Origin of the sequence: Paraburkholderia sp. 22098, assembly GCF_052045935.1 — a bacterium.
In the GTDB taxonomy this organism is placed as follows: domain Bacteria; phylum Pseudomonadota; class Gammaproteobacteria; order Burkholderiales; family Burkholderiaceae; genus Paraburkholderia; species Paraburkholderia caledonica.
In genome coordinates this window covers 57672-115006 of record NZ_JBQEPV010000016.1, presented here as the reverse complement: position 1 = coordinate 115006, position 57335 = coordinate 57672, and the positions used below count along the sequence as shown (strand labels likewise).

53 protein-coding genes and 2 pseudogenes (1 of these 55 only partly in view) are annotated in these 57335 nt (G+C 61.8%); 20 read left to right on the top strand and 35 right to left on the bottom strand.

The annotated features are described in order from the left end of the window. Positions 1 to 15 precede the first annotated feature (15 nt). Complete coding sequence (locus ACTJLB_RS27260) at positions 16 to 822, top strand: IclR family transcriptional regulator (RefSeq protein WP_020067605.1); 807 nt, start codon at positions 16 to 18, stop codon at positions 820 to 822. Between the two features lie 40 nt (positions 823 to 862). On the opposite strand, the gene ACTJLB_RS27255 is transcribed toward ACTJLB_RS27260, so the two are convergent. The 18 genes from ACTJLB_RS27255 to ACTJLB_RS27170 all read right to left on the bottom strand — a co-directional run bounded on the left by ACTJLB_RS27255 (position 863) and on the right by ACTJLB_RS27170 (position 22513). Continuing rightward, positions 863 to 1222: a 5-carboxymethyl-2-hydroxymuconate Delta-isomerase gene (locus ACTJLB_RS27255; RefSeq protein ID WP_088176302.1), complete on the bottom strand. Its 360-nt coding sequence runs from the start codon at positions 1220 to 1222 to the stop codon at positions 863 to 865. A gap of 386 nt (positions 1223 to 1608) precedes the next feature. Beyond that, complete coding sequence (locus ACTJLB_RS27250) at positions 1609 to 2772, bottom strand: porin (protein WP_087750703.1); 1164 nt, start codon at positions 2770 to 2772, stop codon at positions 1609 to 1611. A 248-nt stretch (positions 2773 to 3020) separates the two neighbouring features. Continuing rightward, on the bottom strand, positions 3021 to 3806 hold the full coding sequence (locus ACTJLB_RS27245; RefSeq protein WP_440785152.1) for an SDR family oxidoreductase: 786 nt from the start codon (positions 3804 to 3806) through the stop codon (positions 3021 to 3023). 110 nt (positions 3807 to 3916) lie between these two features. Next, positions 3917 to 4888: a LysR family transcriptional regulator gene (locus ACTJLB_RS27240; RefSeq protein WP_440785151.1), complete on the bottom strand. Its 972-nt coding sequence runs from the start codon at positions 4886 to 4888 to the stop codon at positions 3917 to 3919. 34 nt (positions 4889 to 4922) lie between these two features. Beyond that, entirely contained in the window at positions 4923 to 5696 is a 774-nt protein-coding gene (locus ACTJLB_RS27235; RefSeq protein ID WP_087750706.1) for an SDR family NAD(P)-dependent oxidoreductase, read from the bottom strand. After that, the gene (locus tag ACTJLB_RS27230) at positions 5683 to 7020 is read right to left on the bottom strand and encodes a dihydroorotase (protein ID WP_440785150.1); all 1338 of its coding nucleotides are present in this window, start codon (positions 7018 to 7020) and stop codon (positions 5683 to 5685) included. Before ACTJLB_RS27230 ends, ACTJLB_RS27235 begins: the two co-directional genes overlap by 14 nt. A 24-nt stretch (positions 7021 to 7044) precedes the next feature. Next, a complete protein-coding gene (locus ACTJLB_RS27225; protein WP_310066985.1) occupies positions 7045 to 8691 on the bottom strand; it encodes a thiamine pyrophosphate-requiring protein in 1647 nt (548 codons plus the stop codon). Between the two features lie 43 nt (positions 8692 to 8734). Further along, a complete protein-coding gene (locus tag ACTJLB_RS27220; protein ID WP_440785149.1) occupies positions 8735 to 9667 on the bottom strand; it encodes a polysaccharide deacetylase family protein in 933 nt (310 codons plus the stop codon). Between the two features lie 17 nt (positions 9668 to 9684). Then, positions 9685 to 10710, bottom strand: a complete 1026-nt coding sequence (locus ACTJLB_RS27215; protein ID WP_440785148.1) for an NAD-dependent epimerase/dehydratase family protein — start codon at positions 10708 to 10710, stop codon at positions 9685 to 9687. A gap of 48 nt (positions 10711 to 10758) precedes the next feature. After that, entirely contained in the window at positions 10759 to 11529 is a 771-nt protein-coding gene (locus ACTJLB_RS27210) for an SDR family NAD(P)-dependent oxidoreductase (protein WP_440785147.1), read from the bottom strand. Continuing rightward, on the bottom strand, positions 11526 to 12962 hold the full coding sequence (hydA, locus tag ACTJLB_RS27205; protein ID WP_440785146.1) for a dihydropyrimidinase: 1437 nt from the start codon (positions 12960 to 12962) through the stop codon (positions 11526 to 11528). The genes ACTJLB_RS27210 and hydA overlap by 4 nt, the downstream gene beginning before the upstream one ends. Beyond that, complete coding sequence (locus tag ACTJLB_RS27200; RefSeq protein ID WP_440785145.1) at positions 12959 to 15064, bottom strand: ABC transporter ATP-binding protein; 2106 nt, start codon at positions 15062 to 15064, stop codon at positions 12959 to 12961. Before ACTJLB_RS27200 ends, hydA begins: the two co-directional genes overlap by 4 nt. Beyond that, complete coding sequence (locus ACTJLB_RS27195; protein ID WP_440785144.1) at positions 15061 to 15936, bottom strand: ABC transporter permease; 876 nt, start codon at positions 15934 to 15936, stop codon at positions 15061 to 15063. Before ACTJLB_RS27195 ends, ACTJLB_RS27200 begins: the two co-directional genes overlap by 4 nt. A gap of 4 nt (positions 15937 to 15940) precedes the next feature. After that, on the bottom strand, positions 15941 to 16960 hold the full coding sequence (locus ACTJLB_RS27190; RefSeq protein WP_440785143.1) for an ABC transporter permease: 1020 nt from the start codon (positions 16958 to 16960) through the stop codon (positions 15941 to 15943). A gap of 71 nt (positions 16961 to 17031) precedes the next feature. After that, entirely contained in the window at positions 17032 to 18720 is a 1689-nt protein-coding gene (locus ACTJLB_RS27185) for an ABC transporter substrate-binding protein (RefSeq protein WP_440785142.1), read from the bottom strand. 147 nt (positions 18721 to 18867) lie between these two features. Next, a complete protein-coding gene (locus ACTJLB_RS27180; RefSeq protein ID WP_179214085.1) occupies positions 18868 to 19893 on the bottom strand; it encodes a GlxA family transcriptional regulator in 1026 nt (341 codons plus the stop codon). A gap of 445 nt (positions 19894 to 20338) precedes the next feature. Next, positions 20339 to 21361 carry a methyl-accepting chemotaxis protein gene (locus ACTJLB_RS27175; protein ID WP_440785141.1) on the bottom strand — a complete coding sequence of 341 codons (1023 nt, stop codon included), beginning with the start codon at positions 21359 to 21361 and terminating at the stop codon, positions 20339 to 20341. 249 nt (positions 21362 to 21610) lie between these two features. Further along, a complete protein-coding gene (locus ACTJLB_RS27170; protein WP_310357480.1) occupies positions 21611 to 22513 on the bottom strand; it encodes a LysR substrate-binding domain-containing protein in 903 nt (300 codons plus the stop codon). Between the two features lie 148 nt (positions 22514 to 22661). Between ACTJLB_RS27170 and ACTJLB_RS27165 the strand changes: the two genes are divergently transcribed. From ACTJLB_RS27165 to ACTJLB_RS27140, 6 genes are read left to right on the top strand one after another with little or no spacing between them, the layout of a single operon-like run. Further along, positions 22662 to 23987 carry an NAD(P)/FAD-dependent oxidoreductase gene (locus ACTJLB_RS27165; RefSeq protein WP_440785139.1) on the top strand — a complete coding sequence of 442 codons (1326 nt, stop codon included), beginning with the start codon at positions 22662 to 22664 and terminating at the stop codon, positions 23985 to 23987. 52 nt (positions 23988 to 24039) lie between these two features. Further along, positions 24040 to 24765, top strand: coding sequence for an amino acid ABC transporter ATP-binding protein (locus ACTJLB_RS27160; protein WP_440785137.1), 726 nt, complete (start codon positions 24040 to 24042; stop codon positions 24763 to 24765). Between the two features lie 33 nt (positions 24766 to 24798). Then, positions 24799 to 25611, top strand: a complete 813-nt coding sequence (locus tag ACTJLB_RS27155) for an ABC transporter substrate-binding protein (protein ID WP_440785135.1) — start codon at positions 24799 to 24801, stop codon at positions 25609 to 25611. Positions 25612 to 25665: 54 nt separating this feature from the next. Beyond that, entirely contained in the window at positions 25666 to 26463 is a 798-nt protein-coding gene (locus tag ACTJLB_RS27150) for an amino acid ABC transporter permease (protein WP_440785133.1), read from the top strand. A 23-nt stretch (positions 26464 to 26486) separates the two neighbouring features. Further along, positions 26487 to 27827, top strand: a complete 1341-nt coding sequence (locus ACTJLB_RS27145; RefSeq protein WP_440785131.1) for an NAD(P)/FAD-dependent oxidoreductase — start codon at positions 26487 to 26489, stop codon at positions 27825 to 27827. A gap of 20 nt (positions 27828 to 27847) precedes the next feature. Then, positions 27848 to 28543: an SDR family NAD(P)-dependent oxidoreductase gene (locus ACTJLB_RS27140; protein WP_440785129.1), complete on the top strand. Its 696-nt coding sequence runs from the start codon at positions 27848 to 27850 to the stop codon at positions 28541 to 28543. Between the two features lie 83 nt (positions 28544 to 28626). Here ACTJLB_RS27140 and ACTJLB_RS27135 read toward each other — a convergent pair. From ACTJLB_RS27135 to ACTJLB_RS27125, 3 genes and pseudogenes are all read right to left on the bottom strand, one after another. Beyond that, positions 28627 to 28788 (bottom strand): annotated as a pseudogene (locus ACTJLB_RS27135) (quinone oxidoreductase); the annotation flags it as partial. Between the two features lie 6 nt (positions 28789 to 28794). Beyond that, positions 28795 to 31080: an LPS-assembly protein LptD gene (locus ACTJLB_RS27130; RefSeq protein WP_440785127.1), complete on the bottom strand. Its 2286-nt coding sequence runs from the start codon at positions 31078 to 31080 to the stop codon at positions 28795 to 28797. A 164-nt stretch (positions 31081 to 31244) separates the two neighbouring features. Beyond that, on the bottom strand, positions 31245 to 31634 hold the full coding sequence (locus ACTJLB_RS27125) for a hypothetical protein (RefSeq protein ID WP_440785126.1): 390 nt from the start codon (positions 31632 to 31634) through the stop codon (positions 31245 to 31247). A gap of 505 nt (positions 31635 to 32139) precedes the next feature. On the opposite strand from ACTJLB_RS27125, the gene bamA reads away from it, so the two are divergent. Next, positions 32140 to 34449 carry an outer membrane protein assembly factor BamA gene (bamA, locus tag ACTJLB_RS27120; protein ID WP_440785124.1) on the top strand — a complete coding sequence of 770 codons (2310 nt, stop codon included), beginning with the start codon at positions 32140 to 32142 and terminating at the stop codon, positions 34447 to 34449. 73 nt (positions 34450 to 34522) lie between these two features. On the opposite strand, the gene ACTJLB_RS27115 is transcribed toward bamA, so the two are convergent. Together ACTJLB_RS27115 and ACTJLB_RS27110 are read right to left on the bottom strand one after the other, a co-directional pair. Next, positions 34523 to 35746 (bottom strand): porin, encoded by a 1224-nt coding sequence (locus tag ACTJLB_RS27115; RefSeq protein WP_408130627.1) that lies wholly within the window; start codon positions 35744 to 35746, stop codon positions 34523 to 34525. Between the two features lie 81 nt (positions 35747 to 35827). Beyond that, positions 35828 to 36286: a hypothetical protein gene (locus ACTJLB_RS27110; protein ID WP_408130626.1), complete on the bottom strand. Its 459-nt coding sequence runs from the start codon at positions 36284 to 36286 to the stop codon at positions 35828 to 35830. A 632-nt stretch (positions 36287 to 36918) separates the two neighbouring features. Here ACTJLB_RS27110 and ACTJLB_RS27105 point away from each other — a divergent pair. Then, positions 36919 to 37002 (top strand): annotated as a pseudogene (locus ACTJLB_RS27105) (GntR family transcriptional regulator); the annotation flags it as partial. Between the two features lie 234 nt (positions 37003 to 37236). Here the strand turns inward: ACTJLB_RS27105 and ACTJLB_RS27100 are convergent. Then, positions 37237 to 38388, bottom strand: a complete 1152-nt coding sequence (locus tag ACTJLB_RS27100; protein ID WP_440785121.1) for a porin — start codon at positions 38386 to 38388, stop codon at positions 37237 to 37239. A 361-nt stretch (positions 38389 to 38749) separates the two neighbouring features. Continuing rightward, positions 38750 to 38938 (bottom strand): hypothetical protein, encoded by a 189-nt coding sequence (locus tag ACTJLB_RS27095; RefSeq protein WP_440785119.1) that lies wholly within the window; start codon positions 38936 to 38938, stop codon positions 38750 to 38752. 240 nt (positions 38939 to 39178) lie between these two features. On the opposite strand from ACTJLB_RS27095, the gene ACTJLB_RS27090 reads away from it, so the two are divergent. Continuing rightward, complete coding sequence (locus tag ACTJLB_RS27090) at positions 39179 to 39499, top strand: hypothetical protein (RefSeq protein WP_020067585.1); 321 nt, start codon at positions 39179 to 39181, stop codon at positions 39497 to 39499. Between the two features lie 318 nt (positions 39500 to 39817). Beyond that, positions 39818 to 40117, top strand: coding sequence for a hypothetical protein (locus ACTJLB_RS27085; protein ID WP_440785118.1), 300 nt, complete (start codon positions 39818 to 39820; stop codon positions 40115 to 40117). A gap of 105 nt (positions 40118 to 40222) precedes the next feature. Here ACTJLB_RS27085 and ACTJLB_RS27080 read toward each other — a convergent pair whose 3' ends face one another. Continuing rightward, positions 40223 to 40651 carry a DUF1810 domain-containing protein gene (locus ACTJLB_RS27080; RefSeq protein WP_440785117.1) on the bottom strand — a complete coding sequence of 143 codons (429 nt, stop codon included), beginning with the start codon at positions 40649 to 40651 and terminating at the stop codon, positions 40223 to 40225. A 389-nt stretch (positions 40652 to 41040) separates the two neighbouring features. Between ACTJLB_RS27080 and ACTJLB_RS27075 the strand changes: the two genes are divergently transcribed. Beyond that, positions 41041 to 41448, top strand: coding sequence for a DoxX family protein (locus ACTJLB_RS27075; protein WP_440785116.1), 408 nt, complete (start codon positions 41041 to 41043; stop codon positions 41446 to 41448). A gap of 35 nt (positions 41449 to 41483) precedes the next feature. Then, the gene (locus ACTJLB_RS27070) at positions 41484 to 42212 is read left to right on the top strand and encodes a YoaK family protein (RefSeq protein ID WP_440785114.1); all 729 of its coding nucleotides are present in this window, start codon (positions 41484 to 41486) and stop codon (positions 42210 to 42212) included. 72 nt (positions 42213 to 42284) lie between these two features. Here ACTJLB_RS27070 and ACTJLB_RS27065 read toward each other — a convergent pair whose 3' ends face one another. Then, on the bottom strand, positions 42285 to 43178 hold the full coding sequence (locus ACTJLB_RS27065) for an SDR family oxidoreductase (protein WP_408130621.1): 894 nt from the start codon (positions 43176 to 43178) through the stop codon (positions 42285 to 42287). A gap of 83 nt (positions 43179 to 43261) precedes the next feature. Here ACTJLB_RS27065 and ACTJLB_RS27060 point away from each other — a divergent pair, with 83 nt between their 5' ends. Then, positions 43262 to 43828 carry a TetR family transcriptional regulator gene (locus ACTJLB_RS27060; RefSeq protein ID WP_087750727.1) on the top strand — a complete coding sequence of 189 codons (567 nt, stop codon included), beginning with the start codon at positions 43262 to 43264 and terminating at the stop codon, positions 43826 to 43828. Positions 43829 to 44016: 188 nt separating this feature from the next. Here the strand turns inward: ACTJLB_RS27060 and ACTJLB_RS27055 are convergent, their stop codons facing one another. Next, positions 44017 to 44751, bottom strand: a complete 735-nt coding sequence (locus tag ACTJLB_RS27055) for a Sua5/YciO/YrdC/YwlC family protein (protein WP_204521314.1) — start codon at positions 44749 to 44751, stop codon at positions 44017 to 44019. Positions 44752 to 44984: 233 nt separating this feature from the next. Between ACTJLB_RS27055 and ACTJLB_RS27050 the strand changes: the two genes are divergently transcribed. Continuing rightward, positions 44985 to 45548: an isochorismatase family protein gene (locus ACTJLB_RS27050; protein ID WP_088176289.1), complete on the top strand. Its 564-nt coding sequence runs from the start codon at positions 44985 to 44987 to the stop codon at positions 45546 to 45548. Between the two features lie 99 nt (positions 45549 to 45647). On the opposite strand, the gene ACTJLB_RS27045 is transcribed toward ACTJLB_RS27050, so the two are convergent. Continuing rightward, positions 45648 to 46445: a GntR family transcriptional regulator gene (locus tag ACTJLB_RS27045; RefSeq protein WP_204521312.1), complete on the bottom strand. Its 798-nt coding sequence runs from the start codon at positions 46443 to 46445 to the stop codon at positions 45648 to 45650. 158 nt (positions 46446 to 46603) lie between these two features. Here ACTJLB_RS27045 and ACTJLB_RS27040 point away from each other — a divergent pair, with 158 nt between their 5' ends. From ACTJLB_RS27040 to ACTJLB_RS27020, 5 genes are read left to right on the top strand one after another with little or no spacing between them, the layout of a single operon-like run. Then, positions 46604 to 47476 (top strand): isocitrate lyase/PEP mutase family protein, encoded by an 873-nt coding sequence (locus ACTJLB_RS27040; protein ID WP_408174012.1) that lies wholly within the window; start codon positions 46604 to 46606, stop codon positions 47474 to 47476. Next, the gene (gene leuC / locus ACTJLB_RS27035; protein WP_440785112.1) at positions 47476 to 48873 is read left to right on the top strand and encodes a 3-isopropylmalate dehydratase large subunit; all 1398 of its coding nucleotides are present in this window, start codon (positions 47476 to 47478) and stop codon (positions 48871 to 48873) included. The genes ACTJLB_RS27040 and leuC overlap by 1 nt, the downstream gene beginning before the upstream one ends. Positions 48874 to 48876: 3 nt before the next feature. Continuing rightward, positions 48877 to 49479, top strand: a complete 603-nt coding sequence (leuD, locus tag ACTJLB_RS27030) for a 3-isopropylmalate dehydratase small subunit (RefSeq protein ID WP_440785110.1) — start codon at positions 48877 to 48879, stop codon at positions 49477 to 49479. Between the two features lie 39 nt (positions 49480 to 49518). Beyond that, on the top strand, positions 49519 to 50724 hold the full coding sequence (locus ACTJLB_RS27025; protein ID WP_440785108.1) for an MFS transporter: 1206 nt from the start codon (positions 49519 to 49521) through the stop codon (positions 50722 to 50724). Positions 50725 to 50748: 24 nt separating this feature from the next. Continuing rightward, positions 50749 to 52365 carry a long-chain fatty acid--CoA ligase gene (locus ACTJLB_RS27020; RefSeq protein WP_440785106.1) on the top strand — a complete coding sequence of 539 codons (1617 nt, stop codon included), beginning with the start codon at positions 50749 to 50751 and terminating at the stop codon, positions 52363 to 52365. Positions 52366 to 52453: 88 nt separating this feature from the next. Here the strand turns inward: ACTJLB_RS27020 and ACTJLB_RS27015 are convergent, their stop codons facing one another. The 6 genes from ACTJLB_RS27015 to ACTJLB_RS26990 form a co-directional block, all read right to left on the bottom strand. Beyond that, positions 52454 to 52831, bottom strand: coding sequence for a nuclear transport factor 2 family protein (locus tag ACTJLB_RS27015; protein WP_440785104.1), 378 nt, complete (start codon positions 52829 to 52831; stop codon positions 52454 to 52456). Positions 52832 to 52959: 128 nt separating this feature from the next. Then, the gene (locus ACTJLB_RS27010) at positions 52960 to 53313 is read right to left on the bottom strand and encodes a DUF1428 domain-containing protein (RefSeq protein ID WP_020067568.1); all 354 of its coding nucleotides are present in this window, start codon (positions 53311 to 53313) and stop codon (positions 52960 to 52962) included. A gap of 242 nt (positions 53314 to 53555) precedes the next feature. Further along, entirely contained in the window at positions 53556 to 54464 is a 909-nt protein-coding gene (locus ACTJLB_RS27005) for an aldo/keto reductase (RefSeq protein WP_440785103.1), read from the bottom strand. Beyond that, positions 54461 to 56077: an acyl CoA:acetate/3-ketoacid CoA transferase gene (locus ACTJLB_RS27000; RefSeq protein WP_440785101.1), complete on the bottom strand. Its 1617-nt coding sequence runs from the start codon at positions 56075 to 56077 to the stop codon at positions 54461 to 54463. The genes ACTJLB_RS27005 and ACTJLB_RS27000 overlap by 4 nt, the downstream gene beginning before the upstream one ends. A 51-nt stretch (positions 56078 to 56128) precedes the next feature. Beyond that, entirely contained in the window at positions 56129 to 56590 is a 462-nt protein-coding gene (locus ACTJLB_RS26995; RefSeq protein ID WP_020067565.1) for a MaoC family dehydratase, read from the bottom strand. Positions 56591 to 56602: 12 nt separating this feature from the next. Then, on the bottom strand, positions 56603 to 57335 hold the 3' portion of the coding sequence (locus tag ACTJLB_RS26990; protein WP_310357419.1) for a sugar phosphate isomerase/epimerase family protein. It continues 131 nt past the right edge of the window; only the last 733 of its 864 coding nucleotides appear in the window; the start codon falls outside the window, past its right edge — the gene reads right to left on this strand; it ends in the stop codon at positions 56603 to 56605.

The window sequence follows — 57335 nt, the reverse complement described above, 5'->3', positions numbered from 1 at the left end:
AACGTTGAGACGGCAATGGACATTTCGCCTGCAGACGACGGTGCCAGGAACGGCCCCGACCTGCTCTTCAACCAGTCGCTGGAAAAGGGTTTGAGCGTGCTGCGCGCGTTCAGCGCGAAGCGCCGCACGATGACGCTGGCTGAAGTCGCGGACGCGGCGTCGATGTCGAAGAGTTCGGCGCAGCGAATGGTCTACACACTCGAAAAGCTCGGCTATATCCGCAAGCATCCGTTGACACGCCGCTATCAGCTCACGCCGCGCGTGATGCAGATTGGCTTCAACTATCTCGCCGCCGATACGCTGATCGATGTCGCGAATCCTTTCCTGTCGGAACTGACCAACAACACGGGCGAGACGACGAACCTGACCGAGCCGGACGACGACGAGATGGTCTACGTGTCGCGTTTCGTGTCGACGAAGTTCGTGCCGATCCATATGCCCATCGGCAGCCGCATTCCCATGTATTGCACAGGCAGCGGGCGCGCGTTTCTGAGCGCATTGCCCGCCGACGAGGCGCTCGCGCGCCTCGAGCAGATGAAGCGGGTGGCGTTCACGCCGAACACCGTGACGGAACTCGCCGCGCTCGGCGAAAGACTCGCCGAGGCTCGTCAGCAAGGCTATGCGACCAACCGCGAGGAGCTGTTCATCGGCGACATGTCGATCGCGGCGCCCGTAGTGGGCAGTCAGGGGCGGCCCGTGGCTGCCGTGCATGTCGTTGCACCAACAAGCAGATGGACGTTTGAGGACGCTCGACAGAAACTCGCACCTGCCGTTATCGACTGCGCAAGAGGGATCAGCAATTCGATACGGACCCTGGAGTAACGGTCGTCGGGACTCGCGATCGCAACAGTCCGGAGAGCGGCTACACAAACTCCTTCGAATAGGTCTCCCGTTCGTTATCCAGTATCTGCACGCCTAGCTGGGTTTGCACGCCCGCCAGCGGCTCGAAGCAGTCTCGCAGCGCAATCAGCATCCGCGCGGACAGGCCAGCTTTTGTCGCTGTATCGCGGCCCGACAATATGATGATCTGCAAGTGGACGAACCCGTGGTCTTCGGCGGATCGTCCGATCAGAAAGCGCTCGCAACGAATAATGCGGCTTTTGATGTCGACCTCGTTGAACAGACCTGAATCGATCAGTGCTTCGTTCAGCCGCAGAAGCGTTCGTTCAGGATTAAACTGACTATCGAGGTTCGAAGAATATTCGAGTCTGACTTGTGGCATGGCAGTTTAAAAAAGATCGACCGTCGGGCCGATAGACAGATTGTTTTGCTTTCAAGGTACGAGCTTGACCGCACGCAGAACAATCACCCCACTCTCTCCGCGGCCGCGCGCACTCGAATCGCCGCGAACGCCAGCGCGATGGAGGTGAGGCAATCGGATACGAACAGGCCCGCGGGCGTCAGGACCGTCATTGCAAACGAGGCGATCGGCGGTCCGCTTACGCCGCCGATCGAAAATAGTATCGTTACCGACGATCAATCGGCATAGCTCGTGAGCAAGCCGACGAGCGCCGTATAGTCGTACGTCGACGGCACGGAACTGGCCTCGCCTGACGTCATCCCGTTCGCCGCCCCGCTTTGGCGCCTGAAGTCCGACACCAGTCCTGATCAGAAGAGATGCCGGAACGACACGAGCACGGCGGTCTGATTGAGACTCGACGACGGCGCGTCCGTGCCGACCAGCACCGCCTGTCCGAGCGGCGCCGCGAAGCTGTCCGTATGCGACGCCCGCTGATACGCGACCTGCATGTAGACGTCGGTACGCTTGGTCAGGTTGTAGTCGATCATTCCGCCAAAGTTACCCCAATGCGGCCGCGACTGGCCCGCGTTGCTCTCGTAATGCGCCATCGTGTACGTGTACATCAGGCCCGCATAGAACGCCGGCGTGAACTGATATTTCGCGTTCACTTCGAAGTTATTGAACCTCAGCGAATTGGCCGCGTTGGCGAGATCGCCGAAGTACTCGCTGCCCGTCGCATTGGTCAGATTCGTGTGCGTATAGACAAACCCAACCGTGGCCGCCGACGTCAACGCGTAGTTGATGCCGCCGCCGTAAATCTGGTTGCGCGTGGCGGTGAAGTTTGTGTCGGCCGCGGAAACCGCGCCGCCGGCATTGGTCGTCGCGTTGCCGTTGACCTGGAGATATGCGCCCGCCACCGTCACGGCGCCGCTCGAGTACTGCCCGGCCAGTCCATAAAGACGATTGTTCGCAAAGCCGCCGGCCGCGTTACTGAACGCGTACATGCCTTCGAACGTGAAGCCCGCATATTTGTTGCTGACGAACTTCACCGCATTGCTCACCCGGATCGAGTTGTCGGTATTGTCGTTATCGTAGACGTGCGAGAGCAGGCTACCGGCCCAGTTGCCGTTGGCGGTAAGCGGCCCGAGCAGATCGACCAGCGGGTCGTATTGGCGGCCGAACGTGACCGTCCCGAGACTGTCCGACTGAACGCCGACATATGCCTGACGGCCGAAAATTCGCCCGCCGTTTCCAAGCGCGCCGGTATTCAGATTGAAGCCGTTCTCGATCTGGAACACCGCCTTCAGGCCGCCGCCGAGATCTTCGGTACCCTTGAGACCCCAGCGGTCGCCGGAATCCTGACCCGATGTTGTTTCGATATTGCTCTTGCCTTTCACGTTGCTCGTGTATTGCAAGCCTTCGTCGATCGCACCGTAGAGCGTCACGGTGCTCTGCGCCGACGCATACGTGGGCACGGCGACGACGCTGGCAGCCGCAAGGGAGAAAAGCACGCTTTTTGTCTTTTGGTTCATTGGTTGATTGCCCCTGTAAGAAGATTGATTCGACTTTCCGGCCTCCTCTTTCGCCCGGAAAGTTGCGAAGACAGTGCAAGACTAAATTGGAGGAAATAATGTCAGCGTGAAATACAGTATTGACGGAAATTCGTTGCCTGAGACCCACAGTCCTACTTAACAATCATGTTCCGTGGGCCTATTCATTGCCTATGCTTTGTCATCCTAATTAACGTTTTCGAACCGCGAGTGTCCTCGCGGTACATGCTTTACACGCTGGCGATCAGCCCACCGTCCACCCGCATCATCGAACCGGTCACGTAAGACGCGGCTTCGCTGGCGAGAAACGCCACCGCCTGCGCGTACTCTTCAGGACGGCCATAGCGGCCAAGCGGAATCGAACCCGTGCTTTCGGTGGAGACTTCCTCCACGGTCCGTCCTTCGCGCTTCGCTTTCGACTCGTCGAGAAAACGGATTCGGTCCGTGCCGATGCGGCCCGGCACGACGAGATTCGCTGTAATGCCGTCACGGCCCACTTCGCGCGCCAGTGTCTTCGACCAGCCGACCAGCGACATCCGCAATGCGTTCGACACCGCCAGCCCCGCGATCGGCGCCACGACGCCGGACGACGCGCTCGTGACCACGCGTCCCCAGTGCTTCTCTTTCATGCCTGGCAGCACACGGTCCGTAATGCCGATAACGGAAAGGACCATCGAGCGGAAATGGCGCTCCCACAAATCCGCCGGCTGACCTGAGGCCGGTGTCGGCGGCGGACCACCGGTGTTATTGACCAGAATGTCGACCGTGCCGAAGCGTCGCTCGATTGCATCGATACGCGCGTCGATGACGCCAAGGTCGCTGAGATCCCATTCCAGCGACATCAGTTCCGCCCCGGCCTCTCGCACCCGGTTAGCGACGGCTTCCAGCGCGGCCGGATTGATATCCGCCACCACGACCTTCGCGCCTTCGTTGGCCAGAGCCAGCGCGATCGCACCGCCTAAGCCGCCGCCCGCGCCCGTTACCAGCGCGATCCTGTTCCTGATTCCGAGATCCATGTTCTATCCAGTGTGTCCGGCAACCGCGCCGGCTTGAGTTGAAGAGCGGCCTGCCGGCCGGTCGTGCAAAATCTGAAAAACGGTGTTTTTCATCGACGCGCCTGTGCGCGTCAGAACGGGCTCGCGATCATCGCGCCGGTCCGCCTCGCCTGCGAAGCGGGGTCGAGCAACGGACTGTCCGGCAACGGCGTATCGCGCCGGTAATGCGCAACCGAGAAATCGATGAAGCGTCGCACTCGTGGCGTCATATAGCGATGCCCTGAGTAAAGCATCCACAGCGTGCGTACCCCGCTCTCCAGTTCAAAGCCTTCCAGCAGCGGTATCAGCGAACCGTCCTGAATCTCGGCGGCGACCAGCGAGGCCGGCAAGCGGGCGATGCCCAGTCCGGCTTTCGCCGCGCGAATCAGCGTCAGCAGATTCGAAGAGCTGAGAACGGGTCGCAGCAGGACACGCTGAGCGCCGTATGCATCGCCGAATTCCCACGAACGCACGCACGGGTCGGAGGTCGTGAGTACATCGTGTTCGGCCAGATCGGCGGGCCGATCCGGCGCCTCCTTCTGCGCGAGATAGGCGGGCGACGCGACGATCACGTCCCGCAGCCTCGTGAGCGGGCGGCAGACGAGAGATGAATCGCGCAAACGCCGCTCCGCAACGAAGCACGCGTCGAAGCTGCCAACCGTGAGATCGTGTGTCGACGCGAACACCGTGAGTTCGAAATCCACGCGCGGCTCCTGCGCGCGGAACTTGCCGATCAGCTCGCTCAATTCCGCGGCCGCGAACGATTCGTGCGCCGCTACCTTCAACGATCCCCCCGCCTCGCGCGCGGCCGAGCAGACGTTCGCTTCGAGCGTATCGAGGTGCCGCAATACCTCGTGGCAGCCTTGCCAGTATTCCTGCCCCGCTTCGGTCAGCGACACGCTGCGCGTCGTGCGGTTCAGCAGTCGCAGATTGAGATGAGTCTCCAGAGTTGCGACGCTGCGCGTCACCATCGCGACCGACACCCGCAATTCCTTTGCGGCAGCGGTAAAGCTAAGCGTCTCGGCAACCTTGGCGAAACTGCGCATGGCGGAGAGCTGGTTCATGTCCCTACTACCCCCTAAACAGATCGACCGGCTGCTAGCCCGCCATCCAGCCGCCATCGACCATCAGATTGATGCCGGTCACGAAACTCGCGAGCGGACTGGCGAGAAACAACGCGGCGCCGGCCACGTCTTCCGGACGCCCCAGCCTCGGCCACGGCGTGCGTTGATGCGAATACTCCAGCGCGCGCGGATCGTTGGCCGCGCCGGGCTTGCCCGTAATGATCTTGCCCGGCGCCACCGCATTGCAGACGATCAGGTCCCGCGCGTGGTCGACCGCAATCTGCCTCGTCAACTGCACCGTGCCGCCTTTGGTCACGCCGTATGGAAAATCGCCGGGCGAAGCGACCATGCCGTGCTGCGACGAAATATTGACGATGCGTCCGCGCACTTCATCGGCAGGCTCCTGAGTGAGCATCTGCTGAACCGCTCGCTTGCAGCCGTTGAACATACCGGTCAGATTGACCCGGACGACCTGCTCCCATTGCGTCTGCGTGGTCTCGACGAGATTCGTGCTGGTGTAGATCGCGGCGTTGTTGACCATCACGTCGAGGCGGCCGTAACGCTCCACGGCGATGGCGACCAGCCGGTCGACCTCTTCCCAGTGCGAGACGTCGGTCGGCACGCTGATCGCGGATCCTCCTGCGCGTTCGATTGCGATCTGCGTCGTGTCGCCGCCTTCGATCGGCGCTTCGCGCAGATCGGCCAGCACCACGCGCGCGCCTTCGGCGGCGTAACGGATCGCAATCGCGCGGCCGAGGCCGGAACTCGCCCCGGTCACGACCGCGACCTTGTTCTCAAGCAAACCCATGTTTCGTCGCTCCTATCACCTGGCCGGTCGGTTCCGGCGTCGCCGTGCGGCCGCTTTCGTCAATCAACGTGCCGCGCAGATACACGGCGGTTAGCCTGCCGGGCACGCGCATGCCGTCGAACGGGGTGTAGCCGGCACGCGAGAACTGGTCGGCGTGCGCGATACGTGTGTCGAGCCGCGGGTCGAGCACCAGAATGTCCGCGTCGCGTCCGCGTGCGAGCGTGCCCTTGCGCTCGCCGATGCCAAAACGCTGTGCGGGATTGGTCGAACACATGCGAACGAGCGCAGGCAGATCGATGTCGCCGGTCGCGACGAAATGCAGCATCGTGGCAAGCAGCGTCTGCACGCCCGGCATGCCGCCGGGGATATCGGCGAAACTGTCGTACGCAGCGGTCTTTTCCGCGCGCGAGTGCGGCGCGTGATCGGTCGCGACGATGTCGATCAGGCCGTCGCGCAACGCGGCCAGCAGCGCGTCGCGATCTTGCGCCGTGCGCATGGGCGGCGACGCTTTCATGTCGGCCCCTTGCGTGGCGTAATCGTCGGCGGTGAACAGCAGGCACTGCGGCGTGGTTTCGATACTCACGTCCGCAAGACCGCGCATTCGCCGGAACGTGTCGATGCCGAGCGCGGAATTGGTCTGCCGCACATGAACGCGTGTTTGCGCCTGCGCGGCGGCAAGGATGATCTTCGCGATACCGGTCGCCTCCGCGAGCGGCGAGCGGCTGGCGAGAAATTCGGCCACGCCGCCTTTCGCGACGGCTTCCAGGATCGACTGGTCGCCCGGCGACACGCACGCCAGCGTGCCCAGCGGCTTGACCGATCTGAGCGCGTGCAGCAACGACGCCTGCGTGTCGTGCAGATAGCCGGCCGGAACGTCGGCCGTGAAGATTTCGAACGACACCGGACCCAGCGCACGGATCGCTTCCAGTTGAGTCGCGTCGCGGCGCAACGCAACCTGAAGCCCGACGTCGACGTGCAAGCGCCCTCGTGCGATGCGTTGCTTGTCGACGAATGTATCGACGCTGTCGGTCCAGGGCTCGTCGGTCGGCATGTCGAGCAGCGTCGTGACACCGCCCGCCGCCGCGGCCCGCGTGCCCGACGTGAAGTCTTCCTTATGCGTGAGGCCAGGATCGCGCAGATGCACATGTGCATCGACCAGGCCCGGAAGCAGATAGCAGCCGTCCACACGACGCTCGACCTTTGCGGCCGCCGGCGTATCTGGATCGAGCAATGCAGCCACACGTCCGTCGCTCACGCACAGATCGGCGCGTAACGTTCCGCACGCCTCGACGATCGTCGCACCGCGCAGCACCAGATCAAACACGATGGGTCTCCCGTAAGCGGTTCATCAGCAGAGCCCCGCGAGTCGGCTTTCTTCGTGCGTAACGACTTCAAGCAATGCGGCGCGCCCGTCCCGCACCGTCGCGACGCAACGCCGCAGCGCCGCGCTCAGGTCCTCCGGGTCGATGACACATTCGCCGTGTCCACCCAGCGCCTCAGCGATGGGTGCGTATTCGCCGGACACGCGGTTGGCCTGATACTTCTTCGTCGCCACCGGCATGCTGGCGGCGTAGCCGCCGAGTACATGATTGCGCAGCACGATCGCGAGCACCGGCAGCTTGCAGCGCACCGCCGTCTCGAAGTCGAGTCCGACCATGCCGAACGCGGACTCGCCCATGATCGCCGCGACGGTTGCGTCCGGCCGCGCCAGTTTCGCGCCCATCGCAAATCCGAGACTGCTGCCGAGCTGCGTAGTCTTGCCCCACCCCAGATAACCGCGCGGCTCGGTGACGTCGTAGAACGGACTGAACTGGTCGCGCGGATTGCCGGCGTCGTGAGTGACGATGACTTTTTCGCGTTCGAGTGCTTCCATGATTTCCCACACCACCCGATACGGAGAGATCGGACTGCCGCCCGCATTCAGCAGCGGCATCCAGTCGTCCATGAACTGGCGGCGGCACGTCGCGATCTCGTGCGTCAGATCGCCGTCGTTGCGAGCGCGTTCGGCCCATGCCGCCGGTTCTTCGCGAACCCGCGCGAGCAGCTGGCGCAGCACGGAGCGGCAATCGCCGACCACGCCGAGCGCAATTGGATAGTCCTTGCCGAGATCGTCGGGATCGATGCTGACCTGCAACACCCGCTTGTTCGCCGGCACGGGTCGGATGTAATACGACCGCGTAAGACTGCTGCCAAGCGCAAGGATCACATCGGCTCGCTCGATGAAGCGGTCCACCGTGGCGGGGCGCGCGCGCCCAGCGGTGCCGAGCGCGAGCGGATGCCGCTCGGACATCGCGCTCTTCGCGTTCGGCGTGGTCATCACCGGAATCCGCGTGAGTTCCGCGAATTCGGTGAGTTCCGTGGTCGCATGAGCGTTGAGCACGCCCTGTCCGGCAAGGATCACCGGATGCCGCGCGGCCAGCAACGCCTGCACGATCTCGTCGATTTCGGCGGCATCGGCTTGCGGTCGCGCGCGCCGCACGAGCGGTCGATTCGACGCACTCGTACCGCATTCCTGCTCGAGCAGATCCACCGGCAGTTCGAGCAGCACCGGCGCGGGCGGCCCGTTGCGCACGCGCGAGATCGCGCTATGCAGCAGCTGCGGCAGGTCTTCCGGCCGTACCACCGACTCGCACCATTTGGTGATGTGCGTGAAGTTACGGCGCGCCTCGAAATTCGGCGCCACCGCTTCCGAGCCGCGCGGATATCCGGTCGGCAGGAACAGCACCGGCGCGCGGTCGTTCCATGCCTGCGCCACGCCGGCAAATGCCGCTTCGGCGCCCGGTCCATATTGCACGGTGACCACCGTCAGGTCGTCGGTGGCCGTGGTCCGCGCATGTCCTTCCGCAATGTTGACCGCGACGCGCGGCGTGCGCGCGATCACCGGCGGAATGTCCAGCTCCGCCGCCGCATCGAACAACCCGCTGCTCGGGAAGCCGATGATGTGTTTCATACCCTGCTGCTTGAGAATTGCGGCTACCGTTTGCGCTCCCGTCATTGCGCGCTCCGGTACGACCACCACCTGGCTGACACCGTCACGTTCAGGCTCCCTTGCGAAACTGCGTGTGGTTGGCCAGCCAATGACGCGCGATGTCCTCGCGTCGCATGAAAGCGGCTTGTCCGCGCGAACGCCCGACGTGTTCGATCACCTCCTTAAGTCCCGCCGCGCGATTGGGCTGGCCGCTCCAGCGCGCATGCGCCGCGATGGTCAGCATCTTGCCGCCGGCCTCGTCTGCTTCGTCGATCAGATAGTCGATCGCGCAACGGCAATCCTCGGCGAAATCGCGCGGATTGCTGTAGCCCGGCGCCATCAGATAGCGGCTGTCGTTCAGCGTCTTCGAGTAAGGGACGACCAGCAATTCGCCGTCGTCGTGTTCTACAAAGTACGGAATGTCGTCGTTGCACGGGTCGGAGTAATACAGAAAGCCGCCGGTTTCGATAATCAGATCGCGTGTATTCACGCTCGGAAACGACCGGCAATTCCAGCCAGGCGGATGCACGCCGAGCACCTCACGATAGAGATCGATCGCCGCCCGCATTTGCCGCCCTTCGTCTTCGCGGCTCATGCCGGGATAGTCGGTCCAGCGCAAGCCGTGACCGAGCAGATCGTGTCCGCGCTCTTTCATCCACACGGCGACCTCCGGATTGCGCTGCAGGGCGACCGCACACGCGGATACGGTGACGGGAATCCGGTAACGGTCGAACAATCTCGCCAGCCGCCAGACACCGGCGCGGCTGCCGTATTCGAAGTGCGTCTCCGTGCCGAGGTCGCGCAGATTCGGGCTCGAGCTCAGGTTGTACTCACCCCAGTTGTCGTTGCGGCCGTCCTCCAGCCACGAGTATTCGGAACCCTCTTCGTACACCAGCACGAGATTGATCGCGACTTTGGCGCCGTTGGGCCACGTCACCAGCGGCGGCCTCGCGCCGTAGCCGATGAAATCCCGCGCCGGGCCTTGAGTTTGAGTGTCGGTCATGAATGCAGGTCTCTCGTTCAGGAACGACTGGCGACGAGCCAGTCCATGTAATCGTGAAAGGCGGCGCGGCCCTCGCGCGGACGCCAGTCCGTATCGCGTTCAAGCCGCGAAATGTCGTAGGCACCCCACATGCCGGTGGCGAGCGCCGGGTCCTGGATCACGTTCGCGCCGGCTTCGCCGGTCACTTCGTAACGAACGCCGGTAACCCGTTGCGCCGCCCAGCCGATGATGTCGCCGATCGTCGTAGTCACACCGCTCGCAACGTTGTAGTGCCGGTAACGCAGCCGCGACGCTTCGGTGAGCGCGAGAATCGCGCGCGCGGCGTCGACGGAATGCAGGTAGTCGCCGACCGGCGCCAGGCTGTTCGGTTTGATGAGCTCGCCGTCCAGCGCCATCTGTGCGACCCGGTTCGGCACGTGGCGGAAATCGCGGCTTTCGGTGGCCCGATCCATCGGCCCATAAATTGACGAGAGCCGCACCGAGGCCGCCGACAATCCGAACAGATCCGCGTAACGGTTGACGACCATCTCCGAAGCAAATTTGGAAATGCCATACAGCGTGAGCGGCGCGACGTAGCCGTCCTCCGGCAACGGCTCGTGCGACCAGTCGGGCCCGTGGTGACGGTAGACCGACCCGGAACTGATATAGATGAAACGCTTGAGCGCGGGCTGCTGCCGCGCCCACTCCAACACCTGCACCGTGCCCATCAGGTTGACGTCGACGATGCGCGCGGGCGTGAGCGCTTCGGGCGGCAGTCGTGCTGCTTCCTCCGCGCTGCCGCGCGAGATCGGCGTGACCGTCGCGCCGTGCACGACCGCCGAGATATCGTGCCGGTCGAGTTCCGCCGCCCAGCCCGTCGGATCGCGCACGTCGCCTTCGATCACGGTGAGCCGATCCCGCACCGACGCGAACCAGGCTTGCGCGGTGTCGTCGAGTCCGGCGCGGTCGAGGATGACGGCGCGCCGATCGGGATGCTGGTCGAGCCATTCGCGGGCGACCACGCTCATGACGAAACCGGTCCCGCCTGTAATCAACAAGTTCATCTCATTCCCTGACAAAATGGATTGCAGCGCGCGTGCGGCGGTTGTGAATCAACGCGCCGTATAGCCGCCGTCCACGAGCAGATCGGTGCCGGTCACGAACGACGCGTCGTCGCTCAGCAAGAATGCCGTGCTCGCGCCGATCTCATCCGGACGGCCGATGCGGCCCAGCAGATGCGCCGGGCCGAGTTCCGCATCGGCGTGGTCGAGCGACGCAAACGAGCGCAACAGCCGCCCCGTGCGCACCGCGCCGGGCGACAGGCTATTGACGCGAATACCGGCGTCCGCGTGATCGACGGCCATCAGCCGCGCGAGGTGAATCAACCCCGCTTTGGCCGCGCAATAGGCCACCGAACGCGCCGCCGCCACGTGACCCAACTGCGACGCCACCAGCACGATGGAGCCGCCGCCGCTTTCGCGCATCAGCGGTACGACAAAGCGGCTCAGCAAAAACGCGCCCGTGAGCGACACGTCGATTTCCTGATGCCAGTGCGCCGGCGCCAGATCCTCCACGGAACCGTCGTGCCAGGGCGCCGCCGCGTTATGAACAAATCCGTCGAGACGGCCGAATCTTGCACGGGTCAGTTCGACCGCCGCGCGAGCCGATTCGATGTCCGCCACGTCGCATTGCACGGATAGCGCGGCCGCGCCGAGTTGCGCGGCGGTGCGCGCGGCGGCGGTGCCGTCGAGGTCCGCGCACACCACGCTCGCACCTTCGGCAATGCAGCGCGCCGCGATTGCCACGCCGATGTCGCTCGCGGCGCCGCTAATCAGCACGACCTTGCCTCGAAGGCGATCGCTCGGGTTCGTGATGCCGCTCATGCTTCGAGTACCGACAGCAACGTGGACTGCCGCGGGAACGGACGTTCGGCCGCAATGAACCGGCCGCGCCCCGGCGTCGAACTGACCTTGCCCTCATGCCAGACCACTTCGCCGCGTGAGATCGTGGTTGTGGGCCAGCCCTGCACCACCTTGTTTTCATACGGCGTGTGATCGGTCGCGTGATGCAGCATGCTGTTTTTGATCGTCACTTCGCGCTGCGCATCCCAGATCGCAAAGTCGGCGTCCGAGCCGATCGCGATCACGCCTTTCTTCGGATACAGGCCGTACAGGCGCGCGGGCGTCGCCGCGGTCAATTCGGCGAATTGCATGAGCGACATGCGGCCGCCGTTCACACCGGCGGAAAACAGCAGAGGCAAACGCGTCTCGATCCCGGGTACGCCGTTCGGAATACGCGTGAACGGCGTATCCGGACCTTCGGCGATCTTGTCGCGGTAATGCCACGGCGAGTGGTCCGACGAGAACACTTCGAGCGTGCCGTCCAGCAAACCGCGCCAGATTTCCGCCTGGTTCTCGCGCGGCCTCGGCGGCGGCGTGCAGACGCACATCGCGCCCGACAGGTCAGGCGTGTCGATATCTTCGGCGGCGAGAAAGAGATACTGCGGACAGGTTTCCGCATACACCGGCAGGCCGCGCTGCTTCGCCCGGCGGATTTCTTCGGTCGCGCTCGCCGCAGACACGTGGCAGATCAGAATCGGCGTCTCGATCACTTCGGCGAGACTGATCGCACGGAAGGTCGCTTCGCGCTCGCCAATGGCGGGCCGCGAAATGACGTGATAGCGCAGTTGCGTCTTGCGCGCCTTCAGAAAATGCTCGGTCAGCCAGCGGATGCAGGCGTCGTTCTCCGCATGCACCATGACCATCGCGCCTTCCTGGCGCGCCACGTTGAGCACTTCGAGCACTTCGTAGTCGTCGAGTTTCAGGCCTTCGTACGTCAGATAGATTTTCACCGACGTGCAACCTTCGGCGATCAGTTGCGGCAGCTCTTCTTCCAGCAGACGCGGCGTCGGGTCGCCCACGATCAAGTGGAACGTGTAGTCGATATGCGCTTTCGGCAACGCGCGTTCGTGATAGTCGGCCACCACTTCAGCCAGCGACTGCCCGCGCATCTGCATGGCGAACGGAATGATCGTCGTGGTGCCGCCGCACAGCGCGGACAGCGTGCCGCTCTGGAAATCGTCCGCGGTGGATTTGCCTTCCCACGGCTGCTGATCCATATGGCAATGCGCATCGACGCCGCCGGGCATCACGATGCGACCCGCCGCCGACACCTCTTGCCGTCCGGCAGGCAACCCCGCCTCGATCGCGACGATGCGTCCGTCCCGCACACCGATATCGACTTCGGCTGTGGTGTCGGGCAGCACGACCGTGCCGCCGCGAATCACGAGATCGAAAGGAAACGTGCCGTCGCTCATGCGCGGGTTCCTCCGGTGGTGCTTTGCTGAAACACGGGGCGCATCGCACGCAACTCCTCGAGGCTGATATGGCAGGCAATCTCATGCGTCGGCGATGATTGCCGCACCGGCGGCGCGACGGTGTCGCAAATGTCGCCAATCTTGCGATGGCAGCGCGACGCGAAGCGGCATCCCGGCGGCACGTTGATGGGGCTCGGCGTTTCGCCGGTCAGGCGGATCCGCTCCTGTTGTTTGACCGACGCGTCCGGACTATGAACGGCGGACAGCAGCGCTTCGGTGTACGGGTGGTAAGGCGGCGCGAATATCTCTTCGGCGAGGCCTTTTTCCATGATCCGGCCGAGATACATCACGACGATCCGGTCCGCGATATGGCGCACCAGCGCAAGGTCGTGGCTAATGAAGAGCAGCGTGCTTTCCTGCTCTTTCTGGATGGCGAGCAGCAACGTAATGACGGCCGCCTGCACCGACACGTCGAGTGCCGAGACGGGCTCGTCGGCGACGATCAGCGACGGATTCGTCGCAAACGCGCGGGCAATCGCGATGCGCTGTTTCTGACCGCCGGAGAGTTGCGACGGCCGGCGTTGCGCCAGTTCGGCGGGTAGCCGGACCAGTTGCAACAACTCCTGCAAGCGCTTCTCGATCGCCGCTTTATCCTTGTAGCCGCCGAATTTGCGCAGTGCGCGGCGTATCGGCGAAGCCACCGAGTGATAAGGATTGAGCGTGCTGTCGGGATTCTGGAACACCATCTGGATCGACTGCAGCATGTCGCGCGCGCGTTTCTTCGCCGGCACCTGGGCTAGCTCCACGCCGTCGTACTGTATCGAGCCCGAGGTCGCCCCTTCGAGGCCGACGAGCATGCGTGCGAGACTGGACTTGCCGCAGCCGGATTCGCCGACCAGCCCCATGATCTCGCCCTTGCCTACTTTGAACGAGACCGATTCGTTGGCCTGCACGGTGCGACGTCCGCCGTTGAGCAGGTATTGCTTGGACACGTCGGTGACCGACAGCGCCGTATCACGATCGACGCTCACTGCCGCCTCGCCGCTCAACGCGACGCTTACGCGCGTAAGGTCCTGCCAGCGGATGCATCGAACCCGATGGGCTTCGTCTTCCGCCGGCGCCAGCGCAATCGCGTTGCGGCCGCATGTTTCCTGCTGGAAGTGAGCGCAGCGCGGTCCGAACCAGCAACCCTGCGGACGCTCGGTCGGCGACGGCAAATGTCCTGGAATCGGCGACAACGCTCGCACGCCCTTCGGGCTTCCAATGCCCGGAATGCAGCCAAGCAGACCTTGCGAATATGGGTGACGCGGCTGGCGAAACAGTGTCTGCGTATCGGCTTCCTCGATCATTTCGCCCGAGTACATGATGCCGACCCGATCGCAGGCACTCGCTATCAAGCCGAGATTGTGCGAGATGTACAGAAGACTCGTGCCGTACTGTTTTCGCAGGTCCGCGATCAGATCGAGAATCGCGGCCTCGACGGTGACGTCGAGGCCGGTCGTCGGCTCGTCGAGCAGCAGCAACGCAGGCCGCGCAAGCAACGCCATTGCAATCACGATCCGTTGTTGCTGCCCCCCTGACAGTTGATGAGGAAAGCGCTGGAGCATTGTGAGCGGATCGGGCAGGCGCACGTTCTCGAGCATGCTCGCAGACAGCTCACGCGCCTCGGCCCGTGAGGAACCCAGATGCTGCATCGGCACTTCGGCGAGTTGCGAGCCGATGGTCTTGACCGGATTGAGCGCGCTCATCGGTTCCTGATAAACCATCGCCACGCGGCGGCCGCGAATGGTGCGCAGCTTCTGCAGACTCGCGCCGACCAGTTCCTCGCCCTCGAAGCGAATGCTGCCGTTCGTCACCCGTCCGGTTCCGCCGAGATAGCCCATTACCGCCATCGCAGTCGTGGTCTTGCCGCAGCCCGATTCGCCGACGAGGCCATAGCTTTCTCCCGGCGCGATGGTCAGCGACACATTCGGCACGGCGACGACGGCTTCATAACGGCCGCGATACTCGATGCGAAGATCGCGGATTTCCAGCAACGGCGTATCGCCCGACGACCTTGCATGGCGATTTTCCAGCACGCCTGATTCGATGATCGCATTCATGGCTTCCAGGCCTCCCGCATTCCGTCGGCCAGCAGGTTGAATCCGAGGACGAGGCTCACGATGGCGACCGACGGCGCAATCGACATGAGCGGCCACACGTTGATCACGGTCGTCGTTTCGCGCACCATGCCGCCCCAATCCGGATTGGGCGGCGGCAAGCCGAGCCCCAGAAAACCGAGCACACCGATCGTGATGATCGTGTAGCCGATCCGGAGACACGCGTCGACGAAGAGCGGTCCGCGACAGTTCGGCAGCAACTCGCACACGATGATGTAAAACGTGCTTTCCGCACGCAGACGCGCCGCTGCCACGTATTCCTGCTGCTTCAAGTCGAGTACCAGGCCGCGCACGATCCGGCCGATGCCCGGCGCCGACGCGATCGTGGTGGCCAGCACGATGTTGCCGACCGAGGCACCGACGTTCGCAATCAGGATTACGTACAGGACGAGCACCGGAAACGCCAGCACCAGGTCCGAAAAACGGTCGACGATCGCTTCGATCCAGCCGCCGAAATAGCCCGCCAGCATGCCGAGCGTGATCCCGGCGAGCATCGCGACCGCGACCGACAGCGGCGCCACCAGTAACACGGTGCGCGCGCCGAAGACGAGACGCGACAGGAGGTCCCGGCCGAGAATGTCGGTGCCGAGCCAGTGCGCGGCCGACGGCGTCGGATCGGCCATCGCCATCGCATCCTGGGCGGTGGGCGACGGCAGCGGCAAGAACGGTGCGAGCACGGCCACGACGACCCAGAGCACGATCAGCGACAAGCCGACGACGGCCGTGGGGGAACTGAACAGACGCGTCCATGCACGCCGCGGAGCGCGTGAGGTACGCACCGCGAGCGGCACCACGCCGGGATCAATGGAAGACATACGATTACCTCACACGGATGCGTGGATTGAGCAGCATGTAGCCGAGGTCGCCGAGAAACTGCGTCACGACGGCGACGAAGACCGTGACCAGCGTGGCGGCTTCCAGCATGGCGATGTCGCCAAACATGCTGGAGTCGAGCAGCATCCGGCCGAAGCCCGGATAGGCGAACACCATCTCGGTCACCACCACGCCGCCGATCAGAAAGTTGATCTGCAGCAGCAACACGGTGAACGGCGCGATCATTGCGTTTCTCAATGCATGCCCGAGAATCACCTGGCGCGGGTTCAATCCTTTCAGGATCGCCGTGCGGATGTAGGGCTTCTCCATCACGCCGATCATCGACACGCGAATCATCCGCGCGACGTAGCCAAAGTCGTAGAGCACCAGTACCGCGACCGGCAACACCAGTTGCGACGCGACCGACCAGCGCCCGCCCTCGCTGCCGTCGAGCGGGCTCGTGCCTGGCAGGATCGGCCAGAGGATCACGAACAGTGTCACCAGAAACACACCCGACGCGAATTCCGGAATCGACGTGAAAGTGATGCAGACGACAGAAAGAATGCGATCGAGCGCCCCTCCTTCCTTGAGCCCGGACAGAATGCCGAACAGCATGGAGAGCGGTACGATCAACGCGAACGCAATCCCCGCGAGAATGGCCGTGTGCCCGAGGCGCTTCCACATCACATCGTTGACGGGGAGTTTGTAAAGCGTCGAGTAGCCGAAATTGCCGAAATACTGCGAGCCGCGCGGATCGGTAAAACCCAATCCGTTCGCCGGATCTTCGAGCGGATCCGGCATTACGCCCGCCAGCACGCCGAGCCAGTGTCCATAGCGCACCATCAACGGGTCGTTCCCATGCATGCGTTGCGACAGCAGATCGACCTGTTGCTGGGTGGCGTACGGTCCGAGCGTGCGGCGCGCCACACTGCCCGGCGTGAACTCGGATACGGCGAATACCACGAATGACGCGCACAACATCGTCACGATCATCAATGTGATGCGTTTAGCGAGAAATGAAGCCATGTCGACGGAACCCATAGTTGGTACGTTCTTGCGACCTCGGGCGGCGCGCCTTGAAGGCGCGCCTATCCGGTTCAGGCGCCCACGGCGTACTGATTCGCGAAGATGTATTGCGACGGATGCACCGTAAAGCCTTTCACCTTCTTATCCATCACCGTCGAGAACGCACGCCAGAACGGTTGCACGATCGGGCCGTCTTCCTGCATCAGCTTTTCGATTTTTGCCATCACCAGGCTGCGTTTCTTCGGATCGAGAATGCCGTCCGCCTGGTCGAGCAGTGCATCGAATTCAGGATTCGCGTAGCCCGACTCGTTCCACGCCGCGTTGGTCCGGTATGCGAGCGACAGCGTCATCACGCCGAGCGGCCGATGCCCCCAGCCCGTGAGACTGAACGGCACCTTGGTCCAGACTTCCCAGTATTGCGCGCTCGGCAGCGGCTTGATGTTGACCTTCACGCCGATGTCCTTGAACTGCTCGGCGAGTGCCTGAACCGTGTTCAACTCCCAGATCGGATCGGGACGCGTCACCATGTCGATTTCGAAGCCGTTCGGGTAACCCGCTTGCGCCAGCAGTTTCTTCGCCTGCACGACGTCGCGGCCGTATTTGGGCAATGCGTAGTATTCCGGATGAACCGGCGCGACGTGATGATCTTCCGCCGACACCCCTGCGCCGAGCAGCGACGTGGCAATGATCTTCTGATGATCGATCGCGAGTTTCATCGCCTTGCGCACGCGTGGGTCGCCGAAAATCTTGTGATCCACACGCATACGCGCCACGCCGGTTTGCGAGGTCAACACGCTGTAGGGCTGCACGTGCGGCAGGCGCTTCATCGCATTCACCTGAACCGCGTCGGCTTCGGAGAGACCGTCGACCTGGCGCGAAGCCATCGCCGAGATGCCGGCGCCCGCGCTGTCGCCCAGGTCGACGAACTCGAACGAGTCCAGATAAGGACCGGTGCCCCAATAGTCTTTACGCGCCTTGTACACCGCGCTCTTGCCGACCGTGTACGAGGTGAGTTCGAACGGGCCGGTGCCGTTGAAGCCGGCGCCGAACATGCCCTTGTCCGCCGGGTCGGTGATGAACATCGCGTAGTGGAACAGATGTTCCGGCACGGCGATTTGCGGTGCGAAACAGTTCAGCCGGACCGTCAGGTCGTCGACCTTCTCGATCGCATTATCGGACCAGATGCGGCTCGCCTTCTTCGGCTTGCCGCTCGCATCCTTCTGACCGGAGTCGTATTCCTGAACGAGGTAACCGGTGAATAGCCCGAGTTGCGACGAACCCACTGCCGGATCGCAGACACGTTTGAGATTCCACACCACGTCGTCCGCATTCAGCGCGCGTCCGTTATGCCACTTCACGCCCTTGCGGATATGCAGCGTCCACGTCTTCAGGTCTTCGCTGACTTCCCAGCGCTCCAGCAGATACGGGCGGGTGATATTGTCGTTGCCGGTGAACGTCAGGAATTCGCAAACCTGCCGGATGACATTCGACTTCTCGGCGAAGTCGGCCTGATGCGGACTCTTGATCTCCATGCAGCGCATTCCGATTCGCAGATGCCCGCCTTTGGGCAGCGCGTCGGCGGCCTGCGCGTCGGTAATGAACGGATTCGTTTCGCCGCTCAGCTTGTACGCCGTCATGGCCGACAATCCGAGCAACGTCGCCGTGCGAAGAAAATGACGGCGCGAGACATTGCCGCTTTTGAGGTCGTCGATGAGAACGGGAATGTAAGGATGCGGCGTTGCTTCGGAATCGTTGGACACTGCATGGTCTCCGGAATAAGTGGGAAGCGGGCGTAAACGGCTGATGGACAGGTTAAGTCGATTCAAGATTTGAACAAAAACGCGAATGCGACATTTCAGGTACAAAAAGCGACATCGCACTTCTTGCGTGACATTGGTCGTGAAAGGTCAGCGTGAGGAATCAGTCAGCGGTTGACGGCGCGCAACACCGCCCTGCCGGACTTCTCTCGGCGTGCTGCCGTAATGCGCGCGATAGATCCGGCCGAAGCGCGCCGCCGACATATAGCCGCATATTTCCGCGACGTCAGAGATGGACAGATCCGTCTGAAGAATCAGATCGTGCGCGCGGGCCATGCGCAAGCCGGCGTAGAAAGCCGACGGTGTTTTGCCGACATGCGTGACGAAGAGGCGTTCAATCTGACGCGTCGACAGTTGTACGCGGCGCGCGAGCACCTGGAGATCGACGGGATTCTGGATGCTCGATTCCATCACCTTGACGATTTCGAGCAGTTTGGGATTGCGGATGCCGAAGCGCATTTGCGCCGGCAGACGTTGAGCCGAATCCTGCTGACGGATCTCCGGATGATTGAACTGGTCGGAAATCGCGTTCGCGATATCGCGGCCTTTGCTCGCCGCGATGAGGTGCAGCATCATGTCGAGGGTCACGGTGCCGCCGGACGACGTGACGAACGGACCATCCACCGCAAAGATGGCGTTGGACGCCACGCTGCGCGGAAACTCTTCCTGGAACGCCGCGAGTAGCTCCCAATGAACGGCGCAACGGCGCCCGTCGAGCAGGCCCGCCTTGGCAATCAGGAACTGACCGGCGCAGATGCCGCCGAGCACGCATCCCCGGCCATGCACCGAGCGCAACCATTTGAACACAGCAGGTTTGTAAGCCTTCGTATGATTCAACCCTGCGCAGAGGATGATCAGATCGCAGGGGGGCATGTCGGCGATCGAATAGTCGATCGGAAACGGGACGCCCGCGCTCGAGTGAACAGGCGCGCCATCGATGGATAGGAAGCTCCATTTATAAAGCGCGCGCCCGGAGATGCGATTGGCCTGGCGGAGCGGATCGACCGCGGCGCCGAAGGTCATCATCGGAAAATCAGGAACCAGAAAGAATCCGACGCGCAACGGGTCGGCCGCCGCTGCGATCATTTCGAGGGCGTTATTGGAGGATCGTTCCATCGTCGGGTCACCCGTCGGCATTTGTGAAACCGACAAACTTGCCCTTATTGCTGGCGACTTGTCAACGATTGATCAGAAAGGAAGGAGCGGCCAGAGCGCTTTGGTCGGCCCCTTACAGTTGCGAATGTGTTCGACCCCGGGTCTTGAAGCCAGAACAAGAAGGGGAAAAGTAGTCGTGCCGGGCGGAACGGCCCTGGTTCGGACTCAACGCTCGATGAAAATCGGGTTTTGGCACGTTAGGCCTCGCACGGTGAAGACAAAGCGTGTAACCGAACTTTTCGCGGCTTTAGGGGTTTCCGTCAGCAGTAGCTTCTGTAGCCCAAACCAGCGTTCGAACATGTCAACCCACTCTCAAAGCCGTCGTTGTACTCGCCTCCCTGGTAGGACCACCGGCGCGCCCGATCGACCACCATCCTTAAACGGCGGATGGTGTGGGCGACTCCCTTCACCGCCCCGCGCGCTTGCGCACGATCACGCCGTACCACCCCATCCCTTCGTATGTTTCGTAGCCCGGCGTGAGGGCGTAGGCCACCAATGTGTCCGCGTCCGGTCGATACGCGCCCGCCTTCGGATCGCTCACTTTGAGCGGCAGCACTTCCTGCAGCACGCCTTTGTCGTCTGAACTGGCGATCACGCGCTTGCGTGCATCGACGAGCAGGCAGCGCGTACGCGTCCACTCTTCCACCGACAAACGCACGCCCTTGACTACCGTCGAAGCTTGCGGGGTCCAATTGAAGAATACCGCCAGTACGCCGAGCGGACGCCCCCGGTTAGCGCCGCCTTCGCGAATCGCCGCCGCGTACGTCGCCACGGCGGCGCCATTGAGCGCCGCCATCGACGCGAGTTCGGCCGCCGCATACTCGGCGCCCGACGCCGACTTCGCCGCCGCCTTGAACCACGGCTCGTCCGCCACGTTCGCTTGCCCTGCCGTGGCGAACTGGCCAGGCCGGCCGGTGGCCACGACGTTGCCCTCCATGTCGATCACCCACAGATCGAGGTACACGGTGTAGCTGTCGAGAATCACGCCTAGCCGCTCTGACGCGAACGCGCGGTGTTCGCGGGTGTCGTGCGCAACGCAATCGACGATCGCGGAGTCGGTCGCCCACCAGCGCACATCGCAGGAGCGTTCGTAGAGGTTGCGATCGACGATCTCGATCATGTTGAGCGCGAGATCCGTGAGGCGCTGCGCTTCCTGCTGCTCGAGCTGCGTGATCATCCGGTCGCCTAGGGCCGTGAGTTCGCGGCTCAGTTCGGTGGTCAACTGTCCGATGCGTTGCGACACTACCTTGACCTGATTTGCGACCACGGCAAAGCCGCGCCCGGCGTCGCCGGCACGGGCCGATTCGATCAGCGCGTTGATGGCGAGAAAGGTGGTTTCACGATTGATGTCGTTGATATCCGATACGTTGCCCTTCGCTATACGGTGAACTTCTCGCGTCAAATCGACAATCTCATTGGCGTCCGCCATGACTTTTCCCCGGGCTACGGTTTAGATTCATCTGCCTCGTGCGACCGACCGCACCAAAGTGATGCTGGCGAGCGCCGTTGTGGTGCTGTCGCATTCCTATTCTTTCTTGTTGGGCGGTTCTCGTTGCCAACTGAATACTTCGACGTGCAAACAACTCAAACAACTCATGAACGGCATCACAAGGGAATACTTTAGAACTCAATTTACAGTCGGTCGCAAGAAGCTTGTGTTCGGTCAACGAGCGTGGACTCAGATATGCGCGCCCCGCCTCAACGCCGCCATCTGCTCACCTACGAGTTCGAGAAACTCGCCGACCAACGGATTGCCTCGCGGCGTCTGCGGATAAAGGGTGAAGCCGCGAAACCAGATCGCCGGCGCGAACGGCCGGAACACGATGCGCGCAGGATCGGCATCCACGGTCGCGAGCGGATTGACGATGCCCACGCCCGCGCCGCGCGTCACGAGCGCGCAGATGGTCGCGCCATACGGCGTCTCGATCGCAGGCACCTGATCCGCGCCCGCCGGACGCAGCGCGCGATCGAGCGCGGCACGCGTATCGTCCGCATAGGAAGGCAGGATGAGCCGTTCGCCACGCAAGTCGGCCGCGCGAATCCGCGTGCGCGCCGCTAGCGCATGACGCGCTGGCAACGCGCATAGCCCCGCCAGTTCATAGAGTTCCTCGCTCATCACGCCGAACGCATCCGGCGTGGTGGTCGCGAAGCCTACGTCGCAGTGTCCCGACGACACCCAGCGCTGGATCGTGCTCTCACTGCGCATTTCGAGCGACACCGCGACGCGCGGATGGGCGTCAGCGAAGCGCGCGATCACGGCAGGCAGAAACGACAGCGCGAGGACCGGCGCTGCCACGATCCGCAGCCGTCCGCTGCCGAGTTCAAGAATCTCTCGCGCCGAATGCTGCAGCTTCTCCAGACCGACGAAGCTGCGATCCACCTCGCGATAGAACGCGCTGCCAGCATCAGTGGCATGAATGCGTCCGCCATTGCGCACGAACAGCGTCAGTCCCGTGGCGGCTTCCAGTTCCGCGATTAACCGGCTGATACTCGGTTGCGATGTGCCGAGTTCTTCGGCGGCGGCCGTCATCGAACCGCGCAGCATGACCAGCCGAAACGCCTCGACCTGCCTGAGATTCATCGTTTTCTCCGGACGTGGGCCGCGCAAAACATCGGCCGAAGTCTCAGCTTGCCATATCAGAAATGAATGGAAGCCGTTTTTGGCGCTATTTGACCGGATGATTTGCGAGCGCGACACTGGACTCGATCAAACGAACAGGGCCAAGTCCATGCGTCCCGATGCGTTGCTGTTTCACGAAACCTTCCGTTGCGCCCCGTACTGGTGGGATGCCGCACCGCCCGAGGTCGCGCCGGAACCTTTGCCGGCGAACGTGGACCTGGCGATCGTCGGCAGCGGGTATTGCGGGCTGTCGGCCGCGGCGGAGGCCGCGAAGCATGGCGCGCGCGTCGCGGTGCTGGATGGCGCCGAGATCGGCGCTGGCGGCAGCACCCGCAGCGGGGGCATGGTGTCGAGCGGTCAGAAGCTTGCGCTGACCAACGCCATTCGCGGCGTGTCCGCTGAACGTCTCACGCGCCTGATGCAGGAGTCGATGGCGAGCTTCGACTATCTCAAGGGAATCATCGCAGACGAATCGCTCGACGCAGACCTGCATATCACCGGCCGCTTCTTCGGCGCCTATACGCCCACGCATTTCAACGTGCTGCGTCGCCAAGGCCAGTTGTTGCGCGACAAGACCGGCGTCACGGTGCACGTGATCGAGCGCGATGCGCAGCGCGGCATCATCGGCTCCGACTATTACTACGGCGGCATTCTCGTCGACGAATACGGCGGACTGCATACCGCGAAATATCATCGTGCGCTGCGCGACCTCGCGCGCCGGCGCGGCGCGACGCTGCATTCGCACGCAGCAGTGCAGCGGATCGAACGAATGGGAAATACGCGGTTTCGCGTGCACACCGCGCGCGGCGTGTTCGATGCGCGGCAGGTGCTGCTGGCTACCAACGGCTATACAGGTCCACTGCTGCCGTTCTTTTCGCGCCGCGTGTTGCCGGTCGCGAGTTATCAGATTGCTACCGAGCCGCTGCCCGAAGGCCTCATGGACGTCCTCAATCCAGGCCGCCGCATGATCAGCGATTCGAAGCGCAATCTCTTCTATACGCGGCCATCGCCGGACGGCACACGAATGATCTTCGGGTCGCGGCCCGCCATCCGCGAGATCGATGAACGCGAGGCCGCGCGGCGGTTGTACGCGAAGCTCGTGCAATTGTGGCCCGCCCTTCGGGACGTGCGCGTCACGCATTCCTGGAAAGGCTTCGTCGCAATGACCGGGGACAGGCTCGCGCACGTCGGCCAGCACGACGGCGTGCACTATGCGCTCGGCTGCAACGGCAACGGCGTTGCGCTGATGAGCTATCTCGGGCATCGCATCGGAAAACGTATGGCGGGTGTCGAGCAGGATGTCGGTGCATTCGGCGAAGGTGCGTTTCCCCTCTCAGGGGCCGGAATGGCCAGCACGCTTGCGGTACCCGTCGGCAGCGCACTGTACCGTATCGGCGATATGTGGCACGGCCGCGTGCGAGCAGCACTCTCTTGAAGCGATGACGAGCTGATTCAATCAGGAAGCCGAAGCATCTAAAGGAGCCACAATGATCGAGCTGAACAACGTTTCGAAGTGGTACGGCGGCATTCGCGTATTGAACCACTGCACGGCGAGCATCGCGCGCGGTGAAGTGGCCGTGATCTGCGGGCCGTCCGGGTCCGGCAAGTCCACGCTCATCAAATCCGTCAACGGGCTGGAAGCGGTACAGAGCGGGCAGATCGTCGTGGACGGCATCGACGTGACGGCGAAGCGCGCGAATCTTTCGCGGCTGCGGGCGCGGGTCGGCATGGTGTTTCAGCATCTCGAACTTTTTCCTCATCTCTCGGTGCAGCGCAACCTGATGCTCGCGCAGATGAACGTGCTCGGCCGCGCGCGCGACGAAGCCGGTGAGCGCGCACGCTCGCTATTGCGCCGCGTGGGCTTGAGCGGTCACGAGGACAAGTATCCGGCGCAATTGTCGGGCGGTCAGCAGCAACGCGTGGCGATTGCGCGGGCGCTTTCGATGGACCCGGTCGCCATGCTGTTCGATGAGCCGACTTCCGCGCTCGATCCCGAGATGGTCAACGAAGTGCTCGACGTGATGACCACGCTCGCGCAGGACGGGATGACCATGCTGTGCGTCACGCACGAGATGGGTTTTGCAAAGCGCGTCGCCGACCGCGTGTTGTTCATGGACCGCGGCGTGATCGTGGAAGACGAAACGCGCGAAGCCTTCTTCGAACGGCCGCGCTCCGAACGCGCGCGAGACTTTCTTTCGCGCATCCTGCATTGATCCAACCGCTGTCCATTTCAAGGGAGCCTCACCATGCGATTACTTCGTCTCGCACGCCATCTCGCCGTGGCCGCATCGTTCCTGGTCGGCGCGACGACCGCCGCCCGCGCCGCCGATGACGTCGGCACATTGACGCCGGGCAAGATCGTGGCCGGCGTCGATGCGAACAACAAGCCGTACTCGTACATCGACAACGGCAAGATGACGGGCTTCGACGTCGAGCTGGTGCGCGCTATCGCCGCGAAACTCGGGCTCACGGCCGACTTCCGCGCGCAGGACTTCGCGGGTCTGCTGCCGAGCGTGGCGAATCAGCAGGTCGATCTTGCCGCGGGCTCGATCTCGATCACCAGGGAACGCCTCAAGATGGTCGATTTCTCGGAAGGCTATCTGACGGGTCTCCTGAGCGTCGGTACGCTGCCGGACAGCACGATCGGCGCGGACGTCGCATCGGTGAAGGACAAGCGCATCGGAGTCGTGCAGGGAACCATCGAGGACACGTATTCGCAGAGCTATCTGCCGGGCGCGCAGATCGTCCGCTTTCCGAACATCAACGCGGGCTTTCTCGCGCTGCGCAACAAGTACATCGACGGCTACTTCATCGACAAGACCTTGCTCGAAGCGCTGCAAGGTAAGTATCCGGACCTGAAGCTCGCCGACAGGCTCGACATCTCAGCTTCGAATCTTCCCGCCGGTTTCGCGATCCGCAAGGGCAATGCGAAGCTCGAAGGGGCGGTCAACAAGGCGATCGGCGAACTGGTGGCGGACGGGACGTGGCTCAAGCTCTATCAGCACTTCAATCCCGGCTATCCGAAGCCTGATCCAATGCCGCCGTACGCGATGAAGTAACCGCCCGCCATTGTTGCTTTGTCGCGCCTCGTCAAGCGCAAGGAGAGAGTCTCCATGAATGCACTCCTGCAGAACTTCCTGGATTGGCCGCTGCTCGTCGAATCGCTGCCGACGCTGATCGGCACGGGTCTCGTGAACACGCTGATCCTGTCGGTGGTCTCGACTGCGCTCGGCATCGTGGCAGGAATGGCGCTGGCGCTCTGCGCCGTATCGCACACGCGCTGGCTGACCTGGCCCGTGCGCGTTTTCGTGGATGTCTTCCGCGGCCTGCCCGCCGCGCTCGTCATCCTTGTGGTCGGCCAGGGCCTGGCGCCGGTGGGACTCTCGCTGTTCGGGCCGAATCCGTATCCGCTTGCGATCGTCGCGCTGGCGCTGGTGTCCTCGGCGTATATTGCCGAGATCTTCCGGTCGGGAATTCAGAGCGTCGGACGCGGGCAGATGTCCGCGTGCCAGGCGCTCGGCATGACGTACTGGAGCGGCATGCGTCATGTAATCGTGCCGCAGGGCGTGCGGCGCATTCTGCCCGCGCTTGCCAATCAGTTCATCTCGATCGTCAAGGATTCGAGCCTCGTGTACTTCCTCGGGCTGCTCACTTCGCAGCGCGATCTGTTCACCATCGGGCAAAACGCGGCCGTCAACACGGCCAACCTGTCGCCGCTCGTCGCGGCAGGCGCCGTGTATCTGCTCATCACCGTGCCGCTCACGCACACGATCAATCATCTGGACCGCTGGACCAATCGCTTCATCAACCCCGCCGCGCGCCGGCAGAAGACATCGCGCGCCGGGCGCAACGTGCGCGCTGAAGAAGCGCTGCAGTCGCAGACAGCGGCCGTGGCCGAGCGTCGTCCGTAACTCTCACTTCGTTGAAATAAACCATGGGTCCTAAAGTCGACACCGTCGCCGACGATATCAAGCTGCCCGAACGCGCCGATGTGGTCGTGATCGGCGGCGGCATCATCGGCGTATCAACGGCGCTTGCGCTGCACGAAAAAGGACTGTCCGTCGCGCTGTGCGAGAAGGGGCACATCGCGGGCGAGCAGTCGAGCCGCAACTGGGGCTGGGTCCGCGTGACGAGGCGCGATCCTCGCGAATTTCTGCTGAGCATCGAAAGCCTCAAAATCTGGCGCACGCTCGACAGAATGCTCGACATCGACACCGGCTTCAACCAGTGCGGCATCCTGTACGTATCGAACGATGACGCCGTGCTCGAACGTCACCGTGACTGGCTAAAGCGCGCTCGTCAGATAGCAGGCGACGATGCCTTCGACACGCGCGAAGTGGACACGCATGAAGTCTCACGCCTGCTGCCCGGCGCGACGCAGACGTTCAAGGGCGGCATCTTCACGCCGGGCGATGCCCGCGCGGAACCGCAAAAGGCCGCGCCCGCCATCGCCAACGCGCTGCGACGCAAGGGCGTCAGTATTCTGACGCCGTGCGCGGTGCGCGGCATCGAGACGAGCGGCGGGCGGGCGAGCGCGGTCGTCACCGAACATGGGACGATTCGCTGCGATGCGGTCGTCGTAGCAGGCGGCGCATGGACGCGCTATTTCTGCGGCAATCTCGGCGTGGAGCTGCCGCAACTGCTCACGCGTGCGTCCGTGCTGCGTACCGAACCCCTCGAAGGCGGTCCCACGTGCAGCGCCAATAACGAGGAATTCGCGTTTCGCAAGCGGGCGGACGGCGGCTACACGGTCGCGTACGGCCTGCGTACGCACGCCGATCTGACGCCCGATTCGTTCCGCCTCTTCTTCAAATACATTGAAGCATTGAAGAGTCAGATGGGCGCGCTACAGATCCAGATCGGCAAGCGCTTCTTCGACGAACTCAAGCGGCCGCGCCGCTGGGCGCTCAACGAATCGACCGTTTTCGAACATGTTCGCACGCTCGATCCGGACCCCGTGGTGCCATACGTCGACAAGGGTCTCAAGGCGTTCACCGAAGCGTTTCCGCAGTTGTCGGGCGCACGCATCGCGCAGCGGTGGGCCGGCTACATCGACGTGACGCCGGACGCGATCCCCGTCATCTCCGAAGTCGCGCGCGTGCCGGGCATGTTCATCGGCACCGGTTTCTCGGGACACGGCTTCGGAATCGGGCCGGGCGCGGGCCGGCTGATGGCCGACCTCGTCAACGGCGACGCACCGCTCGTCGACCCGCACGCGTTCCGTCTTGGGCGCTTCAGCGACGGCTCGAAAATCACGATCGACGCGGGATTCTGATAAGCGAGGACCGATAGCACATGGAATTGCACCTGGACAAAGTGGCGATGGTGTCGGGCGCGAGCCGCGGCATCGGACGCGAGATTGCGCTGGAACTGGCGCGGCGCGGTTATAGGCTGTCGCTCGGTCTGCGCGATATGCACGCTTACGATGGCGTGCCCGATGCGTTCCTGCATCCCTACGAGGCGCGCGATCCCGAAGCCGCCCGCGCCTGGGTGGATGCGACGATCGCGCGCTTCGGGCGCATTGACGTGCTGGTGAGCAACGCGGGCATCTGCCGCATGATCGACTTCGATACCGGCACCGATGCGCTCCTGACCGAAACCTTCGAGATCAACGTGAACGCACCTTTCCGGCTCGCGCAGGCGGCGCTGCCGCATTTGCGCCGTGCAGGAGCCGGACGCTTCGTGCAGCTTGCGTCGCTTTCCGGTAAACGCGTGAAGAACCTGAACGTCGGCTATCAGATGTCGAAGCACGCGATGGTGGCGCTCACCCATGCGGTGCGCCGTGCGGGTTGGGACGACGGCGTGCGGGCGACCGCGGTATGCCCCGGCTTCGTCAACACGGACATGGCCGCAGCCATCGCCGATATTGAACCGATGGCGATGACGCAGCCGCAAGACCTGGCGCTTCTGGTGGTGAATACTATCGAGTTGCCGAATACGACGAGCCTGGCGGAACTGCTCGTTAATTGCCGCTATGAGGAGACGCTTTAGCGGCCGCCTGCGCTTCTTGAGCTAAAGCCAAGCAACGGTGGCCTGGCTGCCTGCCTGCGTGCAATCGCTGACGCCTATGAGTGTCCGGCGCCCTGCGTGATGAATTCGACGTACTGCTCGACAGACCGAGCACGGTAATCGATCGGCGTAGCGCCCAGATACATAACGAGAGCATGGTCGCGCGTACTTGCCGTCGCATAGACCTGTGCGCCCAGTGCGCGTGCCAGTTGTACCGAGACATGTCCTGCCCTCTACTGATAATCGCTGAACCGCGAGGTGGGCTCTTCTACCGTCGAAGTTGGCGTAAAACCCGGCACGTTCGCGCGAAACTGATTGAGCAAACCATTGTCGACCTGCGAAAATCCCTTCAACTGGAGCTGCATGAGCGCCCGCGTGCCGGTACTCGGCGACGTCGCGGAGCTCGTGGCATTGGTGTACTTCTCAAACGCGACCCCGAATGACCAGCAATCGGCGTCGTACTGAACTCCGAGCAGGCCGGCAATCAGACGGTGCGTGCTCATGTCGTAATTGACGCGCGCAACACTCACCACATTACGCGCAAGCGGCCATTGCCCCGAAACAATGAACTGATTGACCGGCTGGTAATCGAGCGTGCTGTTGGCGCGCGTGTAGCGGTACGCCACATTCAGCACCTGATGTGCGCCGGGAGCCCAACCAAAGCCGGCTTCCGCATGCGTGAGGTAATGATTGGCCTGACTGTACTCAACGGCCTGCTCCGCGCTGAGATTCGGCCCAACCTTGTACGACGCACCCAGAATGATTCCGGTACGCGCAACGGTACTGATCGCGTCGTCCGACTGCAGCGTCACACGCGGCGTGCGAAAGTCATATTGTTCAGCGAGCACGAAGCGGGCGCGCTCTTCGCCGCTCGCGGGGTCGATGAAACGCGTGGTCAATGCTGCCGTCGCCCGATTCGCATCGGACACTCTGTCGTTGCCGACAAAGCTGTTTGCCATGAAGAGCTCGGCGAGCCCGAAGTCCGCTGTGGCGGTGTCAAATAGCGGAACATAGGATTGGTTGCGATAAGGTGTGTACACATAAAACAGACGCGGCTCTAGCGTCTGAATGTACGACTGCCCGAAAAGTCGCACGCTTCGTTCGAAGCGCATGCCCGAATCGAGGCTGAACGTCGGCACGTTGACACTGAACGATTTCGCCTCGCCTGCAGGCACGTCCGATCCGATAGACGTCAGATCATATGCGGCGAAATGCCATGCGAGCTTCGGCGTGATGAACCAGCCCGGCCGCTCGATCGGATAGCTCACGTAAGGGTTGAAAACGAAACGATTGCCCTGCGTCATATCCGACGACGAGATCGTGAAGCGTGTCGCATCCGTTTCCGCGCCGATGTCGAAGCCGGCCACGTTATAGCGCGCGTACCGTACATTGACCTGCGGCTCGCGGTTGTACGTCGAGTCACTGGAGAACGACTGCCAGCGCTGCTCCCGAGCCAGTACGGTCCACGGCCCGTCGGAATAGGTCAGTCCGGCTTCCTGCTGGTATAGGGTGGTTGAACCCGTCGGAAAGGCGACGCCGGAGGCGAGATCGGTCACCACCGTGGAATCGGAGACGCGGTTGTAATTGACGTATGCGCCAAAGCCCGAGCCGAAGCTCCAGTTGTCCTTGAGCGCAATCGAATAGCGCTGCGTCCTGGTAATCGCATCGTGCGGCAAAAACGCCACGGACAGGGAGCCCGAATCGTTGGGGCGCAAGTAACGGTATTCCGCTGTGAGCATCGCGCCCCGGCGCGTCATGATGCGCGGCGTCAGCGTGAGATCGTAATTGGGCGCGAGGTTGAAGTAGTACGGGAGCGCCACGTCTACACCATTGGTCGAACTCATCGAGAAAGTTGGCGGCAGCAGGCCGCTGCGTCGCGCGCCCGACAGCGGAAACGAAAGCCACGGACTCGCGAGCAGCGGTATGCCCTGAAAGAACAGCACGCCGTTATGAGCGATACCCTCGTCAGTGCCTGTGTCGATATCGAACTCGGACGCGTTCACGTACCACGCCGGCTGCGATTCGCATTGACAGGTGCTGTACGTGCCGTGATGCACGACCGAGCGCTCCTTATCCACGAGATCGATACGCCGGGCGCTGCCCCAACCTCCGGTCAGATGGAACCGGTACTTTGGCACGCTGATATAGCCTTCATTCGCGTCCACGTAGAAATGTGCGTCAGGTCCAGCGAACACGTTGCCATCTCGAACAAGCTGAACGTTGCCATAGGCATCGACCTTGTCGACATCGACGTCGTAATGCAACGCGTCGCCCTTCACGATCGACACGTTGCGCCGCAATTGCGCGTGTCCCTTGAGCGATACGTCGGTGTCCGTCGTGGCCGTGACAGAGTCGGCGAACGCCGAGATTGCCGGCCGATCTTCCGCGCGCATGGGCTGCTCGGTCAGTTGCGGCGCGAGCCGCAGTCCCCATGGGCCATCCACCGATTCCGGCTGTGCCGAGGCGCCGCTCAATTGCGCGTGACCGGCAAGCGGTATGTAGCCGGCGGTGAAGAGCATCAGGGAAACGAGCGGCCTTAAGCGAAAGCGCCGAAATACACTGCGTAGTTTCAAAAGAGGTAACGATAGGAAAGAATGAAGGACGCAGCGATGCGAGAGAAATCGCGGCGATGCCGGCAATGTGCCCGCAACGTGGCGCCCATGTGCCAACAAACGGCGCGGCGTTATTGCAGCGTCGTGCCGCCGGCGCGAGGCTCCTCCGCAGCCACGACGCCGCCAAGCGCTTGCAGCAGAAAGGGAATCTGGTCGGCGGGCAATGAGAAGGACAGTCCCGCATTCGCCGATAGATGAAAGCGGATCACCACCATTCCCATGCCGTTCAGCCTGCCGACTTCCCAGCCCTGGCACTGCAGCGCGAAGCCCATCTGCTGATCGTTATGGGCTACGCGGTCGGCGTGTTCTATTGCATTGGGCAGCGCCACAAGCAGATCGTTAAGTACCGAGCGATGCAACGCGGCCGTGGGCTGATTGCCGTGAATCAGAAGGTACTGGCCATCGGCAGTTAACTGCATGTCGGTAATCGAATTGAGCAAGAAAGCCGAAATGTCAGACACGGGTTGCGTCCTCTGCCATAGCGCAGGCTCGCTCCACGGTGCCGACCTCATGACGCGATGCATCGCGGCGAACCAACAGCGACACCATAGCGAGGCGCGCGGAAAAGATCGGCGACGAACTGACGCGCAAGATTGCCGCAACCACTGCCGGTGAAAAATATTCCATCATGACCAACCCTCCAGATCGCGTTATGCGGGTGGCGCAATCGCCGATCTGACAATAGCAGCGTGAATGCGCCGCCGGGTTACACGCGCCCTACGCTTCCTTCATCTGTGTAACGCACAATTTCTACGCCTGTCGCACAAGTCCTCCCGCAGCCGCCTGCCGCCGCATCGTATGGCGCATCGGCCATAAGGGGCGGAAAGTTTTCAGTAACGTCAGGCACGGCACACGTCCCTATACTTCGCGCTTTCCAGAGCCAAAGACCGCCGTTTCGAAAGCGTTGCTTGCCTTCGAGCGTTCTCATCTGCGCTTTGTGCGCTGTATCAGGACCAGAAACCCAAGATGAATTTTCGAGCCTTAACCAGCCGGCTAGCAGGCGCGCTTTCGTTCGCCGGCATTACGCTGGCAACGAGCCCGGCTCACGCCGCGGAGCCGTTCGTCGTGCAGGACATCAAGATTGAAGGCTTGCAACGCATCGAACCCGGCACCCTCTTCGCCTACCTGCCGATCAAACAGGCAGAAATGTTCACAGAAGATAAGGCTTCCGAAGCAATTCGCGCCTTGTACGCCACCGGCTTCTTCAACGACGTACGCATCTCCACGGAAGGCAACGTCGTTACAGTGCATGTGCAGGAACGCCCAGCAGTGGGAACGATCGACTTCGCGGGTATTCACGAGTTCGACAAGGAAAATCTGACGAAGGCGCTGCGCGCTGTCGGCTTGTCGCAAGGCCGCTCCTACGACAAGGCACTGGTGGACAAGGCGGAACAGGAATTGAAGCGCCAGTATCTGACGCGCGGCTATTACGCCGCTGAAGTCACCACGACGTTTACTCCAATCGACCGTCACCGCGTCGCGATCCTCTTCTCCGTGGCCGAGGGACCGAGCGCAAAGATCAGGCAGATCAATTTCATCGGTAATAGCACATTCGATACGAACACGTTGCGCGACGAAATGCAGCTGTCCACGCCGAACTGGTTCTCGTGGTACACGAAAAACGATCTATATGCAAAGGACAAGCTCACCGGCGACCTCGAGCACGTACGCTCGTACTACCTGAATCGCGGCTACCTGGAGTTCAACATTGAGTCGACACAGGTATCGCTGACGCCGGACAAGAGGGAGATGTACCTGACGGTCACGTTGCACGAGGGCGAGCCATACACTATTTCGTCCATCAAACTGGCGGGTAATCTGCTCGACCGTGAAAGTGAACTGACCAGGCTCGTCAATATCAAACCTGGCGAGCGCTTTTCCGCTGAAAAGCTGCAGGCCGCGACCAAGGCGGTAGTAGATAAGCTTGGCGAATATGGGTATGCGTTCGCCACGGTGAACGCACTGCCGAAGATCGATCAGCAGCACCATACGGTCGATCTCACGTTGCAGGTGGACCCAAGCCGCCGCGTGTACGTGCGTCATATCAACGTCACCGGTAACACCCGCACGCGCGACGAAGTGGTACGCCGCGAAATGCGTCAACTGGAGAGTTCGTGGTTCGACTCGAACCGGTTGATGTTGTCGAAAGACCGCGTGAATCGTCTGGGCTATTTTACCGATGTGGATGTGACCACCGTGCCGGTAGAAGGATCGTCGGACCAGGTGGATGTGGACGTCAAGGTCAACGAGAAGCCCACCGGCGCTATTACGCTCGGCGCGGGATTCTCATCCACCGACAAAGTCGTGCTTTCGGCCGGCATTTCGCAGGACAACGTATTCGGCTCCGGCACGAGTCTCGCTCTGAATGTGAACACGGCAAAGACTTACCGTACGCTTTCCCTCACGCAAACCGACCCCTACTTCACCGTGGACGGCATCAAACGTATTACGGATGTGTACTACCGCACCAGCTATCCGCTTTACTACTACACCGACACGAGTTTTCGCATTGTCACCGTGGGCGCTGATCTGAAGTTCGGTATTCCGTTCTCCGAAGCGGACACTGTCTATTTCGGTTTGGGACTAGAGCAGAACCGGTTGCGCACGGATTCCTCGACGCCACAGAGCTACAAAGACTACGTTGCCGAATTCGGCAACGTAGTCAACAACGTGCCGATAACAGCAGGCTGGGCACGTGACAATCGCGACAGCGCACTCGTGCCGAGCCGCGGCTACTTCGTGCAGGCCAATAGCGAAATTGGCACGCCGGCTGGAGGCACCGAGTACTACAAGACCGACGTTCAGGCCCAGTACTATTACTCGTTCTCGCGCGGCTTCATTCTGGGTATGAATCTTCAGGGCGGTTACGGCAATGGATTTGCCGGCAAGGCGTATCCGATCTTCAAGAACTATTACGCGGGTGGGATCGGCTCGGTGCGCGGCTATGAATCGGGATCGCTGGGTCCGACCGACAAAACAACGGGCGATCCGATCGGCGGCTCGCGAATGGTGGTGGCCAACGTCGAAATGACATTCCCATTGCCCGGCACAGGATGGGACCGGACATTGCGCGTGTTCACCTTCCTCGACGCCGGCAATGTATGGGGCAACGAGGGTAACAGTACGGGCGCCAATGGCTTGCGCTACAGCTATGGCGCGGGCCTCGAATGGATATCGCCGATTGGCCCACTCAAACTTTCGCTCGGCTTCCCGGTTGTCAAGCACGCTACCGACAAGTACCAGAAATTCCAGTTTCAGATCGGCACATCGTTCTAATGTTAAGGGCGCGAAAGCCGGGCTGACAAAGCAGCCCGGCTTCTCTCGCAACAACACACTCAGCTATAAGTGGTCAGAAGCGGTGAATAACGCCCACGCCGAAAGCGAACTGATTGCCTGTGGACGAAGGCGCGGAATTGTAGCCGTCACCAAGCGTCGCGGTCGCGTCGATGATTTGCCCAGCGCCGTTGGTGCCGAGCGTCTTACCCTTCGCGTGCTGATAGGCTTCCAGTGCATACAGGCCAGTACGCTTAGACAACGAATAGTACTGGGACAGGTTGAACTGGTGATACTGCGCGCTGTCCTCAATGCCGTTCGCACGGGTAGCGCGCGTGTAGCTGTAGCCCGCGCCGAAGTCCCATGCAACTAGCGGCTTCCAGTGCAACACGAGACCACCCGTATTGAAGATCGCCGTGTCGTGGAACTTCGAACCCGTGCCCGGAATGTATTGAACATTCGAGTACGTGGCCGTGACGTCCCACGCGCTATTGAACGTATAGCCGCCACCCACCGCGAAACGCTGCTGCGCCTGTGCGGTCTGATAGCCATTCGTCAGCGCCGATACCCCGATCTGCGAGCCGCCGTTCGTGGTCGTCGAATCCGCGCCCCAGGTGCCGCCGCCCAACGTCGAGTTATTGATGCGCGAGAAGCCGACCGCAAGGCCGATCGGACCCAACGCATATTGCGCCGCCGTCGACCACGTCGAGCCGCGGTTCGTGCTGCCCGCAACGCCGCCGAGCGAATAGGAACCGCTGACAGTCAATCCGTACAGCTTGGGCGAGGTGTACTCCAGCGTGTTATTTGCACGGTAAATCGTATCCAGCCCGTCGATGTCGCCAGGATGCGCACCGTAGTAGCCGGTGAGCCACGTTGTCGGGCTGTAGGGTGAGAGCATCTGGTAGTACGACGCATACTGGCGTCCCGCCGTGAACGTGCCGTACGCCGGGTTGGTCACACCGACCCACGCCTGGCGACCGAACATCGCGTTGGTGTACTGCTGTGCCCCCGTGCCCGAGTTAAAACCCGATTCCAGCTGGAAAATGGCCTTGGTATTGCCGCCAAGATCTTCCCCGCCTTTCAGACCGAAGCGGCTTCCAGCCCACACCCCCGGCGCGAGCTTGACAGCGGATTTGCCCCCGCTCGTCGAGCCGAGCGTAGAAGTCTGATTGCTGGTGTAGGAAAGGCCGTTATCGACGATACCGTACAACGTCACGCTGCTTTGCGAGAGGGCCGGTACGGAGGCCGTCACTGCTGCACCGAACAGCACGGCGTCAATTCGCCTAAGACTTATTTTCATTCTCCAGATCTCCAGTTGCTACGTCTTTGTTGAAATGCTTTTTTGCGTCACTGCTCGCGGCGGTTGGACAAAACCGCCGCGTTACTGCGCTTGTCTTTCGAACTGGCGTTTCACTGTCAAAGCGAGCGGCACAGTAAAGAAGATGTGCGACATGAATCCGCCGATGATCACCGCGGGGTCGTAGTAATTTGGGTGGTTGTCCGAAGCGATCATGATGGCCACGTGCATGACGATCCACGCGAGCACCGCATAGCCGAGGGCTACCAGCGTCGCTTCAACGCCGCGTCGGCGGAAGTACGGCCAGATCGCGGCGAACAGCACGCCCCAGGCAATCGCGAATACGAAGTGAATGCCTGTTCCCACCACATAAGCCCACACGCCAATCGACTCCTGCACAGCCTTGCCGAACACAAGGCCCGTTGCGTTGCGCGGAATGCCGGCAAGCGGCATCAGATGCTGTGCACCCACCCATATCAACGCCTCGTAGATCCAGATAATGACTGCGCCGAGCAATCCGCCCGCAACACCGGCGCGAAGCATTGCCTGCCGGCTTGGCCATATCCACGCGGATGGCAGATCTGTCCGGTTCAGCTCGCTTCTGCTTACATTCAAATTGCCCACGTCTACCCCCTTTGTGAGCGCGCCGAAAAGCGCGCTCTGCCATCACACCGGATGCGCGAGCGGGCGCACAAGCGAAGGCCACCAGCTCTCGCAGGACTCAGGAATGCCGACTTATGCGTCGGCAACCGGACTACTGATGAAGCGCAGCGCAAGCCGGTTCATCATGATTGCAACGGCCGCGATGAGCGCGGGCCAATTGGATAGGTGGGAGGAAGTCTCAAAACCGTCCTCGTCACCCTCTTGGGATACGAAGATAGAAATTACACAGAATTTTGAAAAGTACGGGTAAACGTGTGACGGTTGGCGAATCGTCGGCGTGAAAGCCATGTGGATGCCCTTCCACTATCTTTCGTCCGCGTTTAAAACCGCATCGAGCCGGGCTGAGTTGGTATCCCAATTGCCGCCCGCGATTGCGCAGATGCAAAAGCGAAACACCCCGGGCGATAAACAGATTGGATGCCTTCGAAACTAACTAGCAAGTTGCTATTTCGCGCGTGGTGCCGTGAGTTTTGCGTGGCTACACTCGACAGCATCCAATGATGCCGATGACGATGAACGAAACGACACAGCAGGCTATCGTTCAGACCTTACGCGAGAAGATCGTGGCAGGAGAACTGTGGGCGGGCAAATGCCTGCGAGGCTTTTGCATTTGATCGCGGCCGCCGCATGACGTACCGCACATCGCCGGTTCGGTTCAGGAGGGCGGCAACTGCGCGGGCATCTGAGCCATATTCGACGAGGCATGCACAAATGCTCGCGCGAAGGAAACGGCGCGCGTAGTTGCGCAAGACCTGTTCAATCTTGCGCGACTACGCGCGTCCCGGCTTGTCGCCGATACTGGCAGCGCAACGCGTGCTGAGTTGGCCGAATCAGAACTTGTGACGGATACCGACGATCGCAAGCGCTTGCGAATCGGTGCCGTTGTAGCCATACGAACCGATCGAAGCCTGGGCGTCCTGCGTCGTGCCATCCGCGAGCCGTTGCGTGCCGCTCGCGTGCTGGTAAGCCGCAACTGCGTAAAAGTCGGTGCGCTTCGAGATGTTGTAGTCCGCGCCGATGCTGACCTGGTGGTAATGCGCGGAAGTATCGCCGGATGCCGCCGTGTACGCATAGCCGACGCCCGCGACCAGTGCCGGCGTAGCCTGGTACGCAACGAACGCCTTACCGCTGTTGTACTTCTCGGTACTTGTAAAGGTCGACGAGGCGTCGCCCTTCAATTGCGTGTTGCTATACAAAGCGCCGAGCGTCACGGGACCGATCACGTATTGGCCGCCAACCTGCGCGATGCTGACCGACTTTGCCGTCACGTAACCGTCGTTGATATGGCTGTCGAAGATCGAATCCGTCGTGCTGCTCGCCCAGCTCGTGCGCGCACCGGTCGCCGACGCATTGGTCGCACGCAGGTAGCCGCCGGCGAGCGAGAACGGACCGTTGGAATACGACACCGCGCCGCTGTAGGTGTAGCCCTGACCCGCCTGGCCCGCGACGCCGCTGAATGCATACAGGCCTTCGAACTGCAGGCCGCCGTAGGTCGGCGACACATATTTGACCGCGTTCGATACACGAGCGCTGTTGTCGTTGTTGTCGACGTCGCCCGGCGTCGCGAAGGCGGACCCGAAGAAATTATCTGCCGTGACGCCCTGCACCATGTCAACGATCGGATCGTACTGGCGGCCTGCCGTGACCGTACCCCACGTAGCGCCGGTCAGCCCGACGAATGCCTGCCGTCCGAACTCGCGCGAACCCTGACCGAGCTTACCGGTACCGACGTCGAAGCCGTTTTCCAACGTGAAGATTGCCTTCAGCCCGCCGCCGAGCTCTTCCTGCCCCTTCAGGCCCCATCGGTCGCCGCTCAGGTTGCCGTTGAGCATGCCGGTGAGGTTGCTGCCGGAATCGGCGTTATGTACGTAGCCGATGCCGGCGTCGATCACGCCATACAAGGTCACGCTGTTCTGTGCATGCGCGGATCCTGCCGCGACCAGCAGTGCGAGAGACGCCGAAGTCAATGCTGTCTTTTTCATACTTGTTCCTTCTATTGAAGTTCCGATAAAGGCATTACGGGTTCGCAGCATACATTGATCAATTGAAATTTCAATAAAAGTGTTTGCTAATCAATACACAGTTAGCACGCCCAAATAAAACAAATAATTAAGGGCTATGTGCGAACACATAGCCCCGAGTCCGGCGCAACACCTTCTCTGCGTGGAGTCGTGGAGAAAGAACCGAACGTGGCGAATTTAGTGATCGGCAAGCGCGGCGTCAAGTCGCCATGGAATAACTTTCCTTGCTTAATCTTTCAGATGCCAATCAAGCGGGTTTTATTATTTTGAATTATTAAATCATCTTTCCATTTCTACTTCCGGGTGCCGATCGTTGGGAAGGTCAATGACAGCCTATCGCGCAGCCCAGTAAGCCGAAAACACCGGCAATGCCAACGCCCGCGCCCAGACCGAAGGTCTCGAGCGAGGTCGCGCATCCCTGCAAACTGAACAGTATCGTCACGGCTGGAATCAGTATGATCCGGCGGATGCTGTGCCGCATTGCACTGTTTGCGTGAGTGGTATCGATCATCTTTCTCCTCGTCTCGTGGCTCACAAACAACGCGAGTGTAGCGAGCTCGTGGTGGCGCAAACCGTCGAATACTCAGTGGGAAAGCGGCGGCAGTTACAAAATCTTGCGTCGGCGAGGCGCCGCCGCTCACTCGACTCGGCACCATCAAGCGGTAATGGTTTTGCCGTAGCCGTCCATCAGCGCGCATGGCGATGAAATCACCTAGACTTTTCTATATGCGCGACGAAGACGGAGGCGGCTATGCGCGACGAAACCGCAGCTTGGCAAATGGTCGAGTACGAGGGCTTCGAGATTCACGTGGAGCCGCTCCTTAAAAATGCGCCGGGCGAAGTTAATGCGTCCAACGCGGTGGAGAACCGCTACACGTATGTGGGCTACGTTTGTCATCCGGGCATCGATCCGACGATTCCGGGACATGCGGTGCGGTTTCACGCGGACGGCGAAGAAAGTTTCGGCAGCAAAGAGGAGGCCCTCGGCGAGGCCGTGCACGTTGGGCGCAGCATCGTCGACGGCACGCATCCTGATCTTACCGTGCTGCCCCTCGTCACCGGCGGTGTCTGACGCGTGCGACGCATGCAACTGTGGTCAGCCGACAGAGCCACCACGTGCAGGTCCAGCTGCGCACGGCGCGGGAAGCCGATCTTCGGTAAGTGCGTCAGTTCAAGACGTTGGACGCTGTCATCCGGGCCGCTGGTGAAATCGGCTTTGAAGTGCGCACGATCGGCATAGCGCCGCACGAGTCGTTGCACTCGCCTTCGTAAACCGCTTACTTCGGCGACGTCTGCGACGACGTTTTTGCATCCGCCGGGCCAACGCCTGCGTAAGTCCTTATGGATCCCAGCAGATCCGTCCCCGCACAGTTCTCACCGGAGTCCTAGCATGCGTACCGCGCTTATTTTCATGGGTTATGCCATCGCCCTCACCGCCGTTCCCGTTTCTCAAGCTCACGCGGATATGTCCGCGCGCGACGACGTTAACTCGCCGCTTAATACGCTCGCGCTGACTCCCGACGCGCCGCTCGGCAGTGAGTATCCGACGCACGGTAACCGGCAGGCCGGCGAACTGCCGCTCAAGGTCACGGATCCCCGCGCCCAGTTGTCCAACGGGCTGCCTAACAACCCGCAATCGGGCGGATACGGCAGCCCGCTCGCGGGGGTTCACCCGCTCGATAACCGGTAATACGCGAACACCCGTTGGCGGCTTGTCACGCGGTCGCGCAGCACAACCGTCTGCCGATCCGCGCGCGAGGCAGTCCACCGCCTCACCGCCCGCTGTTGCCCGCGATCAGTCGTGCGGCAACCTGGCGACGGTGAGCGGATCCGGCTTATCGTCGCAGTACTTGCGAAGCGCCGATTCGAATACCGCGTTGTCTTGCGCGGCGCGCGCAAACAGCGTCATCGACGAACAGAATTTCCGATTGTCCGGGTAGCCGAAGATCTCATCCAACGTCTTGCCTTCGATACCGTTGACGATTGCCGTGCACTCTCGCAGACGTGGACCAAGCAGCGGATGCGCGAGATAGGAGCGCGCCTCGTCGAGCCCGGAGATCGCGTAGCGCTGCGCGGTCGGGCTGCTGCCGATTCCCTCTATTTGCGGAAAGATGAACCACATCCAATGGCTGCGCTTGTCGCCAGCGCGTAGTTCGTCCGTCACTTGGGCATACCCCGGTTGCTGCGCGTCCACGAAACGTTGCAAATCATATCGGTCGACCATAGCCATGCCTCCTTCGTGCGTGTCACGAGAAACGCCCGTCACAGAGTTTGATTGGAGGGCGGGCACGGTTTTTCGGCTAGTGCTTTCGCCCATGGATCCCAAGCATTACGAGTGCCCGACTTCGGCACGCCGAAACGCTTTCTGATTGACAGGTTCCAATGCGATGGCCTTGGCGGCGGCATGGTGACGTCCCGCCGGCGGCACCATAAAGCAAAATTAAGAACTGTTAATGCGCACATCAGGACTTTCAGGGGCCGCGTTCTGTAGTCTGTCGGCTTGAGACACTACAGCCGCCGCACGGCGCTGAACGATCAAGGAATCGACATGAACCTGCCCCGCCGGTCCGCTCGTCTGCGACGTGCCGCCTCGACCATATCGGGCGCTCGCCCGTGACGCGCTTTTCGCCGACCGATGCCGCGCTGCTCTTCCTGCGCGTGAGCGCGAGCGTCCTCGTGTTGCTGGTGCATGGCTTGCCGAAAGCCTTGCACTACTCGCAGGAGTTAAACGCGATCGACGATCCGCTGCACATGGGTAAGACGCTGACCTTCTGGTTCGCGCTTTTCGCCGAAGTGGCTTGCCCGCTTCTGATGATCGCCGGCATCGCGACGCGGCTCGCCGCATTGCCGATTCTGCTTGTCACGGCGATCGCACTCGGCTTCGTGCATCGCGAATGGACGCTCTTCGAAGCCCAGTTCGCGTGGATGCTTCTGATTCTGTTCGGAACCGTCGCCATCGGCGGCGCGGGACGTTACCGGATCGCCATGCGTCCGCGAGCACCCTCGCGCGGACAAGCCTGACGCGCGCCGCATCATTTCCCAGCCCCGACCACGCCATGCCCCAGACGACACTCACGCGCGACGCATCCGCCCCAGCACTCGACCATCTGCCGGGTGAGGACACCTGGCTCGCGTCGATCGCGGGATACGTCGACACACTCGGCTTTATCGCTCTGTTCGGCCTTTTCACCGCACACGTCACGGGCAACTTCATCCTTATTGGCTCGGGGCTGGCAGGTGCCGGCCAAGGCCTGCTGATCAAATGGCTGGCGTTTCCCGCGTTTGTCTTCGGAATCATCGCGGCGCGCGTGCTGTACAACCTGTTGTCGCCGCGCAGTCACGGCACACGCGCGTTTGCGCTGTATGTGATGCAAGCCGCGCTGCTCGCCGGGTTCATGGTGGCAGGCGTCGTCGCTGCGCCCGTCACCAGTCCGGATACGCCGATTGCGATTGCCTGCGGCCTGCTCGGCGCTGCCGCGATGGGCGTGCAGAACGCGCACGGACGCCTGACCGCGCGCTCGGTCGTCGCAAACACGGTGATGACGGGCAACGTGACTCAAGCCGTGATCGACGCCTTCGACTTGCTGACTTCCCGGCGCGACATCAAGAGCCGTCAGACTGCGCGCACACGGCTCATGCGAACCCTGCCGCCCGTGGCCGGGTTCGCGATCGGCGCCAGTGCGGGTGCTGCGGGCTTTCTGATCGCCTCTTTCTGGGCGCTGCTTTTGCCGTTCGTGGCGCTATGCATACTCGCTTCGTGCGCGTGGCACGCGCGCGACCGCTGACTTGCGCTTTCAGAGCTGCGTGCCTTCGCTCGACGGGTTGACTGGCGTGCGTAGCGCAAACCAAAGTCTTGATCATTGCCCCGGATAGTGTCCCGCCGCGATGTCCTCGAGCAACGTCGGATGAACTGGCTCCCAACCGAGCAGCGAGCGTGTGTGGGCGCTCGACGCGGGGATGTCGGCACCGAAGAACATGCTGAGCCAGTCGAATCGCGACTGCGCCTGATCGGCGGGAATCGACTCGACCGGCACGTTCAGGAACCGGCCGAGCGCGCCGGCGATCTCGCGGGTGGCGACGCCTTCTTCGGCGACCGCGTGCAGGGCTGAGCCGGCCGGCGCCTTGTCGATCGCGAGGCGCACCAGCTTGCCGGCGTCCAGCCGGTTCACTGCGGGCCAGCGATTCTGCCCGTCGCCGATATAAGCCGACGCGCCGCTTTGGCGCGCGATTCTCGCGAGTACCGCGACGAATCCGTGATCCCCGCCGGCGCCATGCACCGTGGGTGCGAAGCGCACGACCATCGAACGGATGCCACGCTCGCGCAGCCCGAGCACATACGCGGCATTGGCGAGACGCGGATGACCGTCCGGGGCCGGCGTGTCGCTTTCGATGCCGACGCGCCCCGTTGCGAGGCCGAGCGTACCGGACGCGATCAGCAGCGGTCCGCCCGTGCCCGTCAGCACATCCGCGAATGTTTCGATGGCCGCGCGATCGGTCTGGGCTGCCGCTGCCATTTGCGAAAAGTCGTGGTTGTAGCCGAGATGCACGACGCCTTCGGCCATCGTGGCCGCGACACGCAGGCTGTCGAGATTGTCGAGGCTGCCGCGCACCACTTCCGCGCCGAGCGCGGCGATCTTCGCGGCAGCCTCATCGTTGCGAGCGAGGCCGAGCACATGATGACCGGCGTCGATGAGTTCCGTGACGCTCGCGGATCCGATCCAACCCGACGCGCCAGTGACAAGTATTCGCATGGCATGCTCCGTTGATGTCATTGAGTGACATCAGTATAGCGCTATGATGTCACACAGTGTCAACACGTTTTCTGGAAGGGATCATGGGTCGCTGGGAACCCAACGCAGAGCAGCGCTTTCTTGTCGCCGCGATCGAACTGTTCAAGGAAGTCGGTTTCGAGGGCACGACGGTGGCCGCCATCGCGCAGCGTGCCGGCCTGACGGCGCGTACGTTTTTTCGCTACTTCACCGACAAACGCGAGGTCCTTTTCAAAGGCTCCGAGCAGTTGCAGCAGACGATGGTGGATGCGCTCACACAAGCGCCGGCCGACGCATCGGCTATCGACGCGGTCGCCGCGGCTCTCGCAACCGCCGGCGAATTTTTCACCGGCGAGCGTCGACCTTACGCACGCGTGCGCCATGCGGTGATCGCCGCCAATCCAGAGTTGCACGAGCGGGAGTTGATCAAACTGGCGACGCTGTCAGGCGCACTCGCCGACGCCCTGCGCTTGCGCGGTGTGCAGGAGCCTGACGCGAGCCTCGTCGCCGAAGCGGGCATTGCGGTTTTCCGGGTCGCGTTTGGCCAATGGATTGCCGACGGCGAAGAGCGCGCATACGGTGAGATCGTGAGCGAAGCGCTTGTGCGATTGCGGACGCTGGCTTCACTCTGAGGCCACCTCGAAGTTCGCGGTCTTGCTCTATCCTTGCCGGCGCGTCAAAGGTACGCCGACGTGAACGCCATTCCCGCCGCTCGTTTTCGGAAACGAGCGCGGGCCGACCTCGTCAGGCACCACCTTCAGGAGCGTGGTGAGCCCGTAGCGAATAGTGATGACAGAAACGCCCGTCTATATCGAGACGATCAGGGCGCGCGCAACAACTCAAATTCCTTCAGATGACCCGATGGCAACTTGTCCCGTCCCGGGTCCGCGGGCAACTCAATACCATACTCACGCCTGACTACGTCGGAGATGAGTTCGTAGCAGCTACCAATCCGAACCACTTCAACTTCAGGAAACCGGAGGATGGTTGCCGACCGTTGATAGTGGTGATACTTGCGCAAGCCGTAGTTCAGGATGATATCGGCGGCCGCTTTGATCTCCGGCTCGATATCGTCGACACGAAACTTGGGGCCGCTTCCACTGAGGTTCGCGGACGAACCAAAAAGAGGTTGCACCGCTTCGCGGCTCAGGCGACAGAGTTCGTTGTAAATGGGACCCGCGTTCAGCAACATGGCGATGGTGCCATTTGCTGTACTTGCCTCGAGCAACTCGTCGTCGATCTTCTGAAGAAGCGGGTGGTCGAGGCGGCACGGTGCGATTGCACCAAGCGGCAAGTTGTAGTCGAGGGTGATCGACTCGATGATGTCCTGCGAACGTTTGTCTAGCGCATGAATCTCTCGTTGCGTGATTGCGTCGCCGAGGATGGCATTGCGCTTGTGGCTGCCTCGCTTCTTCGTGTCGAAGATTTTCTGCATGGCGGCCTTACTGCTGCCGACCATGCCGTATCCGACATCGTTTGGCCAGATTGCAATGCCTCCTCCAGAAACGACTTCAAAGACCCTGCGTACATCGCTTGCGATATCGATTCTCGGCATGCTCGTCTCCAATGTAAGAGATTCGTGAATGTTGTTCCATTGGTTGTACAAACCATTACGACATGGCGGACGCGCGTAGCACCGGCGGGACGCTGCACCGGCCCTGCGAGTCCATCAGCCTCAATCGTACTTCATGTCATAACATCTTTGTACATGGTAGTATACCTAGTACGCCATGCCAATACCCGCACATTTCTTTGCGCATGCGCTGCTACCAATGGAGGATTACCGCAATGAGTGTGACGACGCTCGATTCGAACACAGCACTAGTAGTCATCGATCTTCAGAAAGGCATTGCTGCCCTTCCCGTCATTCATCCGGTCGACCAGATTGCTGAGCGCGCCAATGCGCTTGCCGCGGCGTTTCGCAGCCGCGGGCTGCCGGTGGTACTGGTGAATGTCGCCGGTGGCGCGCCCGGTCGGGCAGAGTACGCCCACAATACGGCCGACTTCCCCACCGACTGGACCGATCTGATTCCGGAACTTACCCGTGACGCGGAAGACCATCTCGTTACCAAGCAGACCTGGGGCGCTTTCCCGGGTACGGCGCTGGAGTCCTGGCTTCGTTCTCAGGGCGTGACGCAAATTGTCCTCGCCGGCATCGCCACGAGCATCGGTGTCGAGTCAACGGCACGTGAGGCGCACGCTCTTGGCTTCAACGTAACGTTGGCAGTCGATGCGATGACCGATCTGAGCGCAGAGGCCCATGACAACAGCGTTTCCCGCATCTTCCCCTGGCTCGGAGAAACCGGTACGAGCGAGGAAATCCTGGCTCTCGTGCAGAAAGCAGAATCCTGAGGGGTAGCCCCTTTAAGTAGCTGGCCGGAGGGAAAGAAGGCCGCGTTGCACTAAAAGACATCGCGGCCTTGGCTCAGCTACAACTCCTCGGGCCGTCCGTCAACTGAACAACCCTGCCGCCTCCATTCTCATCGGCTGACCAGCCTCGGATTCAGAGGCCGATACGATCCGATACGTGAAGCTGTCCGCCCGGAAAGTGGCCGTCATGCTTTGTATGGGTCGTCCAGTCGTGTCGGACACGAGGCGCTCCATGACAAACACGGGATCGCCCTTTTTCAGTTCGAGATGCTCGGCGACTTTTGCGTCGCACGCCTGAGCACGCATCTCCATTTCGGTCCGGGCGGCGCGCAGACCGCGAGTCGCCAGCTGGTCGAGCATGTTGGTCGCTTCCAGTGCCTCTTTTGTCAGAAGCGCCCCGATCGGCGCCGGCACCCGCGCAACAGTATGCAGAACCGGACGATCGTACCGGCGCCGCAAGCGCGCCACCTCGAGAACGGGTTCGCTGGCGTCGACCTGCAAGCGTTGCGCTTCGTCCGCACTTGGCATCTTCCAGACGTAGGAAAGCACGTGGGCCACAGTGCCACGTCCGATCTCCAGGATCGACGGAAGGTCCTGGTCGATAGCCATGGTCGTAGATGCAACCAGCGGAGCAGCGACTCTGGCAGGCCGTCCCCGGCCGCGCTCGATCAACCCGGCTCGTTCGAGGTCATCCAGCGCCCGTCGCACGGTAATGCGACTGACTCCGTACTGCTTCTCCAGCTCCTTCTCGGTAGGAAGCACGGTTCCCGGCGCGAGTTTGCCGCGCTGGATCGCCTCCACCAGGGCCTGATGCACGCGCGCGTAGAGAGGGCCTTCTTTGGGTTCTGTCATATCGCTAGCCACGCTTAAAGAAGTCATATTACCTCTCCGCCACATAGACTGCCAACGCCGGTTGTCCTGCCTACCGAGAAAGAATATTTCTCATGGTAAACACTTCCAACTAGATATAACAACGACTTGCATCTAGTCATAACACGTTATACAGTAAAAGCACGCTGGCACCACCGGAGAAGAAATTGGAAGCAGTCAACAAGCTGCGAAAGCAGCTGGAGTCGAAGGAGCTTATCGTTGCTCCTGGCGCGTGGGACGGCATAAGCGCCCGCCTCATCGAACAGGCGGGTTTTCCCGTCGCCTATATGACGGGCGCCGGTGTTGCCGCGGCGAACGGCTATCCGGATTTCGGGCTGGTCACCCTGACCGAAATGACGGCGGCCGCGCGGACCTTGACGCGTTCGGTGTCGATTCCTGTTATCGCCGACGCGGACACGGGGTTCGGGAACGCCCTGAATGTGCGCCGTACGGTCCAGGAATATGAAAAATCCGGCGTCGCTGCCATCCAGATCGAAGACCAGTTGTTCCCGAAGCGCTGTGGTCATCTGGAAGGAAAGGAACTGGTCCAAACGACAGAATTCGTCGAAAAAATTGCGGCCGCCGCCGCCGCACGTGGCGAAGGCGGGATGTTGATCGTTGCGCGCACCGATGCTCGCGCTGTGACGGGGCTGGACGATGCGATCGAGCGTGTGAACCGGGCACTTGATGCGGGCGCCGACATCGCTTTCGTCGAGGCTCCGCAATCGGTCGAAGAGGCTGCGGCCATTGCTCGCCGAGTGAATGGCCCGTGCCTGCTCAACCTTGTCCCGGGCGGCAAAACGCCCAATATTCCTTTGAAAGACGTTGCAGAACTCGGCTTCCGTATTGCGATCCTGCCTGGGCTGCTGCTCACCAGCATGATGGGCGCCGCAGATCTCGCACTCTCGACCGTACGCAACACGGGTCGCGTCGAGGTGCGTCCCGACGCGCTTCCTATCCGCGATTTGTTCAACCGGCTCGGTGCGCTCGAATGGCAGTATCCGGCTGCGTCTGCCACCGGTCGTGACGGAGCAAGATAATGGCGCAGACACTGTTCGACCGGATCTGGGATGCTCACGTCGTCACTGACCTGGGCGGCGGCTGGGCGCTTCTGGCAATTGACCGCCATCTCCTCCACGACCTTTCCGGCCCCGGAGGTTTTGAAACGCTCGCTGCGCGTGGACTCCCCGTGAGCCGGCCCGACCTCTCGTTCGCGACGGCGGACCACGCGGTCAGTAGCGCCCCGCACCGTACCGGCGAGACGAACCCGGCGGGCGCAAAGCTGTACGCGAGCCTGCGCCGCTACTGCGACAGCGCGTCCGTTCCCTTCTACGACCTGGGCAAAGCGGGTCAGGGCATTGTTCACGTGATGGCACCGGAAATGGGCCTCACGCTGCCCGGTACGACTATCGTGTGCGGCGACAGCCATACCTGCACGCATGGCGGCCTGGGCGCACTCGCATTCGGTATCGGATCATCGGAGCTGGCACACGTACTGGCAACCCAAACCGTTCGCCAGAAGAAGCCCCGTCAGATGCGTATCACTTACTCGGGTGCGCTGGCCAAAGGCGTGTTCGCCAAAGACCTCGCTCTCCATGTGATTGCAAAACTGGGTTGCTCAGCCGGCGTGGGTTACGCCATCGAGCACTCTGGGCCAGCCCTGAAAAGGCTGAGCGTCGAGGAGCGACTGACGTTGTGCAACATGTCGGTGGAGCTCGGCAGCAAGATTGCCTTCTGCCCACCCGATGACGTGACCTTCGACTTTCTCCGTGGCCTGCCCTACGCACCTGCAGGTGACGAATTCGAGCATGCCGTCAGCGAGTGGCGCAAGCTCCGCTCCGACGACGATGCGCACTTCGACATCGAAGTCAGCATTGACCTGAGCGACGTGGAGCCGATGGTGACCTGGGGCACGACTCCGGAGCACGCGTTAGCCGTTACGTCGGCAGTTCCCGATCCGACGGACAGCACCGACGCTGAGCGCCGCAAGGGTGTCGAAGCCGCACTTGAATACATGGGTCTTTCCGGCGGGCAATCGCTGGCAGGCACCAGCGTGGACTGGGTGTTTATCGGTTCGTGCGCAAACTCCCGCATTTCCGACCTGCGCGAAGCGGCGTCGATCGTGCGAGGCAAGCACGTCGCGCCCAGTGTGCGGGCATGGGTCGTTCCCGGCTCCCAGCGGGTCAAGGAGATCGCCGAGGCCGAGGGCCTCGCGGACGTATTCCGCAGCGCCGGCTTCGAATGGCGCGAGCCTGGATGTTCGATGTGCGTCGCCGCCAATGGCGACGTCGTGCCGCCCGGCCAGCGCATTGTCAGCACATCTAACCGCAACTTTATCGGCCGTCAGGGACCGGGCGCGCGCACGCACCTGGCGAGCCCCGCAACGGCTGCGGCTGCCGCGATTGCAGGGGCCATCGTCGATCCAAGAAGGGGTTAAGCCATGGAACGCTTCCAGACTGTCAGCGGCCCCGCAGCTCCCCTGCTGCGGCGCGACGTCGATACAGACATCATCATTCGCATTGAAAGGCTGACCGGGCTGCCCAAGGATCAACTCGGCCAATACGCTTTTGAAGTCTGGCGTGGACCCGAGTTCGTCCTTGATCGGGAGCCCTTCATCGGAGCGCCGATTCTGATTGCAGGCGCGAACTTCGGTTGCGGTTCATCGCGTGAAGCCGCCGTGTGGGCATTGCAGGGTTTGGGACTTCGGGTCGTCATTGCCCCGTCGTTCGGCGAAATCTTCATGTCCAACTGCTTCCAGAACGGCGTGTTGCCGGTCGCGCTCCCCGAACAGCAGGTCGCAAATCTTGCAGAGCAGGCACAGAGCGGCGCAGCAGTCACTGCGGACCTCGACACCTGCGTCATCACGGCTCCCGATGGAACATCGTTTCCATTTCAGGTAGACCCCGTACGGCGCGAGATGTTGATCGAAGGAGCCGATGAAATGTCGCTCACTCTTCGCAGACAAGACCTCATCCGCCAATGGCAGGCAGACGACGCACGTCGTCGTCCCTGGGTCTACGTCGGGTCACGCTCAGCTGACTAGCTGTTGAACTCGATGCTCAGAACTACTACGGAGACAGAAATGAAAGGCAAGAAGGGAATTCTGGTTGCGATATGGCTGCTGCAGGTCGTCAACTATATCGATCGCGTCGTCCTCGGCTTTGCAGGACCCGCGATGATGCAGACACTTCATCTCAACCCGCAGACATTCGGCGTCATCCTGTCGGCGTTCGCTGTGGGTTACCTCGTATCGCAGATGCCGGGAGGTTGGCTCGCTGACCGCTTCGGCACACGAGTCGTTCTGGTCGTCGCACCGCTCTTCTGGGCATTGCTGACTGGGCTGACGGGGCTATTTACCGGAGTTGCGATTCTCGTCTTCGTGCGCTTTGCATTTGGTGTGTCCGAAGGATTGTCAAACCCTGCGATCTACAAGCTTGTCGGCGACACGTTCGACGAGCGTGAGCGTGCCCAGGCGGTTGCCTGGTGGGCCACGGCCATCGCGGCAGCGCCCGCCCTGTCCGGCCCGCTCGTCGGGACACTGCTCACCTCGTTCGGCTGGAAGGCGGTGTTCGTCATGCTCGCCGCTCCGGCAATCGCGATCGCTGTGCTGAACAGTGTGCTGCTTCCCAAAAGAGCAGAAGTGGAGCGCGCTGTCGGCACGACCGACGAAGTCAGAATCCCGTTCCGGACTCTGGCGCAACAACCGGCGCTCTGGCTGATCAGCGGAGTCTTCTGCTTCTGGAACGCCGCGTACTGGGGCCTACTCGGCTGGATGCCAAGCTATCTCGCGCTCGAACGGCACATCGACCTGAAATCCGCTGGGATGCTCGGTGGCATTCCGTATGTCTTCGGCGTGATCGGGCTGATTGTGACCGGCTGGCTTGGCCGTGGCCCCATGCTCAAGCAACGACCTCAGCTTCTTAGCGGTATCAACCTGCTCGGCGCCCTTTGCCTGTTCGCCGCCTATTACAGCAACACGCTTCAGTTGTGTATTGCTGGCTTGTGCGGTGCTGCGTTCTGCATCTACGGCGGTCTTGGCACATACGGCACCCTTGTGCTGGATTTCGCGCCGAAAGAAGCCCGCGCCGCCTACGCGGGGATCGTGGCAACCGTGGGCATGATCGGTAGCGTACTCGCCCCGCTAGTGATCGGAACACTCGTGAAGGACACGGGCACATTTGCGAGCGGGTTCGGCGCAATGATGGCTTCGCTGTTCGTTGCTGGCTGCTGTGGTTTCGCGTTGGTCAAGCATGCGCCTGCGCGCTTGCAACCAGTAACCGGCGCCTGAGCGCTATCGACGGAGTTACAGCAAATGCGCTCTACGATGATGGACCAACCGCTCCTTATCTCTTCGATCATTCGTCATGCGGCAGCCTGTCACGGATCTACGGAAATTGTCTCGCGGGTAAGCGACGGGTCGCTGCATCGAACGAACTATGCCGAGGTCTACGAACGCAGTAGCAAGCTTGCCAATGCACTCGCCTCCTGGAGATTGCAACGCGGAGACCGCGTTGGAACGCTCGGTTGGAATGACCAAAGGCATCTGGAGATTTATTACGGAGTCTCGGGTGCGGGTTTCGTCTGCCACACCATCAATCCGCGACTGTTCCTGGATCAGATCGTCTATATCGTCAACCACGCCGGTGACCGTTTGTTGTTCGTGGACCCCAGCTTCGTTGGACTGGTAGCGGGTGTGCGGCAGCGCCTCCAGTCCGTAGAGCGAGTCATCGTTATGTGCTCGGCGAGCGCCATGCCGCCGGAGGCCATCGCCGAGGGTTTCGAGTGTTACGAGGAAGTCATTGCGGCGCATAAGAGCGGGTTCGACTGGCCGCGGCTGGATGAGAACGACGCGGCCGGCCTCTGCTACACGTCAGGCACCACTGGCGATCCTAAGGGCGTGCTCTATAGCCACCGCTCGACTGTGCTTCATGCGTTGGCGGTCTGTGCGCCAGACGTCTTCAACCTGGGCGAGCGCACGACTGTCATGCCGGTGGTTCCCATGTTTCACGTCAATGGCTGGGGGTTACCGCATGCCGCTCCAATGGTCGGTGCGCGGCTCGTTCTCCCTGGGCAAAGACTCGATGCGGCTAGCTTATATCAGCTCATTACAACCGAGAAAGTGACGTTCACTGCGGGCGTGCCGACCGTCTGGGGCTCGTTGCTGGACTGGATTGACGACAACAAAGGTGAAATCGCCCCGTTGGAACGCGTCGCGATTGGAGGCGCTGCATGTCCTCAGATCATGGTCGAGCGTTTTCACAAACAGGGGGTTGACGTCGTCCATGCATGGGGGATGACGGAAACTAGCCCTGTAGGCCTGGCCAATCGGTGCACCGTGCCCGCATCGCCGGCGCCGGAGGGAACCATGTCGCCCAATCGACGGCTGAAGCAAGGCAAGCCACTGTTTGGAGTCGAGACGCGGCTCCTCAACGATGACGGCCGCGTATTGCCGCACGATGGCACTACGTCCGGGCGTCTGCAGGTCCGAGGCCCATGGGTTGCATCTTCCTATTTCAACCTCCCGCTCGAAAGCGCAAATAGAGCCAATGACGGATGGTTTGAAACCGGCGATATTGCGACGATCGAAGCAGCCGGAACAGTTGAAATCGTCGATCGTGCCAAGGACGTCATCAAGTCGGGCGGTGAATGGATCAGTTCCGTTACGCTCGAAAATGCCGCGATGTCACATCCCGACGTCTACGAAGCGGCCGCTGTCGCCCGCGATGACGAGCGATGGGGCGAACGTCCGGTGCTTTTCGTGGTGCTTCGCCCCGGAACAGCACCTTCGAAAGAAGGTCTGCTGTCTCATCTTGGCACGCGTGTCGCTCGTTGGTGGGTCCCGGATGACATCCACTTTGTCGACGATTTGCCCCATACCGCCACAGGCAAGGTCGTCAAGGCCACGCTTCGGAGGCGCCTCAGACAGTGACGGGCTTCGACACGGCCCAACGATCCATGCAGACCGCGCAGCGGTCAGTCGGAAATGTCGGCGAAGCGATCTGGGACGGCCACACTTGCTAGGCGCCTGACTTCACAGATCCGCCATCGGGCGCGTCGTGCGGAAGGGACCAGCCGAAATAGACCTCTGCCTCGACGATCTTGCCACCGCGGACGGTTAGCCTCTCCGTATTGCGGAATCGTCGATTGCGAACACTCGTTCCTTCGTACACGACGAAGACCTGTTCGCCATGAACAACGACATCGACGAACTGAAAGTCGGTGATCGTCTCGCTGTTGGGCCAACAACGCGTGAAGTAGGTGTTGCGATCCAGGCGGTTATCCAGAGGGCTGGTGAAATGGAAGTCTTCGCCGATCAGAGCCTCGATCGCGGCGCGGTCCTTACGTACATAGGCGAGATAACTCTCACGGGCGATGTCGGCAGGATCTTGCTGCATATACGTCGTCTCCATTGAATGTTTCAAGAAGCGCCTCAACGGCTTGTTCCTGCAGGTGGTCCTGCAGGAAATTCAGGTGAATCGCAAGCTTCCGGCCATTGTCGACCGGCGCCACCTTCTTTGGCTCCTCATGCGTCCACGATCACTTCAAACCCGCCGTAGATCAACCGCTTGCCGTCGAAAGGCATCGGATTGGTGTCAGGCTGCAGCCGTGGGTCAGCCATCACCGCTTTCATTCCGTCGTCTCGTGCCTGTCGCGAGGGCCAGACAACCCAGGAGAACACCACCGCCTCGTCATGCTGCCGTTTGACCGCCATCGGAAAGGACGTCACCTTCCCTTCCGGGACATCGTCTCCCCAGCACTCGACCACCTTTAATGCGCCGTGCTCCTTGAAGACGGCCGCTGCCGATTCGGCATGCTTCCTGTACGTTTCGCGATTGGCCGTGGGCACCGCGGCGACAAATCCATCTACGTAAGTCATGAACGATCTCCGTTCGCGTTGATAACAAATAGGGTCGCAAAACCGGCGTGGGGACAGCATTGCCGCAATCTTGCCGCCTTATATGCACGACGAACGACGCTTGAGGAAATCGACAAAGCTCACGAGATATTTCGATGTCGTCTGAAACCTACGCTTGCGGGGAGTGGCGTGCGAACTTCCCAATCTCTCAAAAGTGCGCAACGCAGTCAGAACAAAATATGTAGATCAACGTCAGCGAATGGTCAGGCTACAGAGTGCCCCCGCGCTGCTTCAAGAACGTAGAACCATTCCTCGCGCGTGAGCGCGATGCCGGCGCCACGCGTCGCGTCGCGGATCCCGTCGACGCGGCTCGTTCCAGTCAGCACAACGGGACGGCTCGGCAACCGGAAGACCCACGCGTAGGCGAGCGGTATCCAGTCCGGCAGCCCGCGGTCCCGCTGTATCTGTTGCAACGCTTCACGCACACGCGAGCCCGTCTCATTGGACGCGTCGAAAAGCCGTCCGCCACCGAGCGGTGACCAGATCATCGGCACGACATCCGTCGCATTCATCGCCGTCAATGTGCCGTCGTCGAGCGGCGCCGTGTGGAATGGCGAAAACTCGATCTGATTGCTCGCTAGCGGCACACGCGCTCCGAGCAAGTCGAACTCACGCGCGGAAAAATTCGACACCCCGAATGCGCCGATCTTGCCTTGCGCGACCAGCTGATGGGCCAGCTCCGCCACTTCGTCCCGATCGAGAAGCGGATCGGGGCGGTGCAGTAGAAACAGGTCGATCCGCTCACGGCGCAGCACCGACAACGCATCGTCCACGCTTCTGCGCAGGTGCGCAGCGCTGCTGTCGTAGTGCTTGACGCGCGCGCCGCCGCCGTTGGACGAAGGCAGCCGAATGCCGGCTTTGGTGATGATCTGGATGTCGTCGTTATTGCCGCCGCGCGCAGCCAGCGCTTCGCCAAAAAGCGCTTGCGCGGCGCCCCCGCCATAAATATCGGCAAGGTCGAAACTCGTCACGCCCAGCGCCACGCACTCGTCGATGAAGCGCGCCAGCCCCTCGCGCGACAAGTCCCAGCGCATCACACGCCACATGCCCGCGACGACCTTCGAGACCGCGACGTCTCGCGCAAGCGCGACAGCGGGCACGCGTTCGATCACGCGCGTGCGCCCCGCCCGGCATACCACTGCGCCACACGTTCCGAACGATAGCGCCGCCCGCGCGCGGCGATTTCATCGCGAATACGAAGCGGTTGCGGATCGAAGAGACGCGCATCCATCGTCTTCAGATCCGCGGCGACACGGGGGCGAAACGCCATCTGCGCGATCACGTCGCGCTCAAGATCGACGCCCGGCGCAATTTCGATCAATTCGAGGCCTTCGTCGCCGAGCCGGAACACGGCGCGCTCCGTCAGATACAACGCGGTCTGCCCACGCTCGCGCGCGAACGCTGCGCTATAGCAGACCTGCTCGATCGACTCGACAAATTTACGATGCCGCCCTTCGCTGCGGATCACGGTCTGGCCGCCTTCCCAGCCGACATCCAGCCCGCCCGCCGTCAGCGTGCCGCTGAATATCACGCACTTCGCGTTCTGGCTGATGTTGATGAAACCGCCGACCCCGATGATCTTGTCGCCGAAACGGCTGATGTTGACGTTGCCTTGCGGATCGACTTCAGCGAACGACAGAAACGCGAGATCGAGGCCGCCGCCGTCGTAGAAATCGAATTGCGACGGCTGCTCGATCATCGCGGCGAAGTTCTGGCCGCCACCCGAATCGCGTCCGGTGAGCGGAGCGCCGCCGATGATGCCCTGCTCATTCGTGAGTATGACTGCGTCGAGCAGACCTTCTTCAGCAGCGATCGTCGACAGACCCGTCGAAACGCCCGCGCCAAGATTGCACACCGCGCCGGGATAGAGTTCGAGCGCCGCGCGCCGCACGATCACCTTGCGCGGTCCGAACGGCAACGGCTTGATCTCCGATAACGGCACGCGCAGTTCGCCCGCGTAACTCGGATCGTATGATGTCGCGTACGTCTGCGGCTGATCCGGCACGACCACGACGAAGTCGACCAGAATGCCGGGCACCTTCACCTGTTTGGGCGGCAAGGTCTCGCGCCGCGCCACCCGTTTAACCTGCACTATCACCACACCGCCCGCGCGGCGCGTTGCCTGCGCCATCGCCAGCATCTCACCAAGCACGGCTTCTTCTTCCATCGTCACGTTGCCGTCTTCGTCGGCGGTCGTGCCGCGAATGAAGGTCACGTTCAGCGGCAACGGCTTGAACCGCAAGTATTCCTCGCCGTCGAGTTCGATTACTTCAACGAAATCGGCCGGCGTGCGCGGACTTTGCCGCGCGCCCTGCTGCCGCGGATCGACAAAGGTATGCAAACCTGTTCTGGTAATCAGGCCAGGGCGCCCCGCGGCCATCTCGCGCATCAGTTGCGACATCACGCCCTGCGGCAGCGTGTATGCCTCGATCTTGTCCTCCGCCGCGAGCGTGACGAGACCGGGCGAATCGACCAGTGCACTTGTGATTGCGCGACGTAGCAAGCCTTCTTGTGCGAGATGGCTCGCACCAAGGGCCGCGCGATCGCCAACGCCGACGATGCTCATCGAGGTTATACCGCGCGGCGCACCTTCGCGTTTGAACCGTTCGCCGACCGCCGCCACCAGCGCGTCGGGCACCGCGTGCCCGCCGCCCGATCCGCTGATGAGCACCGTGTCGCCGTCTCTTACGAGCGAGGCCGCTTCTTCTGCTGTAATGATCTGCATGATGTTGTCCGATGATCCGCTGCAATACGCCGTTATGCGCCTTCTGCCCGCTCACTCGCCCTTCAGTTTCTTCGCCCAGCGCATGACGTGTTCGCCGACCGCGACAAGTTCGCCGCGCTGGTTGAACACTTCGTTCTTCGCAATGCTGCGGCCTTTTTCCTTGTCGATCCTGATCACCTCATACACCACGGTGATCGTATCGCCGAGCGCAACCGGTTTCAGGAAACGCAGCTTGTCGTAGCCCGAGGAGACGGGGAAATCGCTGAGATTCTCTTTGTGAATCACGTGTTCGATCGACAGCGTCGAAGCGGTCGACATATAGCCCACCATCAGTGCGCCATGCGCGATGCGTCCGCCGAGATTCGACTTTTCGCGCGCGTACTGTTCGTTGACGTGCGTCGGGCTGAAATCGCCCGTTATGCCGGCGAACAGCATCACATCGGTTTCCGACACGGTCTTGCCGAAGGTATAGCGTTGACCGACTTCCACGAAATCGAGACCTGACTGCTCCATGCTTTAACTCCTTTACACCACAGTTCGGTAACGTGCGACACAGGTGTCCAGCACGTCGTCGCCGTCGCGCTTCCACCAGTTGTCGCTCGAGAAAATTTCCACTTCGATGAAACCGTCGAATCCCGCCTGCTCGACCTGGCTGCGCAGCCGCGCGATGTCGATGACGCCGTCGCCCATCATGCCGCGATCGTTGAGCATGTCGCGGGTCGGCACGAGCCAGTCGCAAACGTGAAAGCCAAGCAGCCGTTGCTTGCCGGCACGTGCGATCTGCGCGTCGACTTTCGGGTCCCACCACACGTGATAACAATCCACCGCGACGCCGAGATCGCCTTGCATCGACGGGTCGATCTCGTCGCACAGATCGAGCGCATGTTCGAGCGTATTCACACATGCGCGATCGGCGGCGTACATGGGATGCAGAGGCTCGATCGCGAGCGGCATGCGAAGCGACTTCGCGTAGTCGAGGATGCGTGCAATGCCGTCCTTCACCTGCTCGCGCGCGCCGGCCAGATCGCGGCTTTGCGGTTCGCCCTCCATCGCCCCCGGCAAGCCGCCTACGACGAGGACCACGCAAGGCGCATCGAGTTCGCGCGCGGCGTCGAGTACACGCCGGTTACGCTCGAAAACCGCATCGCGTTCGCTGGCCTGCGCGACCGGGAACAGACCGCCGCGGCAATAGCCGGCCAACTCGATCTGCGCCTCGCGCAGCAGGCGTTTTGTCTGTGCCACACCAACGCGCTCGACG

Coding starts and splice junctions, on each gene's coding strand:
- ACTJLB_RS27025 (WP_440785108.1), top strand. CDS start 49,519: ATGAAAGGCAAGAAGGGAATTCTGGTTGCGATATGGCTGCTGCAGGTC.
- ACTJLB_RS27220 (WP_440785149.1), bottom strand. CDS start 9,667: ATGACCGACACTCAAACTCAAGGCCCGGCGCGGGATTTCATCGGCTAC.
- ACTJLB_RS27110 (WP_408130626.1), bottom strand. CDS start 36,286: ATGCTTCGCGCCGGTGTTGCGGGCGGATTGCTCGGCGCAGTCATTATC.
- hydA (WP_440785146.1), bottom strand. CDS start 12,962: ATGAGCGACGGCACGTTTCCTTTCGATCTCGTGATTCGCGGCGGCACG.
- ACTJLB_RS27150 (WP_440785133.1), top strand. CDS start 25,666: ATGAATGCACTCCTGCAGAACTTCCTGGATTGGCCGCTGCTCGTCGAA.
- ACTJLB_RS27170 (WP_310357480.1), bottom strand. CDS start 22,513: ATGAATCTCAGGCAGGTCGAGGCGTTTCGGCTGGTCATGCTGCGCGGT.
- ACTJLB_RS27195 (WP_440785144.1), bottom strand. CDS start 15,936: ATGTCTTCCATTGATCCCGGCGTGGTGCCGCTCGCGGTGCGTACCTCA.
- ACTJLB_RS27055 (WP_204521314.1), bottom strand. CDS start 44,751: ATGCCGAGAATCGATATCGCAAGCGATGTACGCAGGGTCTTTGAAGTC.
- ACTJLB_RS27210 (WP_440785147.1), bottom strand. CDS start 11,529: ATGAGCGGCATCACGAACCCGAGCGATCGCCTTCGAGGCAAGGTCGTG.
- ACTJLB_RS27250 (WP_087750703.1), bottom strand. CDS start 2,772: ATGAACCAAAAGACAAAAAGCGTGCTTTTCTCCCTTGCGGCTGCCAGC.
- ACTJLB_RS27260 (WP_020067605.1), top strand. CDS start 16: ATGGACATTTCGCCTGCAGACGACGGTGCCAGGAACGGCCCCGACCTG.
- ACTJLB_RS27065 (WP_408130621.1), bottom strand. CDS start 43,178: ATGCGAATACTTGTCACTGGCGCGTCGGGTTGGATCGGATCCGCGAGC.
- ACTJLB_RS27165 (WP_440785139.1), top strand. CDS start 22,662: ATGCGTCCCGATGCGTTGCTGTTTCACGAAACCTTCCGTTGCGCCCCG.
- ACTJLB_RS27080 (WP_440785117.1), bottom strand. CDS start 40,651: ATGGTCGACCGATATGATTTGCAACGTTTCGTGGACGCGCAGCAACCG.
- ACTJLB_RS27000 (WP_440785101.1), bottom strand. CDS start 56,077: ATGCAGATCATTACAGCAGAAGAAGCGGCCTCGCTCGTAAGAGACGGC.
- ACTJLB_RS27160 (WP_440785137.1), top strand. CDS start 24,040: ATGATCGAGCTGAACAACGTTTCGAAGTGGTACGGCGGCATTCGCGTA.
- bamA (WP_440785124.1), top strand. CDS start 32,140: ATGAATTTTCGAGCCTTAACCAGCCGGCTAGCAGGCGCGCTTTCGTTC.
- ACTJLB_RS27190 (WP_440785143.1), bottom strand. CDS start 16,960: ATGGCTTCATTTCTCGCTAAACGCATCACATTGATGATCGTGACGATG.
- leuC (WP_440785112.1), top strand. CDS start 47,476: ATGGCGCAGACACTGTTCGACCGGATCTGGGATGCTCACGTCGTCACT.
- ACTJLB_RS27245 (WP_440785152.1), bottom strand. CDS start 3,806: ATGGATCTCGGAATCAGGAACAGGATCGCGCTGGTAACGGGCGCGGGC.
- ACTJLB_RS27215 (WP_440785148.1), bottom strand. CDS start 10,710: ATGAACTTGTTGATTACAGGCGGGACCGGTTTCGTCATGAGCGTGGTC.
- ACTJLB_RS27050 (WP_088176289.1), top strand. CDS start 44,985: ATGAGTGTGACGACGCTCGATTCGAACACAGCACTAGTAGTCATCGAT.
- ACTJLB_RS27045 (WP_204521312.1), bottom strand. CDS start 46,445: ATGACTTCTTTAAGCGTGGCTAGCGATATGACAGAACCCAAAGAAGGC.
- ACTJLB_RS27225 (WP_310066985.1), bottom strand. CDS start 8,691: ATGACGGGAGCGCAAACGGTAGCCGCAATTCTCAAGCAGCAGGGTATG.
- ACTJLB_RS27255 (WP_088176302.1), bottom strand. CDS start 1,222: ATGCCACAAGTCAGACTCGAATATTCTTCGAACCTCGATAGTCAGTTT.
- ACTJLB_RS27010 (WP_020067568.1), bottom strand. CDS start 53,313: ATGACTTACGTAGATGGATTTGTCGCCGCGGTGCCCACGGCCAATCGC.
- ACTJLB_RS27145 (WP_440785131.1), top strand. CDS start 26,487: ATGGGTCCTAAAGTCGACACCGTCGCCGACGATATCAAGCTGCCCGAA.
- ACTJLB_RS27155 (WP_440785135.1), top strand. CDS start 24,799: ATGCGATTACTTCGTCTCGCACGCCATCTCGCCGTGGCCGCATCGTTC.
- ACTJLB_RS27140 (WP_440785129.1), top strand. CDS start 27,848: ATGGAATTGCACCTGGACAAAGTGGCGATGGTGTCGGGCGCGAGCCGC.
- ACTJLB_RS27100 (WP_440785121.1), bottom strand. CDS start 38,388: ATGAAAAAGACAGCATTGACTTCGGCGTCTCTCGCACTGCTGGTCGCG.
- ACTJLB_RS27060 (WP_087750727.1), top strand. CDS start 43,262: ATGGGTCGCTGGGAACCCAACGCAGAGCAGCGCTTTCTTGTCGCCGCG.
- ACTJLB_RS27020 (WP_440785106.1), top strand. CDS start 50,749: ATGCGCTCTACGATGATGGACCAACCGCTCCTTATCTCTTCGATCATT.
- ACTJLB_RS27070 (WP_440785114.1), top strand. CDS start 41,484: ATGCCCCAGACGACACTCACGCGCGACGCATCCGCCCCAGCACTCGAC.
- ACTJLB_RS27235 (WP_087750706.1), bottom strand. CDS start 5,696: ATGGGTTTGCTTGAGAACAAGGTCGCGGTCGTGACCGGGGCGAGTTCC.
- ACTJLB_RS27115 (WP_408130627.1), bottom strand. CDS start 35,746: ATGAAAATAAGTCTTAGGCGAATTGACGCCGTGCTGTTCGGTGCAGCA.
- ACTJLB_RS26995 (WP_020067565.1), bottom strand. CDS start 56,590: ATGGAGCAGTCAGGTCTCGATTTCGTGGAAGTCGGTCAACGCTATACC.
- ACTJLB_RS27095 (WP_440785119.1), bottom strand. CDS start 38,938: ATGATCGATACCACTCACGCAAACAGTGCAATGCGGCACAGCATCCGC.
- ACTJLB_RS27200 (WP_440785145.1), bottom strand. CDS start 15,064: ATGAATGCGATCATCGAATCAGGCGTGCTGGAAAATCGCCATGCAAGG.
- ACTJLB_RS27130 (WP_440785127.1), bottom strand. CDS start 31,080: ATGCTCTTCACCGCCGGCTACATACCGCTTGCCGGTCACGCGCAATTG.
- ACTJLB_RS27240 (WP_440785151.1), bottom strand. CDS start 4,888: ATGAACCAGCTCTCCGCCATGCGCAGTTTCGCCAAGGTTGCCGAGACG.
- ACTJLB_RS27085 (WP_440785118.1), top strand. CDS start 39,818: ATGCGTACCGCGCTTATTTTCATGGGTTATGCCATCGCCCTCACCGCC.
- ACTJLB_RS27015 (WP_440785104.1), bottom strand. CDS start 52,831: ATGCAGCAAGATCCTGCCGACATCGCCCGTGAGAGTTATCTCGCCTAT.
- ACTJLB_RS27090 (WP_020067585.1), top strand. CDS start 39,179: ATGCGCGACGAAACCGCAGCTTGGCAAATGGTCGAGTACGAGGGCTTC.
- ACTJLB_RS27175 (WP_440785141.1), bottom strand. CDS start 21,361: ATGGCGGACGCCAATGAGATTGTCGATTTGACGCGAGAAGTTCACCGT.
- ACTJLB_RS27180 (WP_179214085.1), bottom strand. CDS start 19,893: ATGGAACGATCCTCCAATAACGCCCTCGAAATGATCGCAGCGGCGGCC.
- leuD (WP_440785110.1), top strand. CDS start 48,877: ATGGAACGCTTCCAGACTGTCAGCGGCCCCGCAGCTCCCCTGCTGCGG.